The sequence below is a fragment of the Peptostreptococcaceae bacterium genome, assembly GCA_016649995.1.
Taxonomy (GTDB): Bacteria; Bacillota; Clostridia; order Peptostreptococcales; family BM714; genus BM714.
Window position 1 is genome coordinate 1 of sequence record JAENWJ010000002.1, and the last position, 57671, is coordinate 57671.

At 39.2% G+C, this 57671-nt stretch carries 59 protein-coding genes and 1 pseudogene (1 of these 60 running past the window's edge); 3 read left to right on the top strand and 57 right to left on the bottom strand.

Annotation, left to right across the window (positions count from 1 at the left end; genetic code table 11):
* Positions 1-39 precede the first annotated feature (39 nt).
* The 19 genes and pseudogenes from JJE29_00700 to JJE29_00790 all read right to left on the bottom strand — a co-directional run bounded on the left by JJE29_00700 (position 40) and on the right by JJE29_00790 (position 16678).
* The gene (locus JJE29_00700) at positions 40-660 is read right to left on the bottom strand and encodes a PilN domain-containing protein (GenBank protein ID MBK5251156.1); all 621 of its coding nucleotides are present in this window, start codon (positions 658-660) and stop codon (positions 40-42) included.
* Positions 653-1729: a pilus assembly protein PilM gene (gene pilM, locus JJE29_00705; protein MBK5251157.1), complete on the bottom strand. Its 1077-nt coding sequence runs from the start codon at positions 1727-1729 to the stop codon at positions 653-655. Before pilM ends, JJE29_00700 begins: the two co-directional genes overlap by 8 nt.
* 21 nt (positions 1730-1750) lie before the next feature.
* Positions 1751-2251, bottom strand: a complete 501-nt coding sequence (locus tag JJE29_00710; protein ID MBK5251158.1) for a prepilin-type N-terminal cleavage/methylation domain-containing protein — start codon at positions 2249-2251, stop codon at positions 1751-1753.
* Positions 2232-2678: a hypothetical protein gene (locus JJE29_00715; GenBank protein MBK5251159.1), complete on the bottom strand. Its 447-nt coding sequence runs from the start codon at positions 2676-2678 to the stop codon at positions 2232-2234. The genes JJE29_00710 and JJE29_00715 overlap by 20 nt, the downstream gene beginning before the upstream one ends.
* A gap of 10 nt (positions 2679-2688) precedes the next feature.
* On the bottom strand, positions 2689-3429 hold the full coding sequence (locus JJE29_00720; GenBank protein ID MBK5251160.1) for a prepilin peptidase: 741 nt from the start codon (positions 3427-3429) through the stop codon (positions 2689-2691).
* 126 nt (positions 3430-3555) lie between these two features.
* The gene (locus JJE29_00725) at positions 3556-3975 is read right to left on the bottom strand and encodes a type II secretion system protein (protein MBK5251161.1); all 420 of its coding nucleotides are present in this window, start codon (positions 3973-3975) and stop codon (positions 3556-3558) included.
* 113 nt (positions 3976-4088) lie between these two features.
* Positions 4089-5300: a type II secretion system F family protein gene (locus JJE29_00730; GenBank protein MBK5251162.1), complete on the bottom strand. Its 1212-nt coding sequence runs from the start codon at positions 5298-5300 to the stop codon at positions 4089-4091.
* Between the two features lie 12 nt (positions 5301-5312).
* Complete coding sequence (locus JJE29_00735) at positions 5313-6362, bottom strand: type IV pilus twitching motility protein PilT (GenBank protein MBK5251163.1); 1050 nt, start codon at positions 6360-6362, stop codon at positions 5313-5315.
* Between the two features lie 5 nt (positions 6363-6367).
* Complete coding sequence (tadA, locus tag JJE29_00740) at positions 6368-8074, bottom strand: Flp pilus assembly complex ATPase component TadA (protein MBK5251164.1); 1707 nt, start codon at positions 8072-8074, stop codon at positions 6368-6370.
* Positions 8075-8238: 164 nt separating this feature from the next.
* Positions 8239-8331, bottom strand: a pseudogene (locus JJE29_00745) (dephospho-CoA kinase).
* Position 8332: 1 nt separating this feature from the next.
* A complete protein-coding gene (locus tag JJE29_00750; GenBank protein MBK5251165.1) occupies positions 8333-9565 on the bottom strand; it encodes a U32 family peptidase in 1233 nt (410 codons plus the stop codon).
* A gap of 1 nt (position 9566) precedes the next feature.
* Positions 9567-10214 carry an O-methyltransferase gene (locus JJE29_00755; protein ID MBK5251166.1) on the bottom strand — a complete coding sequence of 216 codons (648 nt, stop codon included), beginning with the start codon at positions 10212-10214 and terminating at the stop codon, positions 9567-9569.
* 4 nt (positions 10215-10218) lie between these two features.
* Complete coding sequence (mltG, locus tag JJE29_00760) at positions 10219-11220, bottom strand: endolytic transglycosylase MltG (GenBank protein ID MBK5251167.1); 1002 nt, start codon at positions 11218-11220, stop codon at positions 10219-10221.
* Positions 11221-11328: 108 nt separating this feature from the next.
* Positions 11329-11655: a YlbF family regulator gene (locus JJE29_00765; GenBank protein ID MBK5251168.1), complete on the bottom strand. Its 327-nt coding sequence runs from the start codon at positions 11653-11655 to the stop codon at positions 11329-11331.
* A 12-nt stretch (positions 11656-11667) separates the two neighbouring features.
* Positions 11668-13344, bottom strand: coding sequence for a ribonuclease J (locus tag JJE29_00770; protein ID MBK5251169.1), 1677 nt, complete (start codon positions 13342-13344; stop codon positions 11668-11670).
* Between the two features lie 23 nt (positions 13345-13367).
* The gene (locus tag JJE29_00775) at positions 13368-14060 is read right to left on the bottom strand and encodes a ribonuclease III (GenBank protein ID MBK5251170.1); all 693 of its coding nucleotides are present in this window, start codon (positions 14058-14060) and stop codon (positions 13368-13370) included.
* A gap of 24 nt (positions 14061-14084) precedes the next feature.
* Positions 14085-15083 (bottom strand): phosphate acyltransferase PlsX, encoded by a 999-nt coding sequence (plsX, locus tag JJE29_00780; GenBank protein MBK5251171.1) that lies wholly within the window; start codon positions 15081-15083, stop codon positions 14085-14087.
* A gap of 111 nt (positions 15084-15194) precedes the next feature.
* Positions 15195-15374, bottom strand: coding sequence for a 50S ribosomal protein L32 (gene rpmF, locus JJE29_00785; protein ID MBK5251172.1), 180 nt, complete (start codon positions 15372-15374; stop codon positions 15195-15197).
* 110 nt (positions 15375-15484) lie between these two features.
* Positions 15485-16678: an acetate kinase gene (locus JJE29_00790; GenBank protein ID MBK5251173.1), complete on the bottom strand. Its 1194-nt coding sequence runs from the start codon at positions 16676-16678 to the stop codon at positions 15485-15487.
* A gap of 136 nt (positions 16679-16814) precedes the next feature.
* Between JJE29_00790 and JJE29_00795 the strand changes: the two genes are divergently transcribed.
* A complete protein-coding gene (locus JJE29_00795; protein ID MBK5251174.1) occupies positions 16815-18041 on the top strand; it encodes a nucleotidyltransferase in 1227 nt (408 codons plus the stop codon).
* A gap of 31 nt (positions 18042-18072) precedes the next feature.
* Here JJE29_00795 and JJE29_00800 read toward each other — a convergent pair whose 3' ends face one another.
* The 6 genes from JJE29_00800 to JJE29_00825 all read right to left on the bottom strand — a co-directional run bounded on the left by JJE29_00800 (position 18073) and on the right by JJE29_00825 (position 23773).
* Positions 18073-18558, bottom strand: coding sequence for an ATPase (locus JJE29_00800; protein ID MBK5251175.1), 486 nt, complete (start codon positions 18556-18558; stop codon positions 18073-18075).
* The gene (coaD, locus tag JJE29_00805; protein MBK5251176.1) at positions 18555-19043 is read right to left on the bottom strand and encodes a pantetheine-phosphate adenylyltransferase; all 489 of its coding nucleotides are present in this window, start codon (positions 19041-19043) and stop codon (positions 18555-18557) included. The genes JJE29_00800 and coaD overlap by 4 nt, the downstream gene beginning before the upstream one ends.
* Positions 19044-19604 (bottom strand): 16S rRNA (guanine(966)-N(2))-methyltransferase RsmD, encoded by a 561-nt coding sequence (gene rsmD / locus JJE29_00810; GenBank protein ID MBK5251177.1) that lies wholly within the window; start codon positions 19602-19604, stop codon positions 19044-19046.
* The gene (locus JJE29_00815; protein MBK5251178.1) at positions 19601-21652 is read right to left on the bottom strand and encodes an ATP-dependent DNA helicase RecG; all 2052 of its coding nucleotides are present in this window, start codon (positions 21650-21652) and stop codon (positions 19601-19603) included. Before JJE29_00815 ends, rsmD begins: the two co-directional genes overlap by 4 nt.
* Before the next feature lie 112 nt (positions 21653-21764).
* The gene (locus tag JJE29_00820; GenBank protein ID MBK5251179.1) at positions 21765-23393 is read right to left on the bottom strand and encodes a DAK2 domain-containing protein; all 1629 of its coding nucleotides are present in this window, start codon (positions 23391-23393) and stop codon (positions 21765-21767) included.
* A 17-nt stretch (positions 23394-23410) separates the two neighbouring features.
* Complete coding sequence (locus tag JJE29_00825; protein ID MBK5251180.1) at positions 23411-23773, bottom strand: Asp23/Gls24 family envelope stress response protein; 363 nt, start codon at positions 23771-23773, stop codon at positions 23411-23413.
* A 192-nt stretch (positions 23774-23965) separates the two neighbouring features.
* Here JJE29_00825 and JJE29_00830 point away from each other — a divergent pair, with 192 nt between their 5' ends.
* Positions 23966-24157, top strand: a complete 192-nt coding sequence (locus tag JJE29_00830; GenBank protein ID MBK5251181.1) for a 50S ribosomal protein L28 — start codon at positions 23966-23968, stop codon at positions 24155-24157.
* Between the two features lie 148 nt (positions 24158-24305).
* Here the strand turns inward: JJE29_00830 and rny are convergent, their stop codons facing one another.
* The 8 genes from rny to JJE29_00870 form a co-directional block, all read right to left on the bottom strand.
* Complete coding sequence (rny, locus tag JJE29_00835; GenBank protein MBK5251182.1) at positions 24306-25856, bottom strand: ribonuclease Y; 1551 nt, start codon at positions 25854-25856, stop codon at positions 24306-24308.
* A gap of 133 nt (positions 25857-25989) precedes the next feature.
* On the bottom strand, positions 25990-26604 hold the full coding sequence (locus tag JJE29_00840; GenBank protein ID MBK5251183.1) for a RecX family transcriptional regulator: 615 nt from the start codon (positions 26602-26604) through the stop codon (positions 25990-25992).
* A gap of 90 nt (positions 26605-26694) precedes the next feature.
* Positions 26695-27729 (bottom strand): recombinase RecA, encoded by a 1035-nt coding sequence (recA, locus tag JJE29_00845; GenBank protein ID MBK5251184.1) that lies wholly within the window; start codon positions 27727-27729, stop codon positions 26695-26697.
* A gap of 83 nt (positions 27730-27812) precedes the next feature.
* On the bottom strand, positions 27813-29066 hold the full coding sequence (locus tag JJE29_00850) for a competence/damage-inducible protein A (protein ID MBK5251185.1): 1254 nt from the start codon (positions 29064-29066) through the stop codon (positions 27813-27815).
* A 14-nt stretch (positions 29067-29080) separates the two neighbouring features.
* Positions 29081-29593: a CDP-diacylglycerol--glycerol-3-phosphate 3-phosphatidyltransferase gene (gene pgsA, locus JJE29_00855; GenBank protein ID MBK5251186.1), complete on the bottom strand. Its 513-nt coding sequence runs from the start codon at positions 29591-29593 to the stop codon at positions 29081-29083.
* Positions 29577-30953 carry a 30S ribosomal protein S12 methylthiotransferase RimO gene (gene rimO / locus JJE29_00860; protein ID MBK5251187.1) on the bottom strand — a complete coding sequence of 459 codons (1377 nt, stop codon included), beginning with the start codon at positions 30951-30953 and terminating at the stop codon, positions 29577-29579. Before rimO ends, pgsA begins: the two co-directional genes overlap by 17 nt.
* The gene (locus tag JJE29_00865) at positions 30946-33138 is read right to left on the bottom strand and encodes a DNA translocase FtsK 4TM domain-containing protein (GenBank protein MBK5251188.1); all 2193 of its coding nucleotides are present in this window, start codon (positions 33136-33138) and stop codon (positions 30946-30948) included. Before JJE29_00865 ends, rimO begins: the two co-directional genes overlap by 8 nt.
* Before the next feature lie 145 nt (positions 33139-33283).
* Positions 33284-34126 (bottom strand): diaminopimelate epimerase, encoded by an 843-nt coding sequence (locus JJE29_00870; protein ID MBK5251189.1) that lies wholly within the window; start codon positions 34124-34126, stop codon positions 33284-33286.
* 120 nt (positions 34127-34246) lie between these two features.
* On the opposite strand from JJE29_00870, the gene JJE29_00875 reads away from it, so the two are divergent.
* On the top strand, positions 34247-36022 hold the full coding sequence (locus tag JJE29_00875; protein ID MBK5251190.1) for an NFACT family protein: 1776 nt from the start codon (positions 34247-34249) through the stop codon (positions 36020-36022).
* Here the strand turns inward: JJE29_00875 and JJE29_00880 are convergent.
* The 24 genes from JJE29_00880 to JJE29_00995 all read right to left on the bottom strand — a co-directional run.
* Positions 36019-36936, bottom strand: coding sequence for an RluA family pseudouridine synthase (locus JJE29_00880; GenBank protein ID MBK5251191.1), 918 nt, complete (start codon positions 36934-36936; stop codon positions 36019-36021). The genes JJE29_00875 and JJE29_00880 overlap by 4 nt on opposite strands.
* A 1-nt stretch (position 36937) precedes the next feature.
* Positions 36938-37633, bottom strand: coding sequence for a 5'-methylthioadenosine/adenosylhomocysteine nucleosidase (locus JJE29_00885; protein ID MBK5251192.1), 696 nt, complete (start codon positions 37631-37633; stop codon positions 36938-36940).
* A 78-nt stretch (positions 37634-37711) separates the two neighbouring features.
* Positions 37712-38167, bottom strand: coding sequence for a DivIVA domain-containing protein (locus tag JJE29_00890; protein MBK5251193.1), 456 nt, complete (start codon positions 38165-38167; stop codon positions 37712-37714).
* Between the two features lie 13 nt (positions 38168-38180).
* Positions 38181-38987: a hypothetical protein gene (locus JJE29_00895; GenBank protein ID MBK5251194.1), complete on the bottom strand. Its 807-nt coding sequence runs from the start codon at positions 38985-38987 to the stop codon at positions 38181-38183.
* 1 nt (position 38988) lies between these two features.
* Complete coding sequence (locus JJE29_00900) at positions 38989-39252, bottom strand: YggT family protein (GenBank protein MBK5251195.1); 264 nt, start codon at positions 39250-39252, stop codon at positions 38989-38991.
* A gap of 18 nt (positions 39253-39270) precedes the next feature.
* A complete protein-coding gene (locus JJE29_00905) occupies positions 39271-39714 on the bottom strand; it encodes a cell division protein SepF (GenBank protein MBK5251196.1) in 444 nt (147 codons plus the stop codon).
* An 11-nt stretch (positions 39715-39725) separates the two neighbouring features.
* Entirely contained in the window at positions 39726-40418 is a 693-nt protein-coding gene (locus JJE29_00910; GenBank protein MBK5251197.1) for a YggS family pyridoxal phosphate-dependent enzyme, read from the bottom strand.
* Between the two features lie 9 nt (positions 40419-40427).
* The gene (locus JJE29_00915; protein MBK5251198.1) at positions 40428-41585 is read right to left on the bottom strand and encodes a hypothetical protein; all 1158 of its coding nucleotides are present in this window, start codon (positions 41583-41585) and stop codon (positions 40428-40430) included.
* Positions 41586-41848: 263 nt separating this feature from the next.
* Positions 41849-42865 carry an NAD(P)H-dependent glycerol-3-phosphate dehydrogenase gene (locus JJE29_00920; protein ID MBK5251199.1) on the bottom strand — a complete coding sequence of 339 codons (1017 nt, stop codon included), beginning with the start codon at positions 42863-42865 and terminating at the stop codon, positions 41849-41851.
* A gap of 21 nt (positions 42866-42886) precedes the next feature.
* A complete protein-coding gene (gene der / locus JJE29_00925) occupies positions 42887-44212 on the bottom strand; it encodes a ribosome biogenesis GTPase Der (protein MBK5251200.1) in 1326 nt (441 codons plus the stop codon).
* A gap of 4 nt (positions 44213-44216) precedes the next feature.
* Positions 44217-45554: a DUF512 domain-containing protein gene (locus tag JJE29_00930; protein ID MBK5251201.1), complete on the bottom strand. Its 1338-nt coding sequence runs from the start codon at positions 45552-45554 to the stop codon at positions 44217-44219.
* 2 nt (positions 45555-45556) lie between these two features.
* Positions 45557-46018: a transcriptional regulator NrdR gene (gene nrdR / locus JJE29_00935; GenBank protein MBK5251202.1), complete on the bottom strand. Its 462-nt coding sequence runs from the start codon at positions 46016-46018 to the stop codon at positions 45557-45559.
* Positions 46019-46045: 27 nt separating this feature from the next.
* Positions 46046-47224: a cell division protein FtsZ gene (gene ftsZ / locus JJE29_00940; GenBank protein MBK5251203.1), complete on the bottom strand. Its 1179-nt coding sequence runs from the start codon at positions 47222-47224 to the stop codon at positions 46046-46048.
* A gap of 86 nt (positions 47225-47310) precedes the next feature.
* On the bottom strand, positions 47311-47649 hold the full coding sequence (locus JJE29_00945) for a small basic family protein (protein MBK5251204.1): 339 nt from the start codon (positions 47647-47649) through the stop codon (positions 47311-47313).
* Entirely contained in the window at positions 47646-48383 is a 738-nt protein-coding gene (locus JJE29_00950) for a DUF881 domain-containing protein (protein MBK5251205.1), read from the bottom strand. The genes JJE29_00945 and JJE29_00950 overlap by 4 nt, the downstream gene beginning before the upstream one ends.
* Position 48384: 1 nt before the next feature.
* Positions 48385-49116 carry a DUF881 domain-containing protein gene (locus JJE29_00955; GenBank protein MBK5251206.1) on the bottom strand — a complete coding sequence of 244 codons (732 nt, stop codon included), beginning with the start codon at positions 49114-49116 and terminating at the stop codon, positions 48385-48387.
* Positions 49117-49126: 10 nt separating this feature from the next.
* Positions 49127-49855 carry an FtsQ-type POTRA domain-containing protein gene (locus JJE29_00960; protein MBK5251207.1) on the bottom strand — a complete coding sequence of 243 codons (729 nt, stop codon included), beginning with the start codon at positions 49853-49855 and terminating at the stop codon, positions 49127-49129.
* Positions 49856-49857: 2 nt separating this feature from the next.
* The gene (gene murG, locus JJE29_00965) at positions 49858-50934 is read right to left on the bottom strand and encodes an undecaprenyldiphospho-muramoylpentapeptide beta-N-acetylglucosaminyltransferase (GenBank protein MBK5251208.1); all 1077 of its coding nucleotides are present in this window, start codon (positions 50932-50934) and stop codon (positions 49858-49860) included.
* On the bottom strand, positions 50931-52034 hold the full coding sequence (ftsW, locus tag JJE29_00970; GenBank protein MBK5251209.1) for a putative lipid II flippase FtsW: 1104 nt from the start codon (positions 52032-52034) through the stop codon (positions 50931-50933). Before ftsW ends, murG begins: the two co-directional genes overlap by 4 nt.
* Positions 52035-52037: 3 nt before the next feature.
* A complete protein-coding gene (locus JJE29_00975) occupies positions 52038-53399 on the bottom strand; it encodes a UDP-N-acetylmuramoyl-L-alanine--D-glutamate ligase (GenBank protein MBK5251210.1) in 1362 nt (453 codons plus the stop codon).
* Positions 53396-54367: a phospho-N-acetylmuramoyl-pentapeptide-transferase gene (locus JJE29_00980; GenBank protein ID MBK5251211.1), complete on the bottom strand. Its 972-nt coding sequence runs from the start codon at positions 54365-54367 to the stop codon at positions 53396-53398. The genes JJE29_00975 and JJE29_00980 overlap by 4 nt, the downstream gene beginning before the upstream one ends.
* Positions 54360-55736 carry a UDP-N-acetylmuramoyl-tripeptide--D-alanyl-D-alanine ligase gene (locus JJE29_00985; GenBank protein ID MBK5251212.1) on the bottom strand — a complete coding sequence of 459 codons (1377 nt, stop codon included), beginning with the start codon at positions 55734-55736 and terminating at the stop codon, positions 54360-54362. The genes JJE29_00980 and JJE29_00985 overlap by 8 nt, the downstream gene beginning before the upstream one ends.
* Positions 55733-57208, bottom strand: coding sequence for a UDP-N-acetylmuramoyl-L-alanyl-D-glutamate--2,6-diaminopimelate ligase (locus JJE29_00990; protein MBK5251213.1), 1476 nt, complete (start codon positions 57206-57208; stop codon positions 55733-55735). Before JJE29_00990 ends, JJE29_00985 begins: the two co-directional genes overlap by 4 nt.
* A gap of 92 nt (positions 57209-57300) precedes the next feature.
* Positions 57301-57671 carry the 3' portion of a PASTA domain-containing protein gene (locus JJE29_00995; protein MBK5251214.1) on the bottom strand. Its footprint extends 1600 nt past the window's final position, so only the last 371 of its 1971 coding nucleotides appear in the window; its start codon lies beyond the right edge, outside the window — the gene reads right to left on this strand; its stop codon occupies positions 57301-57303.

The following is a 57671-nucleotide window of genomic DNA, read 5'->3' on the forward strand; positions in this document are numbered from 1 at the left end:
ACTGAAACAATCAGAATCGCAAGAAGGATTTGTTCGCGTTTAGAGAGAGTCATTGTCTTCGCCTCCCTCATTTTTAAATTTGCATTGCATTGTAAAATAGAAATAACTATTAGAGCCATTCTCTTCCACTTGACCGTAAATTGACTCCACCACTACGGATTCGAACAGGTTTTCAGCTTTCAGATTGTGCAAAAATTCAGCTACGGTTTTTTGGGAGTCCGCTATTCCATCTATTGTCATTTGTTCCTCTGTTTTATCGAAGCTTGAAAAACTGAGTCCTGCCGGCAAATTATTCTCCAATGTATTAAGTATGGGTATGATTTTGGGTGAAATCAGTTCAAAAGTCATTATTGCCTTGGATTTTACCTCGATTTTTGAATTGAGAAGCAGAATCAATTCTTGTTCGTTCTCAGTTTCCGTAAGCTCGGCAATTTTGCTTTCTATTAAGGCCTTTTGGCTTATTTTATTGTCTATAGTTTTTTGCAAATAGTAATTATAGCCGACCATTGCGCCTATGAAAATAACGCAGATGGCGATGTATGAAAAAAATTTTATGTTTTTCTTCTTACGATTGTTGTAATCCTCGGGAAGAAGGTTGATTTCTTTTTTAAAGTAATCGTGATTTGATGGCATCTTATGGGAAAAATTGAATTTATTCATTTCCTGTCCTCCTTAAGATAGCTCCTATTGCCGGAATTATCTTATTTAGCGAAGACGAATCGTTTTCAGTATTTTTTTCAGGAAAAGTCATTTTTTCAGGCTTTGCAAAATACTCTACATCGACGCCAAGAATGCCTTGAAGATATTTGTCCATCTCCTTTATCTGCGAACCTCCGCCTATAAGGACAACCCTATGTATTATTCCCGAAATTTTTCTTGTACGGAAATAGTTGATGACTCTTGATATTTCAGCTCCGAGAGAGTCACAATAATCTGTCATGAGTATTGCTTTATCAAAGTTGAATCCGTTTAGGCTATTATTATTGAAAAGCTCCTTTGTCATTGCAAGGCCCATGGTAATTTTTTTGTGTTCAGCCTCTTTGAGTTCCAAATGGTTTTCCCTTGCTAATCGTTTGGTGGCTTCTTCCCCGCCAAGGTCCGAATTGAAGCTTGCGAAATATTTGTTGTTTTTGAAAATGGTAAGCAGGGTTAACTGCGCCCCTATATCTACAACAAGAACATTCTCATCCGGATAAGGAATGTAGTTCTCCATAAATCTGCTGAGACAGTCCGAATATATGTTAATGGATTTAATGGCGCATCCACATTTTTTTGATGTTGTAATATAGCTGTTTATAATATCTCGGGGCACTGCTGCCACAAGGGTATTCAAACTGTCATCATTATCTTCATTGCCTATGGAGAGAACACGATAGTCGACTACGAAATCATCTACGGAATAAGGGAGAAATTGTTCTATTTCAAATTTGGACATATCGTGGAGTTCGGCGAGATTGGCTTTTGGAAGCACTCTTTCGCGTAAAACTGCCTTGTTTGTGTTTATGACCACATGAAATTTTTTTTTGTTTATTTTATTGGCTTTAAATACTTCCTTAAGAAATGGCGCTATTACTTCATAGTTAAGGGCATCGTTAGGCAAAAATGACTTATCAGGGGTATCTATGACAGTATGGTCCTTGATGATAAATTTACCTATGGAATAATTGCCAGAGACAATTTTTGTTGAATATTTGCCTATTTCCAGACCTACCAGTGTTTCGTTGAACATATTTATTCCATCCCCTCCGGATTATTGATTTCTAAGATATATTGCTGTTTTAAGATTTACTACTTCACCGTATTTCGGACCTGTCAGCTCAATGTCAATTGTCAAAAGATCCCCATCTGCGGAAAGATCGAAAATTGATATGTTTTCTGCAATTGCATTTTCGGCACCGCCGTCAATTTTTTCTATCAGGTTTGTCGGGTTTGAATCGCTTAGTTGGTATTTATAGCTTTTTCCGTTCAGCATTACAATAATCGAATCATTTTCTGCATTTTCTGTTTCTGTATCAGAAATAACAGGCTGGTCGCTTAGCCTTATTTGCTTAGTTATCTTAAAAAGCGAAAATCGTGCGGACTCCATGAGCTCTATTTTTTCCATTTCATGGTAGTAAGAGGTAATTCCATTTATTGAAAGCATCGTCATGGGAACCATGACGATGGCCATTATGGCAATTGCGACAAGCAGCTCTATGAGAGTGAATCCCTTAATGCTATTTGTATGGGTTTTAATGTTTTTCATATTCATATAGCTTGGCCCTTCCCGTTACCGGAAGAATTGTTATGGTATGCTTTTGGCTTCCGCAAGATATATGTATGCTTCCGCCTTTTGACGGGTTGCCAAATTCGTTGAACTCTATTTCATTGCTAGTGAAGTTGGTGTAATCCAGTCTGACAGAATCGGGATAGATGTCGCTTTTTATTATCTTTGTCCCTTGCTTAACATAAATTTTGCGCGACGTATTACTGAAATATAAACGCGACTCTCTCCAATTAATGCTTGCCTGTTGCTGCGCGAATCTTAAATCGCTTATTATTGTTCTGTCAAAAGCATTAAGGCGATATATGTTCATGGATTGCCTTACATTTGGAGCTGCAATGGCAAAAATGATTGAAAGCACAAATACAATCAACACCAGTTCCACCATTGTATAGCCCTTGTAATTATGTTCCATATGGTGCTCCTCAATCAAGAATATTGAAATAAAAAATTATCAATTGATTATACCACATTATGGTAATAAATGCACCGAGAGAAATAAATGGTCCAAAGGGCATGTAGTCTTTGCGTGAACGGATACCTGTTGCTATGAGCAAGATGCCGGCTATTCCTCCCACTAAAAAAGTGAGGAACATTGCCAGTATTGTTTTTTCAATACCCAAAAATAGGCCGATGACTGCAAATAGCTTTATATCCCCTCCCCCCATGGCGCCTCTGCTGATGACGGCTACAAAAAGTAAAAAACCGCCACCGGCAAGAAGTCCCAGGATTGAGCTTTTTAAAGAGAGTCCGACAGGAAAAAATAAAAAAACTATGCCGGCTATCAATCCGAAAAGATTCAGCTCGTCGGGTATGATGCGGTGGTCCATGTCAATGAAGCCGGCAGAAATGAGAATGCAGGCAAGAATAGCGTATTTAATGAATGCTATTGTGAGGCCGTAACGCCAGAAAAGCAAAGCAAACAAGCCCCCCGTGAGTAGCTCCACGAGGGGATATCTTGCAGAAATTTTTGCTCCGCAGTGCCTGCATTTTCCCTTAAGGAACATATAGCTTAGTACAGGCACAAGGTCGATAGGACCGAGGCGGTGCCCGCAGCTTCCGCAGGCTGATGGCGGAGAAACTATCGATTTGTTGCTTGGCAACCGATATATCACAACGTTAAGGAAACTGCCGATAATAATCCCTAAAACTAATGAAATTAACATATTTATTCCCCGATAAAAAATACTTTTAAAATAAGATAAGGAATTTTTCAAATAATCGACCCTTTATAAAAAGGGCCGATTATTTAATGTAAAACTTTTTGTTTGGTTAAATAAATCATGGAGTTATTAACTTAGTTCGCCATCATCTGAAATAGCAGGTGAGTCAGTAATTTCCCCATCAGCTGTTATAGTAAAAGTCCATCCATCAGTGTCATCTATATTAGCTTTAACTTTTAAAGCTGCGCCTGGTTCCATAAGATCACCAATTACAATAGCATTTACTGTTCCATCATCAAAATCTACACCAGAAACTTCTAGTACACCGGTTGAATTTGTTTTGACGGTAAGAGTACCGGCTGAAATATTTCCGCTCGCCGCTGCAATCGCAACTGCGCTTTTTAATGAAGCATAGGTTGCCTTGTCTGCAGCTATTTTCGCATCACCAGTAACTCCACCTAACCTCGGAAGTGCAACGGCTGCAAGAATCCCAAGTACGGCAATAACTACGATAAGTTCTATGAGCGTGAAACCCTTCTTGTTGTTCATTGATTTGTAAAACATTTTCAACATATTATTTCCCCCTTATTCTGATTTTTGATGTGTAATCAGATTTAATTTCATGGTACATAATACCATGTGACACAAAATAATGTCAAGTGTTATTGCCCTACATATTGGTACATGTCAAACATTGGCGTTATGACTGCTAGAATAATCATACCTACTACAAGGGCAAGCACTACGATGATCATGGGTTCGAGCATTGTTGTCATTTTTTCGACGGCGGAATCCACTTCCTCATCGTAAAAATCCGCGGTCTTTGAAAGCATGGTATCTATTGAACCGGATTCTTCCCCAACTTTTATCATGGAGATGAGCACCATAGGAAAAACATTCAAGTCGCTAAGGGGACCGGCTATTCCGCCTCCTTTTCTTATGCTATCCATTGACTGGTTGATGCCTTTGGATATGACGGCATTGCCGATGACCTTTTGCACTATTTCCATAGCTTCTATTATGTTGATACCGCTGACTAAAAGGCTTGCCAGTGTTCTTGAAAATCGGCTGGTGGCAACCTTGCTGTTGACATCCCCGAAAATCGGAATTTTGAGTTTCAGGTAATCAATTTTATAACGGCCTTTTTCTGTTTTGCCATATTTTTTAAATGTATATATCATGAAAATAATGGTTCCCAGCAGCAAATACCAGTAATTTCTAAAAATCGAACTGACTCCTAAAAGAATGCGTGTGGGGAGGGGCAATTGCGCACCAAATCCTGTAAACATGTCTACGAAACTGGGAAGGACATAGGTGATTAAAAAAAAGATAACGCAAAGAGCCACCAGACTGACAATAATGGGATAAAGCATGGCATTTTTAACCTTGCTTTGCAGTTTGGTCTCCTTTTCGAAATGATCGGCCATTCGGCCCATTACCATATCCAGCTGTCCGGATATTTCACCGGTTTCAACCATGTATACCAATATATCGGGAAAAACATCGGATTGCTTCTTCATCGAGCGGGATAAAATACTCCCCTTTTGCACCTCTTCAAATACAAATTCTATGGCGGACTTGAGTCTCTTATTGGAGGTTTGTTTCTTCAGAAGATCCAAGGACTCTACAAGAGGGATTCCTGCATCAAGCATGGCATAGAATTGCCGGCAAAAAAAGGAAAGATCCTTGGATTTCACTTTTTCCACGAATGAAAGGTTTATTGTCAAATCCCTTTTGCTTTCAGGATTGATTTTAATTGGATATATATTCTGCTTCCTAATCAATTGCAGCGCGTTTTCAGAGGAGGTTGCAGTAATGGTTCCATTAATAGTCTCTCCGGACAAATTTCTTCCCGTGTAGTTGTAATTAGACATAGCAACATCTCCTTATCTGTATATATTAAAGGAATTCTTTTCGATGCAGTGGGACAAGGCTTCATCATAAGAAATCAAATTTTTCTTATAAAGGCTAACGATATAGTTGTCCATGCTGATCATACCGTCGGCGCTTCCGGTCTGTATGCTGCTCATGATTTGGTGGGTCTTGCCCTCTCTGATATTGTTGCGAACGGCTTTGTTTCCAATCATTATCTCACAGGCTACAACACGGCCGTGATTGTCTGCGTATTTAAGCAATTGCTGAGAGATTACTCCGTTAAGAACATTTGCCAATTGCACCTTGATCTGTTGTTGCTGTGGTGATGGGAACACATCGATGATACGCTCCACGGTTGATGCGGCACCGTTTGTATGGAGGCTGGAAAGTACCAGATGTCCGGTTTCAGCTGCTGTTATGGCAATCTGAATTGTTTCAAGGTCGCGCATCTCGCCTACGAGTATGATATCGGGATCCTGCCTGAGAGCCCCCCTTAAGGCATTAGAGAACGATAGGCTGTCGGTTCCTATCTCCCTTTGGTCGATTATGCTGCTTTTGTGTTTGTGTAAGAATTCTATAGGGTCTTCCAATGTGATGATATGCGCTGTTTTATGGCTATTTATATAGCTGATCATGGAGGCCAGAGTAGATGATTTTCCCGAACCCGTAGGCCCTGTAACAAGGAAAAGTCCCCTATCCATCATTGCCATGTCTTTCAATATTTCCGGAAGCATAAGGTCTTCCAATTTTGGAGTTTCAAGGGGTATCGGCCTTATGGCGATTGAAATACTGCCCCGCTGTTTGTAGGCATTTATGCGAAATCGTCCTCTGGTTTGAAGAGAATATGAAAAATCAATCTCCCCTTTTTCTTCGAATATCTCCTTCTGAGCATCACTTAAAAGACTCATGGCTATTGACTTTGTGTCATCGGGTTTCAACCTTTCAAAAGAATCCAGTTTCACCAAGTTCCCGTTAATTCTTAGTATAGGAGGAACGCCTACCGTTAAATGAATATCCGAAGCGTTCTTTGCAAAAGCTTCACCAAATAATTTTTCAATCATGTAAATCAACCTCCTATGGAATATGCTACTTTAGTGTATTCTTCAATAGTTGTAATGCCTTCTAAAACGAGTTCCTTCGCGTTTTTACTGAGGGTGGTCATTCCTGCGGATATGGCATAGTCTTTTATATTGTCGTTGCTGTCTTTTTTAATAATCATATTTCTAATATTTCGGTCAATAAGCATAATTTCGTGAATAGCTGTACGACCTTTATACCCTGTTTCAGAACAATAGGAACATCCCTTGCCCCTATAAAGATCTATTTTACTCTCCGGCGGAAGTCCGAGTATTTCCAATTCAGCAGAATCTGCAGTGTGAGATTCTTTGCAGCTTGGGCATATTATCTTTACAAGGCGTTGCGCAATTACTCCTGATACCGAAGATGCTACAAGATAGGGCGCTATGCCCATATCCACAAGCCTGTCTATTGTGGCAGGTGCACTATTGGTGTGAAGTGTAGAAAGAACCAAGTGTCCTGTTATAGCGGCTCTGATGGCAATTTCTGCCGTTTCCGAGTCGCGAATCTCTCCCACCATTATTATATCAGGGTCCTGCCTTAACATCGCCCTGAGGCCGGTTGCGAAAAATAGTCCGGCTTTTGTATTGACCTGCATCTGACTGATGCCTTCAAGCTTGTATTCTACAGGATCCTCGATAGTTAGGATATTTCTTTTAGGGTCATTCATTTCTCTTAAAATTGTGTAGAGGGTTGTGCTCTTTCCGCTGCCAGTTGGTCCAGTCAATAAGATTATGCCATTGCTGGATCGTATTAAGGTATTGAATAATTCCAAGTTGCTTTTGCTGAAGCCAAGGTCTGATTTATCTTTAAGGAAACCTGTACGGTCCAGTATCCGCATTACTACTTTTTCACCGAAAATAGTCGGAATTGTAGATATGCGAAAGTCGAATTCCTGACTATTCAAATTAATTTCAATCCGTCCGTCTTGAGGAATACGTCTTTCGGCTATATTCATGTTTGCCATTATTTTGATTCTGGCAACAATTGCGCCATGTGTCTGCTTAGCAGGTTTCATAACATCTCGAAGGTCTCCGTCAACCCGATAACGGATACGCAAGAAATTTTCTCCCGGTTCTATATGTATGTCGCTGGCCTTCTGCTGGACAGCTTGAAGCATAATTGAATTGACTAATCTAACTATGGGGGCATTATTGATTTCATTAAGAAGATTTTTATTAACTTCTTCTTCTTCATCATTTACTGTGTTTTCTAATTTAAAATCCGCAACGGCTTTTTCAACATTCTTATTGCCATAATGCTTCCCTATGGCGTTTAGTATGTCTGAATCACTGGCGATTACCGGCTTGATTTTCAAACGGCTCATTTTTTTAAGGTCTTCAATTACAACAATATTGAAGGGATCGCTCATAGCGACTGTAAGTTCCTCATTTGACATATTAATCGGAATCAGTTTGTTTTCCCTCGCAAAGCTTTCACTAATGAGATTTGGAACCTTTGGTTCTATGAAGTAGCGTTCAAGGTCGATGAAAGGGATGTCTAATTGGTACTCTAGAACATCGGCTATGTCTTTGTCCTTTATATATTTCAATTCAACTAAAATTTGTCCGATTTTTTTACCGCTTGTCTTTTGGATTTGCAGAGCTTTTTCTAATTCTTCTTTATTTATTTTCCCGATTTGTAAAAAAAACTCACCTAAACGAATATTCTTATTTATCAATGTTATAACCCCCATAAACGCTCAATTTATTATATTATGGCACATTTTTTACGAATTGCAAATTAATGGCAAATATTTCTATTCTGATACGTTTTGAACTATAGAGCGGACCTTAGCTGCCATTATGCCAATGGCCACCTTATTATAGCCTCCTTCAGGGATTATGATAATGAGTATGTTTTTTCGGGCAGGGATTTAAAGATGGCTTTTGCAACAGTGCTTTTACCGGAACCTGTACCGCCTGTGATACCTATAATTACAGGTCTTTTCATTTTAGCCTTCCTTTCTTAACTTTCGAAGGATGTCAAATGCCTTCACTGGCTGACTCGTACTCATATAAAATTCCCCTTTGGGGTGAGGCGCATCCATGACAGGGTTCATATTTTCATCATAGAGCTCGGTAACAGTTTGTTTAAAGGATTGGAATCCGGGACTCATTATTTCTATTTCGTCTCCAATGACGAACTTATTGCGTTGCTCGATTTTCGCAATGCCATTGCCGAAATTGTAGTCTTTAACAACTCCGATGAAGTCATACGATCTTTCATATGATGCAGTGTCGTAAATCTGAGCATTTCCATCGGGTCTTCCACTAAAAAAACCTCTTTCGTATTTTCGGTGGCTCGATTTGTTAAGCTCTTCAATCCATTTTTCATCGAATGTATATCTGTATGGATCTTCGTAGTAACTGTCTATCGCCGCTCTGTATGCTCTTACAGTATTCGCCACATAGTAAAGACTCTTCATTCTTCCCTCTATTTTAAGGCTTCTCACTCCCGATTCAATAATTTCTTTCAGGTCTCCAATAAGGCAAAGATCCTTCGAATTAAAAAAATATGTCCCATTTTCATCCTCTACAACGGGAAAGTATTCTCCTGGCCGCTTTTCTTCCATGAGTTGGTATTTCCATCTGCATGGATGTGCGCATTCTCCTCTGTTTGCATCGCGATTAGCGAGGTAATTGCTTAGTAGGCATCGTCCCGAATAGGATATGCACATTGCTCCGTGAACGAACATCTCAAACCCAAGAGATGACGGACTCTTGTCTATGGTTTCCTTTATTTCATTAAAGGACAATTCCCTCGCAAGCACCACACGCGGCAGTCCCTGGCTGTGCCAAAAACCTGCAGTTAGGTAATTTGTCGTATTTGCCTGTGTGCTTAGATGTATTTCCATTCCCGGATTGTGCTCTCTGATGTAAGCAATGGTTCCCGGGTCTGAAACAATGACAGCATCCGCCTTCATTTTCTCCAATGCAGAAAGGTATCCCTGCAAATCGTTTAAATCTTCATTGTGCGGGATTATGTTAAGTGTTACGTACACTCTTTTGCCTCTTTCATGGGCAAATTCTATGCCCTCCTTCATTTCTTCAAATGAAAAATTCTTGGCGGACGCTCTTAGACCAAATGTTTGCCCTCCAATATATACTGCATCGGCTCCGTATATAAATGCAAACTTAAGCTTCTCGAGGTCTCCGGCAGGCGCCAGCAGTTCAACCCTATCCATATTATTTCTCCTTTGTGTAATGGGAAACAGCCAGTCCGTCCCCTACGGGAATAAGTGTCGTAGTAAGCAGTGGATGATTGCAAATATATTCAATATAGCCTCTCATTCCTCTTACCATAGTTCTGTTCTTGCGAATATTCATGTCGTAGTTAATCGTAAGTCCATTCATGAGTATGTTGTCAGAAAGAACAATTCCACCCTGATTTAATAATGGAAATGCCTCGTCAAAATAGCTTTTGTAATGGCTCTTGCCGGCATCAATAAATATCATGTCGAATGGTCCCCTTACTTTTGAAATGCAGTCTAACGCGTCGCCTTCAATAAGATCAATGCCGCTGTACCCAAGACGCTTGAAGTTCTGCGCGGCCTCTATTGCAGAGTCATGCCTTTTTTCAATTGTTGTTATTGTTCCATTTTTCATTGTTTCATAAAAAAGCGAAGTAGAGTACCCTATTGCGGTACCTATTTCCAAAATTGATTTTGTGTTTGAAGTGCGAATAAGAAGCCTAATCAAGTCCGCTGTTTCCTTTTGTATTACAGGTATGCTGCGTTCTATGGCATTTTTCCGCATTTCCTCTATCTCCGGTCTGTAATTCAGGTGCCTTGTAAGCAATTCTACAAGCCCTTCCGGATTGATATTGTTGTTCATTTAATCAGTCCTTATATCTGGCCTGAGCCGCTAGATGTTCTTCGTATGTCTTTGAAAACACATGTCTGCCTTCGCTGTCTCCGGGTATCGCAAAGAAAAAATAATATTCGTGTTCTTCCGGGTAAAGAGCTGCTCTTATGGAATCCTCACCCGGAGAAGCTATCGGTCCCGGAGGAAGCCCTTTGTTTCTATAGGTATTGTACGGAGACTCAATGGCAGTATCTTCATAAGACAGTGTTTCTTTCCATTCTCCAATTGCATATTGAACTGTTGCGCATGATTCCAACCGCATGTTTCTTTTTATTCGATTAACAAAAACCCCCGAAATCGTTTTTCTCTCATCCGGATATCTTGCTTCCCTTTCTATTATGGAAGCCAAGGTAATAGCCTCATTAATCGACATTCCCGTTTCAGACAGTCGGCTTTCATATTCATCGTTAAAAATATCATCGAAGCGGTTTAAAAAAATCTCTACGATTTTTCGGGGCTCATATGAATAGGGAATATCATATGTGTCCGGAAACAGAAACCCCTCAAGTGTATCGTTCTCTATGGTATCAAGAAACGAATAGCTGTAGAGCGATGGATCCATGGCCATTATCAATTCTTCCTCTTCAGCAAGGCCTTTTGAAACAAGCAGATCGATTATCTGCCTCATTTCATACCCCTCAGGTATTGTTGTCCTGGCGGCTTCCGTATATGTGTTTCCACGGCTCAGCTCCGAAATTATCTCATCGTAACCCATGTCTTGCTTTAATGTGTATCTGCCGGCCTTTATATCGTTCTCAAGGCCGCTTCTTTTTATCAGCACCAAAAAAAGATTGCTACTTCGAATCAATTCGGACTCACGCAGTATTTCGGCAATTTTTCTGCTGCTGCTTCCCTTAGGTATTTCTAATTCTATTTCCATCGGATTGTCCGAATCATAAGGTCTATAGATGGCGTATACTGCAACAAGCCCTGCGAAAACAATAAAGATGCACAAACCAAGAATCATTTTTTTCATCTCGCGCTCCTTTTTTATTTACTGTTTAATATTATATAATTGCTGCAGCATTCTTGCAAGCACAAGTAAAACCCCGATTGTCAAACGACAACCGGGGCAATTTAAATATTAGATTTGCATTGCGTCTGCCAGTATCCTTGACATGTCATCGAGCATTTGGCGATAGCGGCTCTCCGCCTGCAAGTATTCTGATCCGAGTGGATCCTTTGACAGAACTCCATACAAAGAATTTAGAGTTTCAATTTCATTATCGTCGGGTTCATTACCGCCAATTATTGACATCTGCATTTCGGATTCTCTTTTTTGAAAATCTTCAAAAGCATTTTTGAGGCCCTCGCTCGCGTCTAATTTTTCTTTTGCGGCAATGTAATCAGTGTACTCATCCGAATTCTTGATAGCCTTTGCTAAATTATGCGCCGAATCGTATACATTCACTGCATAGCCCCCTTAAATTTCCGTAATAATGGGAAGAATCATTGGATTGCGTTTTGTTTTGTTATAAAGATGCTTGCCAAGCGAATCCCTTATCGCAGATTTAAGCGTTGACCATTCCTTGGTGTTTTTACTTAAACAATCTTCCAAGGCATCGGATACCACTTTGCGCGAACCGTCCATAAGATCCTCTGACTCCCTGACATAAACAAAGCCTCTTGAAATGATGTCAGGTCCCGAAATAATCTTATTTTCTTTTTTAGAAAGGGTTACTACGACAACCATAAGTCCATCTTCAGAAAGAACCTTTCTATCCTTCAGTACGATATTCCCTACATCTCCCACTCCCAGTCCGTCAACCAGTATAATGCCGCTGGGCACGGTTTCTGTCATGGATGCAAAATCCTTGTTGATTTCTATTACATTTCCATTTTTACCAATGAAAATATTGTTCTCGGACATGCCGAGTTCCTCTGCAAGTTTAGCGTGGCGCGCCAAATGGCGATATTCGCCATGCACAGGTATGAAGTATTTGGGCTTGACCAGTGAATGAATCAATTTCAACTCTTCCTGGCAGGCGTGACCCGAAACGTGAATATCATCAAGCGTGTCTTCGTATATTATATCCACGCCTTTTTCATAAAGCAGATTGATGATGTTTGAGATTGTTTTCTCGTTTCCAGGAATCGCCGAAGAAGACATTATTACCGTGTCTCCTTTTTGAAGAGTCATTTGGCGATGTTCGGCGTTTGCCATTCGAACGAGCGCCGACATCGGTTCTCCCTGGCTGCCGGTTGTTGCCACAACAATTTCATTGTCGGGGTATCTGCTTATGTCATTAATATTTATTTGTATTCCTTCCGGAATGTTTATATATCCGAGTTCCGTGGCTACTTTCACCATATTGACCATGCTTCTTCCGGAAAATGCAATTTTTCTATTGCACAAGGCAGCCGCGTTCACTATCTGCTGCAGCCTGTGCACATTCGAAGAGAATGATGCTACGATTATGCGTTTTTCGGCACTTGCGAATAACCTGTCGAAGGTTTTGCCCACTTTTTTCTCGGACATGGTATAGCCGGGTCTTTCAACATTTGTACTGTCGGCCATAAGAGCAAGAACGCCCGAGCTCCCAATTTCAGCAAAGCGGTTCAAGTCTATGGCGTCTCCGTCGATTGGTGTGAAGTCGATTTTAAAGTCTCCCGTATGGATAATCTTGCCGACCGGGGTGTTTATCAAAAGGCCTACTGCGTCAGGAATGCTGTGGCCGACCCTAATAAGCTCAACTTTGAACCTGCCTAGCGTTATTATATCTCCAGCTTTTCTGACATGTGTTTTAACTTTTTTGTCCAGTTTGTGTTCCCTAAGCTTATTTGCAACAAGACCGATTGTCAAATTAGTTCCGTAAATCGGGACATTGATTTTTTTTAGAAAAAATGGCAATCCTCCTATATGGTCTTCATGGCCATGGGTCAATACAATTCCCTTTATTTTATCCTTATTGTTTTCAAGATAGGTGACATCCGGTATCACCAAGTCGATTCCCAGCATTTCGTTATCGGGAAAAGCAAGTCCGCAATCGACAATAACAATTTCATCCTTGTATTCAAAGACTGTCATATTTTTGCCGATTTCATTCAATCCGCCTAATGGGATTATTTTAAGATTGTTCTTTGGTTTGTTTCCTGTCATAGTATTCATTATTTCACTCCTAATTATTTTTCATTTCGGTTATTCTTCAACAAATCAACAAGAGCCATTTGTGCGGCTTCCTGCTCTGCTTCTTTCTTATTGTTTCCTTTCCCTTTGCCTATTTCGGTTTCGTTAACCGTTACACTGGAAAAGAAAACTTTTGCATGATCCGGACCCTCTTCTCTATAAATCTGATAATTGAGCGGTCCTGAGCTTCTCTTCTGAATCAATTCCTGCAGATGAGTCTTATAGTCGATAAACAGTTTGCCATTAACAGCTTCATCAATAATGGATTTCATCCGGCACAATATGAAATATCTTGCCTGCTCAAATCCGCCATCGAGATATATTGCTGCAATTAACGCTTCAAAAGCGTCTGCCAATATTGATGTCCTGTTCCTACCCCCAGTAAGTTCTTCCCCTTTTCCAAGCAATAAATAATCTCCAAGATCTATGCTTCTTGATGTTTTTTCAAGGCTAGTCTCGCAAACGATTCTTGCTCTCGTTTTTGTAAGTTTTCCTTCGGGCAGATTAGGGTTGTTTACAAAAAGGTGGTCGCTAACGACAATTCCAAGAACCGAGTCTCCTAGAAATTCCAATCTTTCATTGTAATAATCCATTTTATTCTCATTGGCGTAGGAACTATGTGTTAGTGCCGTTTTTAGAAAGCTTTTGTTTTTGAACGAATAGTCTATTGTTTTTTCCAGTTCAATCATATTCTTTTGCACAGATCAACACTCCTATTTGGATACTTTTTCTTCTATTGATTCTATAACTTTACTTTTAGCATAAATTTCTGCATATACAAGCGCGTTCTTGATGGCTTTAGCATTTGAGCTCCCATGCGCTTTGACGATTGGGCGCTTAAGCCCCAAAAGAGGTGCTCCGCCATATTCGGTGTAATCCATTTCTTTTTTTATCTTTTCAAAAGCGTCCCTTAGAAGAAATGCCCCTATTTTGTGCTTAAGGGTATCTGTCATATGGCTTTTGATTATTTTCATAAGATTCATAGCCACGCCCTCAGTAAGTTTGAGAACTGTATTGCCTGTAAACCCGTCGCATACGGCTACATCAAACAGGCCTTCGGGAAGATTTCTTGCTTCAAGATTTCCGCCAAAATTGATTTCTACGGAATCCGACATCAATCCGTAGGCTTCATTCGTTAGCTTATTCCCTTTTCCCGCTTCATCTCCTATGTTTATAAGACCGACCCTTGGAGAATCGATTTCAAAGACTTTTTTCATATATTGGGATCCCATGATAGCAAATTCCATTAGATTAGATGGTTTGCAATCCGCATTTGCTCCTGCGTCCAACAGAAGAGTAAATCCCTTTTGAGTTGGATATGCCGGTGCCAACGCAGGTCTCGAAATTCCGTCTATGCGGCCTGTAAGGAATATCCCGCCTGCCAACAACGCTCCGGTGTTTCCTGCGGAAAGCATTGCATCGGCTTCTCCTTTATTAAGAATTTCATATGCAACAACCATTGATGAATCTTTTTTGCCGCGAATAGCCTTAGCCGGTTTATCCTCGGCAGTTATGCATTCGCTAGTGTGATGGATCTGAATGTTTTCAGGAATGGAAAGGTTCAATTCATTGAAAGTCTCTATTATTTGTTCCCTATGTCCGACCAGCAGGATTTCGGATTCTATGGCTTTCGTTTCCAAAGCTAACATACAGCCCTCGATTATCGCTTTAGGAGCGTTGTCTCCTCCCATTGCATCAATTACTATCCTCATGTTCCCTCCTGTTGTGGTTTATTTGGAACCCTTACGAATATTATACCATTATTATTGACTCAAAAAAAATAGTAATGACTAATATTAGCCATTACTATTTCTATAAGTCAATTAGTCAACTTTTAGAACTTCCTTCTGCTTGTAGTATCCGCATGATTTGCAGACTCTATGGGAAAGAACAGGCTCATGGCACTGTGGACATTCAATCACATTAGGCGCAGTCATCTTGACATTCGAAGCTCTTCTTTTGTCCCTTCTGGCTTTAGAGATTTTTCTCTTTGGTACTGCCATTACGACACCTCCTTGCTTAAAATAAATGGAATTGATTTATATGCAACTTATTTTTTCTATTTGACACGACCCTAATTATATAAATCGCAAGAGGATTTGTCAAGTATAACTTATTTAAGCAGCGAAACGGTGTCTCTGGCAATCATAAGCTCTTCGTTTGTAGGAACGACAAGAACCTTTACCTTTGAGGAATCTTTGCTAATAACAGTTTCTTTGCCGCGAACATTGTTCTTCTTTTTGTCAAGCTCTACACCCATGAATTCAAAATCGCTACAAATGAGTTGGCGCGCACTTATGGAGTTTTCTCCCACTCCTGCCGTAAAGACAATCGCATCAACACCGCCCATTACTGCAGCGCATGCCGCGATATATTTTTTGACGCTGACATTGAACTTGTCAAGTGCGAGCTGCGCTCTTGCATTGCCTTCCTTGGCTGCGGATTCGATATCCCTGAAGTCGCTGCTTATGCCCGAGATTCCCAAAACGCCTGATTTCTTGTTTAGAATATTATTCATCTCGTCTATTGAAAGGTTCTCTTTTCCCATAATAAACGGGATAATTGCAGGGTCCAAATCACCGCAACGCGTACCCATTACCAATCCTTCAAGGGGGGTAAAGCCCATGCTTGTGTCAACCGACTTGCCATTGTCAATGGCTGTTATGCTTGCACCGTTTCCAAGATGGCATGTGATAATCTTTAGAGAGTCAAAATCTTTTCCAAGAATGGAAGCTGTTCTTTGTGCAACATATTTATGACTCGTTCCATGAAAACCATATTTTCTTACACCATATTTTTTATAATATTCATACGGAAGAGCGTAAATATATGCCGTTGGCGGCATAGTTTGGTGAAATGCTGTGTCAAACACTCCAACCATCTTAATGCCCGGCATAAGCTCCATGCATGCGCGAATACCTATTAGATTCGGAGGATTATGAAGCGGAGCCAGCTCTATGCACTCTTCCAGTGCCGCTATTACATCATCGTTGATGATAACGGAATCGCTAAATTTTTCACCTGCATGAACTACCCTATGTCCTACTGCCTCTATTTCATCCATACTCGCTATGGCGCCGTATTCTTTATTGACAATGGCTCCCAATACAAGTTCAAGAGCTTTTTTATGGTCCTTCATCGGCTCTTCAATAACCTTTTTATCTTTTCCTGCCGATTCATGCGTGAGGATAGATCCTTCAATTCCTATTCTCTCGACAAGACCCTTTGCCATTACAGCTTCATCGCTCATATCAATCAATTGATACTTCAAGGATGAACTCCCACAGTTTACTACCAATACTTTCATTTCGTTTCCCCCTATGTAATTTATTATCCGATTTATCAGCCATAATCATTCTATTAGTAAATCAACCGAATTTCAAGACAAAGATTCTTCAAAAAGTGCGATAATTCCATTATAATAAGTTAAAGAGGTGATTTAAATGAAAGTTCTTGGAATAATTGCAGAATACAACCCTTTTCACAATGGACATTTGTACCACTTGAATGAGTCTAAAAGATTGACAGGTGCAACGCATGCCATTGCAGTAATGAGCGGTAATTTTGTGCAAAGGGGTGAGCCGGCTATTGCCGACAAGTGGACCAGGGCGGCAATGGCAATTGAAAACGGCGTAGATCTTGTTTTGGAAATGCCTTTCGTTTTTGCGTCTTCGAGCGCCGAATACTTTGGAGAGGCCGGAATTTCGTTGCTTGATTCACTTGGCGTAGTCGATTATGTTTCATACGGCTCTGAAACAGGCAGTGATGTTCAGATTGAAAAAGTTGCAGATTTTCTTGCTAAGGAAAATGATGATTTCAAGCACCTGCTAAAAGAAAGCCTTTCGGAAGGAAAATCATTTCCTTTAGCGCGCGAAGAGGCTATTACTTTATTGCGTCCCGAATTAAAAGGGATACTGCATCATTCAAATAATATACTCGCTGTCGAATACCGAAAGGCGGCTAAAAAAATAGGCAGTCAAATAGATTTTGTATCCGTAAAAAGATCCGGTTCGTCATACAACGAACCCCATTTGAACGAAAAATCATTCAGCAGCGCAACATCTATACGAAAAAAACTCCACGAAGAAGGAAACGTCAATCTTATAAGCCAACTGCCAACAAAAAGCATAGAATTATTAAATGATTTCAAAAGCATTAACAAATCCTACCCTCGCAAAGAGGATCTTTTTGCATACCTTCAATATAAAATTAAAATGTCTGAAAACAAAGAGCTTCGTGAAGTTGAAGGAATGCGCGAAGGCCTTGAGAATGTTCTTAAAGCCGCAATATACAGTTCACATGATTATGGTTCGTTTATTGAAAAGGTAGAATCCAAAAGATACCCAAGATCCTCAATACAAAGGCTTTTTCTGCATTTGCTTCTAAATTTTAAAAAAATGGAATTAAAGGAATTTAGGAATTGCAGCAATTATTATGGAAGGGTTCTCGGATTTAACGAAAATGGTCGCGAACTATTGAAAACAGTAAAAAAAATATCCGAAACAAAAATCATAACTAATATTAACCGTCAATTTCCAAAAGATGAATTGCTTACCCGGATGCTTTCATATGACATAAAAGCAACGGATTTTTATATGTTGCTTTTATGCTTGAATGGGTGCAAAAATTCAGAAAGCCAAGATAAAATAAGAATGCCGTACATCGGATAAAAAAAGTTGAAGCCCATAATGGGCTTCAACTCTACTTTTCCTTCATGCATCTAAGTTCGGTTCTATTGTTTTCCAATTCATTCAAAATAGTCGAAAGGTTTTTTTGTATATTCCCAAGTATATTATCCGAGTATTTTAAAGACCCAAGTTTTATTTCTTCGGCGGTTTCTTCCGCTTTTTCAATAATTCCCTTCGCCTTCTTGGTTGATTCCTTTACAATAACATCGTTTTCTATCATGGAGCGAACATGTTCCTCTGCTTTTTCCATCATTTCGCCGGATTCTCTTTTTGCCTTTTCCATTATCTCTGCCGATTCTTTATGGGCTTCTTCAAGTATTGAAGTCCTTTCCTGCTTTATCCATTGGGACTGCTTTATTTCATCCGGCAAAACAATTCGTATTTCCTTAATTATGTCGAGAAGGTCACCTCTATCTATCAACGCTTTCCCTGATAAAGGAAGATTTGCACAGTTTTCAATTACGTCCTCAAGTTCATCTAAAATCTTCAATACGCTCATATGCGGGTCCTCTCTTTCTTAGTATTCAATGCTTCATACACCAATGGCGGCACAAGTTCTTCAATGTTTCCGTTAAGAATAAAAATTTCTTTTACAAGTGTTGAACTAACAAATGAATAACGGTTTCCCGTCATCATGAAGAGAGTTTCTATTGATTCATCGAGTTTTCTGTTCATCATGGCCATTTGAAATTCATATTCGAAATCGGAGAATGCTCTGAGACCTTTCACAAGGACATATTCCGGCTTAGTTTTCATGAAATTAACCAATAGACCCTCGAAGCTTGTAACTTCAACATTTTCGTAGGGTTCGACCACTTTTTTTATAAGCTCAACCCTTTCGTTGATGTCGAAATAAGGCTTTTTGCTAGGATTATGAAGCACAGCTACTACCACTTTTTCAAAAACGCGAGACGCCCTTTGTATTATATCCAGATGACCGTTTGTTATCGGATCGAAACTTCCGGGATAAACTGCCGATTGCATTTAGATTTCCTCCGTTCCATAAATTGTAAGCATGGTGTTACCGTATTTTTTTTGAGATAACCTCACCGCGCAACGTATACTTTTTGGCATTTCGTTTCTTTTATCGTGTTCAACAATTATTTTACCATAATTTTCAATGATTTCTTCATCGTATATTTTTTCTATCAGCTCAATCGTATCATTTATTTTATAAGGCGGATCCAAAAATATGAGATCAAAAATTTTGCCTCTTGCCGAAAAATGATCTAAGGCCTGAAATGCACTGTTATGGAAAATTTCAAATTTCGATTCATCTCCATTGATTTTTTGAATGTTGGTTTTTAGAATCTTTAAAGCATTCCTATCAAAATCAACAAAGACAACCTCGGCAGCATTCCGGCTCAAGGCCTCAATTCCTATGCCGCCCGTACCTGCAAAAAGATCAAGGAACCTGCTGCCATCCAAATCCATCATGAGGGTATTAAAGAGAGCCTCCTTAACCCTGTCCGATGTCGGCCGGGTATCGCTTCCTTCCGGTCCATTCAAGCTAATTCCTTTGTACTTGCCTGAAATTATTCTCATTGTATTCCTCCTTGCGTTTGCATGCTTCTTTTATTAATTTGTTTTGCATAAGAATTAATAGCATTTTCAAGCTCTCGTGAAATGTTCAAATTTTCAAGACTCTGTCCGTATACAGATTCTATGTCCTTTTGAACTATTATCAGCAATTTGTAATGTCTAAACATATCAGCCAGTTTAAATTCCGGGAATCCATGTTGCTTCAATGAAAACACATGGCCAGGACCACGCATCTTCATATCTTCTTTTGCTATTTCGAAACCGTCATTGCATCTTTGAAGAACCAGGGCTTTCTCCCTTATGGAATCATTGCAATTATCTGAAACAAGATAGCAAAATGATTCAAACACGCCTCTTCCCACCCTCCCCCGCAATTGATGAATTTGGGCGAGCCCGAAACGCTCGAATGAATCTATTGCCATTACTGTGGCATTCGGTACATCTATGCCGACTTCAATGACTGTAGTCGAAACAATCATATCTATTTCACCATTTCTAAATGCTTGCATGATTCTGTTTTTTTCATATTGGGACAAACGCCCGTGAAGAGCCTCCAATTTGAAAGATGGATATACGGATTGGCTAAGGTGTTTAAAGATTTCTTCAACGGATGCAATCGAATCATTTTCATTTTCTATTCGCGGGCAAACATAAAAAATTTGCCTGCCCGAAAGCATTTCATTTCTTATATGTTCATACATTGCTCTTTTGCTTTTATTATCGGCAACAAGCATGGTTTCGACAGGTTTTAGGCTGTTGTTGGGTTTTTCAGTCAGACGAAGTATTTCCATGTCTCCAAAAATTATTTCGGAAATCGTTCTTGGAATAGGGGTTGCAGACATTACAATGATTTGCGGCGACACGCCTTTTTTTTGCAACGAATCGTTTTGCGCAACACCGAAACGATGGCGCTCATCAGTAATGATCAAGCCGAGATTTTTAAAATTAACATCGTCTTGTATTATCGCATGGGTACCTATTAGAAGATTGCATGTGCCATTATCCAGCTCTTCCTTCACTTTTGTTTTTCGCTGTGTATTTCTCGTCAAAATACGCGTAACCATGCATGAGTTTTTAAAAAACCTATTAAATGTTTCGAAGTGCTGCTCAGCAAGCAATTCCGTAGGCGCCATTATAGCAGTTTGATATCCGCTTAGATATGCTTGCCGCGCCGCCATGAATGCAACCAGAGTTTTCCCTGTGCCAACATCACCCTGCAACAGAATCTTGGGACATTTTTTTTGATGCAAAAGCATCGAAAGGTTTTCAACTGCACTTGATTGGCTGGCAGTCATCTGAAACGGAAGCCCTTTGACTAATTCGTCATTTTGAAAATCAAATAATTTCATTCCCGGAGCAGAATCCATTAAAAACCTTTCTTGCTTCATTTTAAGAATTGTCATTTGAAGCCGAAAAAACTCTTCGTATATAAGTTTTTTCTTTGCCTCCATGTAGGATGCACCGCTTTTAGGAAAATGCATATCGTTCAAGGTTTGCATAGGCTCTTTGAATTTTCTTTTATGCAAAATTTTTTCGGGCAGATATTCATCTATGCTTTCAGAGTTTTTCAAAGCATATGTTATGCTTTTTCGAAAATCATTTTGCGACAACCCACGGACAGTTTTATATATCGGCACTATTTTGCCGATATCTTCAATCTTTATAAGCTCTGGATTTGCCATATTCTTTCGTGAATACCTAAAGGAAGCTTTACCATAGAACAGATAAGTATTTCCTTCTCTCATTATGCCATACATATAATCCGCATTAAAGAAAACAATATCCAACGATCCCGTAGAATCCGAGCATGAAACTACAAGAAATCTTTTACCTTCTTTTGATTGATTTCGTCTCACCTTGTCTACTTTCACTTTTACAACAGAGGGTTTGGAATCGACCAGATTGCATATGTTTGTAATGGAAATAAAGTCTTTAAATTTTTGCGGAAAATAGTAAAGCAAATCTTTTACTTCATGAATTTCAAGGGATCCAAATAATGTCTTTTTCTTTGGCCCGATGCCCGGTATATTTAACAAATCGCTTTCACCCAAACCATCACCCCCTATACAAATTCATTTTGTTTTTAAATTTATAAGGCCAGCATAAAGCTGGCCCCTGAAATTCATATATGCTTTTAAAAAATAGGCCAATAGCTATAAATGATTATTCAACAGAAATAATGTAATGATAAACAGGCTGTTTGCCCTCATAAATTTCAACATCTATTTCATCACTGGCTTTTTCAATGCTTTTCAACAAATCTTCCGCAACAGAGGCTTCAACTGAATCGCCGTAATAAATCGTCACTATTTCATCATCTTCTTCTATAGATTTATTCAATACCTCCAGCGCAACTGAATTAATGTCTTTTCCAACACTTACTATGTCCCCATTAAATATGCCAAGTATATCGCCTTTTTTGATTTTTATACCGTTGAATATGGAATCTCTTACGGAATATGTGATCTGTATGGTTTTTACTCCTTTAATGGAATCAGTCATATGAAGAATGTTTTCATCAATATCCGCATCGGGATTGAATGCAAGCATAGCGGTTATACCTTGCGGAATGGTTTTCGTCGGAACAATTGAAATTTGCTTTTTTGAAATCTTTTTGGCCTGTTGAGCAGCTAGAATAATATTTCCATTGTTTGGAAGTATTATGATTTTTTCGGCATTAATTTTATCAATTGAGGCAAGCAATTCCTCAGTACTTGGGTTCATAGTTTGGCCGCCTTCAATTATTCTATCCACATTCAAATCATTGAATATCTCGGTTATTCCTTGGCCCATGGCAACCGACAATACACCATATTCTTTCATCGGCTTCTCATCTTCTTGAATGTCAGCCTCTTCGCTAAAGTGATTTTCGTTGTGCTGATAACGCATATTGTCAATTTTAATATCAATCAACTCCCCATACGAAAGAGCCTTTTGCATGACAGAACCCGGCTCGTTAGTATGGATGTGGACTTTTAGCATCTTTTCATGCCCAACAACAAGCATGCAATCTCCAAAATCTATTATTTCCTCTTTCAATTGCTCGTCAGATAGATTCGTCCCTTTAACAATGAATTCTGTGCAATATCCAAACTCAATGTTTCCAATATTTGCGACTGGAGTCAATTGCTTCGAAAACTTGTTTTGAAACACGGTTTCAATTTCCTTGGCCTTTTCTCCAATTATTGTTCCATAGAACCCCTTGAGTATATAAAGAAGTCCTTGGCCGCCTGCATCAACAACTCCTGCTTGTTTTAGCACCGGAAGCATTTCAGGTGTTTTTGCCAATGCCTTGTTCGCTTCTTCAATCACCTTTTCAAGAAACTCATCGAAGTAATCATATTCTTCAGAAAGAATTACAGAAGCATCTGCAGCAGTCCTTATTATGGTTAATATTGTTCCTTCAACAGGCTTCATAACTGCTTTATAAGCGGTGTCTGCCGCTGAAATCAACCCTATTGAGAAATCGCTCGTAGTAAGAATTGTCTTGCCTTTGCATCCCTTATGAAATCCACGCAGTATCTGTGAGAGTATAACGCCCGAGTTGCCTCTTGCCCCCATCAAGGAACCGTTTGAGGCTGCTTCGGTCACCTCGAAAATCGAGACCTCATTAAGTTTATTCATTTCATTTACCGCCGATTCGAATGTCATTGACATATTGGTGCCAGTATCTCCATCAGGTACTGGAAAGACATTTAAATCGTTTACGAAATCTTTGTTTGCTTTCAATGTTGCAGACGCCTGCCTGAACATATCCAGCAGTATGTCTCCGTTTATTGTTTCTATTTTCAAAATAAAACCCTCCAATCCTAGAATTCCTGAACTCTTACTTCTTCAATGTTTACATTAACCTTTTTCACATTTAAACCGGTAAATTTCTCTACGGAATATTTCACTTTTTCAATTATGTTTTCTGCTACGACAGAAATCTTTGTTCCGAATTGGACTATTACAAATAAATCTATAAAAATGTTGTTATTTTCATCGATATTTATTTTTACACCTTGATTCAGATTTTCTTTCTTTAATAGTTTAACAATGCCGTCGGTTGCAGATTTCGAGGCCATCCCGACTAACCCGTAGCATTCCATGGCAGATATGCCGATAATATTTGTAATAACATCATTGCAGATGAAAATGCTGCCGTATTCGTTTTTCAATTGAGCAGTCATGTTTATCCTCCTTTTTTACTTGCACCATATTAAAAACTCTTATATAATAATACAGTATCAAGATTGGATTATCAATCTTTTGTATTTAATCATATTTAATTTTTGATTTCAGCATATCCATTGAAATCGAAAATGATTTTTGATAGAATGGATATGTTGTTATCTAAAAATCATTAAAGGAGGTCAATATAAATGTCCAGAAAATGTGATATATGTGGTAAAGGTCAAATTACCGGACATGCGGTAAGCCACTCAAATAAACATAATAAAAGAGCGTGGGCGCCCAATACTAAGCAAGTTAAAGCAATTGTAAACGGTTCTCCCAAGAAAATTTCCGTATGTACAAGATGTTTAAGATCAGGCAAAGTTGAACGAGCAATATAAAAAAACTACCATATGGTAGTTTTTTTTTGCAACAATAATGTTTAAAAGCGGTTTGGTATTTTTATCCAAACCGCTTTTCTTTCAGTTAAATAACAAAACCAAATTAACCGCTATAGAACCAATTAATGAAATAAATAATCAAAATTCTTTATTTTGCATAATCGACTGTTCGTGTCTCTCTAATCAGATTTACTTTAATCTGACCAGGATACTCTAAATCGTTCTCTACATTTTTTGAAATCTCTCTGGCAAGTAAAATCATTTCAGTATCTGAAATCTTTTCAGGTTTTACCATGATTCTTATTTCTCTACCTGCTTGAATGGCAAAAGCCTTATCGACTTGATCGTATGATTTCGCTATTTCTTCAAGCTTCTCCAATCTCTTAACATATGTTTCAAGGGTTTCTCTTCTTGCACCCGGTCTTGCTGCGGAAACTGCATCGGCAGCTGTTACCAATATTGCTTCAACAGTCTGCGGCTCATAATCGCCATGATGTGTAGACATGGCATGTATAACTTCCTTTGACTCACCATATTTCTTGAGAACATCCATGCCGATTTCAACATGAGTACCTTCCATATCGTGATCAAGAGCTTTTCCGATATCATGAAGCAATCCTGCTCTTTTTGCAAGTTTAACATCTACTTCCAACTCTGCGGCCATTAGGCCTGCCAAAGATGATACTTCGATTGAGTGTTGCAGAACATTCTGCCCGTAACTTGTTCTGTATTTCAACCTTCCCAGCAATTTGATCAATCCAGGATGAAGGTTGTGTATTCCAGCATCGAAAGTCGCCGATTCTCCTTCTTCCTTAATTTTTTCATCAATTTCTTCAGTAGCCTTGTTTACCATTTCCTCAATTCTTGCAGGATGAATTCTTCCATCCACTATGAGTTTCTCAAGCGCAATACGGGCAATCTCTCTTTTTATAGGATCAAAAGCCGACAATATAACCGCTTCAGGCGTATCATCTATAATCAAATCGACACCAGTCAAGGTTTCCAAAGTCCTTATATTTCTGCCTTCCCTGCCTATGATTCGACCCTTCATTTCATCATTCGGAAGATTTACAACAGAAACCGTGCTTTCAGCAACATAGTCAGCAGCATATTTTTGTATAGAATAAGCCAAGATTTCTTTTGCTTTTTTACCCGCTTCTTCTTTTGCATTTGATACAATATCTTTTATCATTATTGCCGATTCATACCGTACTTCCTTTTCTATATCCTTCAGCAACATTTCCTTTGCCTCTTCGGCCGTGAATCCAGACACCCTTTCAAGCTCCTCAATCTGTTTCTTGAAAAGTTCGTCTACCTCACCATTCTTGATTTCTATTTCGTTCAATTTCTTGATGATGTTATTTTCTTTTTCTTCGAGAACTTCGGTCTTTGTATATAAAGATTCTTCTCTCTTGTTGAGTCTGTTTTCTGTTTTTTGAGATTCAATTCTTCTTTCTCTAATTTCCTTGTTCATATCTTTTCGTAATCGGTGAATTTCTTCTTTTGCATCTATTAAAGCTTCTTTTCTAGCAGTCGTCGCCTGTTTATTGGCCTCAGAAAGAATTTTTCTCGCTTTTTCTTCAGCACTTTGAATTTTTTCGTCAGCAATCTTTTTTCTGTATAAATATCCCAATGCAAATGAAAAGGGGAAAAGAACTACAGCAACAACAATTAAATAATATATTTTTATAATATACATACACCTCCCATTATTATAATCAAAAATAAAAACCGAGATAACTCGGTTAAAACCCAATTCGCGAGAATCTAAAACGGGCAGTTTAATAGAATCCTCTTTGTAATTTTAAAACTTTTCCAATTTAATGTCAAGCTTATTGGCCAATGCTCGCAAAATGATATTCCAACGATTTACTTATGGCATCTGCAGAAAATCCCTTCCTGTAAAGGTATTGCTTGGCCTTTATGGAATCAATGCTTACAGCGCCTGTACCATATCTCTTTTTAAGCAGCGCAAATGCTCTGTAGCCTTCTTTTTCACGCACCTTCATCTCTATCATTGTTGCTTCTACCAACGCTGCATCAAGACCTTTTTTTATTGATTTCATTTTTATTACATATGTAGACTGGCTTTTGCCAATCAGCTCATCTATATAGTCGTGAGCATACATTTTATCGTCAATCATACCAAAATCGACCATCTTCAATAATGTGACACCGACAACATCCTCGGGTACACGAATTTTTATTAAATGATTCTCAACCTCTTTTTCTGTTCTTCTCTTGAATCCTATGTATTTTAATGCACGATCAAGTGAATATGCCTCCGTAAATTCTTTTAATTCTTTTTCTTTTTCTTCATTGATTGCGCAATCACTCTCCACGCCATTTTCCCTAATCCATGCAATATCGCATAAATATGTTGTATCCTCATCCGTAGTCAATCTGCGGACTCTTTTGTTTATTTCCTCAACTCCTATAACATTCATGCACTCCGCCCCTTTCTCAAAAAAGGTCGAAACCTCACGCAAAAAACATGCGGATGTTTCGACCTTTGCAATTTCCATATTCTTTACTATTTATTCTTTTTTGCTTTTATTTTGCCCTTCATCCGTTTTCGGTTCCTTTGTAAGCCCGTAATAATCCCTTACTTTTTTCTCTATTTCTAAAAATTTTTCTGGATTCTCTATCATATACAGTTTTGAGTTTTCCCTTCCCTGTCCTATTCTTTCATCTCCATAGCTGTACCATGATCCCGATTTCTTTATTAGCTCCGCATTGACTCCGCAATCCAGAACACTTCCATGCCGGGATACTCCAAGTCCATACATAATATCAAATTCCGCTATTTTAAAAGGCGAAGCCACTTTATTCTTCGCTATTTTTATTTTTGTACGGTTTCCTACGATCTGATCGCCCTGCTTTATACTTCCTATCCTTCTTATATCAATCCTCACCGATGCGTAAAATTTAAGAGCCCTTCCTCCTGTCGTAGTTTCAGGATTCCCGAACATTACTCCTATTTTTTCCCTTAGCTGATTAATGAACACAACCGATGTCCTCGACCTGCTTATTATTGCAGTCAGTTTTCTCATTGCCTGAGACATAAGCCTAGCCTGCAGACCCATGTGGCTATCTCCCATTTCGCCTGTCAGCTCTGCTTTTGGAACAAGCGCAGCAACAGAGTCAATAACTATTATATCAATTGCACCGCTTCGTACCAGAGCCTCCACTATATCAAGCGCCTGTTCTCCTGTATCCGGCTGAGAAAGAATCAGATTGTCAATGTCAACTCCCAAATGCCCGGCATAAACAGGATCCAATGCATGCTCTACATCTATGAAGGCCGCATTGCCGCCATTCTTTTGGGATTCCGCTATCATATGAAGCGATACCGTTGTCTTTCCGGAAGATTCCGGTCCGTATACCTCGATTATTCGACCCTTTGGAATTCCTCCGATGCCCAAGGCAATGTCCAGCTCCAAGATTCCAGTCGGAATTGATTCAACATTGGCTCTGGCTCCATCGTCTCCAAGCCGCATAATTGAACCCTTGCCGAATTGTTTTTCTATTTGTATCAATACTGCATCAAGCGCCTTCTTCTTTTCGTCCATATTGTTCCAGTGCGAAACTGGATTCACCCACCTTTCATATCGAACGTTTGTTCTTTTTTTTGATTATATCCCATATATTCCTATTAATCAACCTTTTTTAAAATTTGGTATAATTTTTTCATTATGTTTCTGACAGTGTAGGCCCTTATCCTTTGTCTATCTCCACGAACATTGTAGGTTTCAATCTCTAGTTTCCCATTTACAAGAAAAGCCGCATGGACAAGACCTACGGGTTTTTCATCTGTTCCGCCTTCAGGTCCGGCGACACCGGTTACAGATATGCATACATCGCTTTTTCCTTCTTCATAAAGGCCCCTTGCCATGGCTTCGGCAGTTTGGATGCTCACTGCTCCGAATTCATTCAATATTTTTTTGCCTACGCGAACCCGTTTTTCCTTTGAACTGTTGTTATAGGTTATAAATCCCTCTTCAAAAACATCTGAAGCTCCCGGCACATCTACAAAATTCGATGCGAGCAATCCTCCCGTGCAAGATTCCACAGTAGAAATCTTCCAGTTTTTTTCTTTCAAGAGGTCTATTACCATTTCATTCCATTCTCTGTCTTCTTCCGAATAAATATATTGGCCCAAACGCCTTTTTATCTCTCTTATCGTCGGTTCCAGCGCTTTTTCCGCCGACTCTCTGTTTCTTTGTTTGGTAGCAACCCTTATTGCTACATCACCCGGCTTCGCATATGTTGCAATCGTCGGGTCTTCCTGTGATTCAATCAAATCCATCAATTCGGTCTCTACCTTTGACTCTCCTATACCGGAAAGCCTAAGCACTCTCGAATGGATACATACATCCGACTTTTTTGAAAAATAATCGTTGAGATGAGCATTGAACATTGCTTTCATTTCAAATGGAGGACCCGGTAAACATATTACAGCCTTTTTCCCTTCGTCCGTTTCCAAAATAAATCCCGGAGCCGAGCCCATGTCATTCTTAAGGATTCTGCTTCCCTCCGGAAAAAATGTCTGCCTATAATTGTTTTCTGTTATTTGATCAATGGATCTTCCGTATCGTTTCATTATATTTTCCATCTGCTTTACTGCTTCAGGGTTTTGCTTAAGCTCCCTTTTGAAAACAGACGATACAGCTTCTTTCGTCATGTCGTCCTTTGTAGGTCCAAGCCCTCCGGTCATTATAATTACATCAACCTTTTCCGAAAGAATGCCCAGTACGCTTTGCAATCTTTTATGATTGTCCCCAACGACAATTTGATAATATACGTTGATTCCAAATTTCTTCATCTGCTCCGACAAGTATGCCGCATTTGTATTTACTATTTCTCCCATCAACAATTCAGTTCCCACATTTAAAATCGCTGCATCCATGAGGCTCCCCTTTTTTAAGATATGACTTTTCTATTTTTGACAATGTAGTCCACCGCAGACATAATTGTAAATCCTACAGATATCCAAAGCGCAACATCGGCAACCGCATTATTGGTTAACGTTAATAATATTATTGCAACTATTTGTGTATTTGTCTTGATTTTGCCCCAAATGCTGGCTGCTATGACCGATCCCTTTGATGCTGCCAGTGATCTGAAAGACGTTATCAAAAACTCTCTCGCCAGAATGATTACTACCGGCCATACGGTGATTCTCCCAAGCTGTACCATGCCTATAAGCGCAGATGCTACGAGTATCTTGTCCGCCATAGGATCCATCAGCTTTCCGAAATCTGACACCAAGTCATATTTCCTAGCCAAATACCCATCAAGAAAATCTGTCACCGAAGCTATTGCGAAAATCAATGCCGCAATTAATCTTGAGTTTTCTATTCCTGACAAAAGCACCCATATGAATATCGGCACCATCAAAATCCTTGTCAAAGTTATCTTATTCGGCAGATTCATCGTCAATCACCCCAATCAAATCATATTCCAGCGCATCGATTATCCTCACATTCACAAAGTCTCCTGCAGCAAGATCTCTATCTGTATTGACATAGACCAATCCATCTACTTCCGGAGCGTCATACTGTGTTCTTCCTAAGTAAACAGCTTCATTTTCGACTTTTTCATCTATCATTGTTCTGAAGGTTTTCCCTATCTTTTTTTGATTTGCCTCACTTGAAATATCGCATTGAAGCATCATTATTCGGGCATTCCTATCTGCCTTTGTCTGCGAATCTATTTGAAAATCCAAGCTTGCGGCAGGCGTTCCTTCTTCCGGCGAATACTCAAATACACCCAACTTGTCGAATTTGTTTTTTTCAACGAATCCAATCAGTTTTTCAAATGCATCCGTGCTCTCTCCCGGAAAGCCTACCATGATGGTCGTCCTAATTGACATGTCAGGAACAGACTTCCTAATCATTGCCAGAACCCTTTCTATATCGCTTTCCGAGGTATGGCGGTTCATTTTTCTTAGTACGTCGTCATGGCAATGCTGAATCGGCATATCAAGATAATTACATATTTTATCATGTTTACCTATTGTATCGATAAGTTTCTCATCCAATACATCCGGATAAGCATACAATACTCTTATCCACTCTATGCCGCGCACTTCTACAAGCGCTTCAAGCAAATCAACCAGCTTGAACTCGCCGTATATGTCTATTCCATATTTAGTGGTATCCTGCGCAATCAGAATTATTTCCTTTACGCCCCTATCGGCCAAGTCTTGGGCTTCTGACAATATATCTTCGATTCGTCTGCTCTTGTATCTTCCCTTGAACGCCGGTATTGTGCAGTATGTGCACCTGTTGTCGCAACCTTCTGAAATCTTTACATATGCATAATGGCTCGGATTTAAAATTACCCTCTCTTTTTCGCAATATTCAACGTATCTGTCTATGTCCCCCACCCTCACAATTCTCTTTCCGTTTTTTTCGTGATCGGACAGAATTTCGGGCAATTCCAAGAATCTTGCAACTCCAACTATTATATCTATTTCAGGGATTTCTCTTTCAATTTCTTTTGCAAATCTTTCAGAAAGACATCCTGCTGCAATAAGCGTCTGACCGCTCGTTTTGATTGATCCATACTCCAATATCATGTTGATTGATTCTTCCATTGCATCGGCTATGAAACCGCATGTGTTAACTATTATATAATCGGCATCATTGAAATCCTTCGTCATCTCGAATCCAACTTTTATCAATCTGCCCGCCATAAATTCCGAATCAACTTGGTTTTTCGAGCATCCAAGCGTTTCTATAAAAAATCTTTTATTTTTCTTTCCAAAACCTGCTTGATTTATATTACTCATAATTGTTTTCCAAATCTCCCTCATTTATAAGTACGTTTCTTGGTTTTTTGCCGTCGCTTTTACTTACTATTCCTCTTTTTTCCATTTCATCTATCATTCGAGCCGCGCGGTTATATCCTATCCTGTATCTCCTTTGCAGCATAGATATGGATATTTGCTCCATTGCGGCAACCGTTTCAATAACCTCTGGCAATAGTTCATCCGTATCGTCAACATTGTCTTTTGCAAAAGTCTCGGTGGGTATCTCTTCATATTCAACCTCGCCGACTTGTGATTTTATGTAACCCAGCACTCTTTTGGTTTCGATTTCTGACACAAATACTCCTTGTATCCTTCTCGGTTTGGACTGTCCAACAGGATAATGAAGCATGTCTCCCTTCCCCAGCAGTTTTTCCGCTCCCCCCATGTCCAGAATCGTTCGGGAATCAATCTGCGATGAAACCGCAAAGGCAATTCTCGACGGTATATTTGCTTTGATTATTCCGGTTATTACATCCACAGACGGTCGCTGAGTTGCAACAATCAGATGAATTCCGGCAGCTCTCGCCATTTGCGCTATTCTACATATTGCATCCTCAACCTGGCTCGGCGCAACCATCATTAAATCCGAGAGTTCGTCGATTATCACAACTATTTGATACATGTTCTCGTTTTCCTGACTTTTGTTGTAGCTTTTTATATCTCTGACATTGTTTTCAGCAAATATCTTGTATCTTTCATTCATCTCACGCACTATCCAGTTTAGAGCCGCCGCCGATTTCTGCGGATCTGTTACAACAGGCATGATGAGATGCGGAATGCCATTATATTGATTTAATTCGACAACCTTAGGGTCTATCATCAGAAATTTCACTTCATCCGGCCTTTTTGAAAACAACAAGCTTGTTATCAGCGCGTTTACGCATACGCTTTTGCCTGACCCCGTGGCTCCTGCAATCAACAAATGAGGCATTTCCGTAAGATCCGATACTATTGGATTTCCCGATATGTCTTTCCCTAGTGCAAAGTTCAATCCGCTTTTTTTCTCTTTAAAAACACTGCTTTCAATGATTTCACGAAGGCATACCAAGGAGTTCCCATCATTTGGAACCTCAATGCCAACAGCCGCCTTGCCGGGGATAGGCGCTTCAATCCGTATGTTCCTTGCCGCAAGATTCAGTGCTATGTCATCGGATAGCGAAACAATGCGGCTTACTTTGACCCCAGGTTTAGGTTGAATCTCGTATCTCGTGATTGTCGGCCCTCTGCTGACTTGAATTACTTTCGCATCTACTCCAAAATCGTCAAGTATTTGCTCGAGTTTTTTGGCTTTCTTTAAAACTGATTTCTTGTCCATTCCTTTCCCAGCTTCAGGTGATGGGTCAAGCAACTCCAAGCCTGGCAATCTGTACTTCAAATAGCTTTCCTGAACGCCCGTTTTTGCTATTTCGCTATTGGTTTTTAGCAATTCATGGATTTCATCATTTTGGACTTTTGTTTTTGACTCGCGTTGTATCTCGGACTTCTCCTCTTTTTTAGATTCTTTGCCCGAGTTTTTTCGTTCACTATACTCTTTTGCATAATCTATTACCTTTATTGATGTTTGCTTTCCTGTTTCTTCCTCTTTTTCCTTTACTGCTTCCTTCTTGACGCTTTCTTTTTTCTTTCTACGCTCTTTAAATTGTGATTCCTCTTTGGTAAATATTTTTAAAAACAACTTCATCAGCACTTCAAGAGCCCATTTCAATCCTCTTGCAGCCGCTTTTACTATTTCCATAATCGATTTATCAAATATGATTGCAGCGCCTATCAATACAAGTATCGCTATCAATAGCAGGCTTCCATATGTTCCAAGCAGCTTCACCGACATAGAATATATCATCCGATTAACCACTCCCGGGGCCTCGCCTGATACTCCGCTGCCGTAGTAGCTTGCAATTTCTTTCGCGTCAAAGCTCTTTGGGATGCTGCCCATAATTCCATGCAAAACTGACCCTGAAATAATAAAACACGCTAACGCAACAAAGCTTCTAAACGCGCGGTTCTTGTCAAGCATCTGCAAGGCTGCTGTCAAAATCAAGACGAATGCCATATATGCGGCATTTCCGTTAAACAATCCTCCAAAAACATTCTTTAACCATTCACCTAAAATGCCTGCAGAATCCGTGTAAAGGCTCAGTAAAAGCATTATTCCAGCCGCAAGCATGGCAAATGGCAAAATCAAATGTTTTTTGGCATTCTTTTGTTTCGTACTAACCTTCTGTTTTTTTCTATTTTTAACAGTATTCAAATTAATCACCTTTTTCAAAAAAATAAAGTGGCATTAACTATAAACGCCAGTATTTATTATATCACAAATCACATTTCTCCATATGAAAATCTCCATCGCAAATCAATACGGCTTCGCCTTTCATATACAATGAATTCTCGCTAATCCGTATTGACAACCTTCCTCCCGGAACCTTAACATCGACTTTTTCGCCTACATATCCAAAAATATGAGCCAGGTATGCGCAGGCGCATACACCTGTTCCGCACGACAGTGTCTTGCCTGCACCGCGTTCCCATGTTTCAACTGCAATCTCGCTTTCAGAAAGCACTTTTACAAAATTCACATTTGTTCCTTCAGGAAAGACTTTTTTTAGTTTTTCAATCTCGCATCCCCACTTTTCAACGCCATGGGGCTCATCAAGCACTTCAAAAACAACGGTATGGGGTACACCCATTCGCACAGCGCTCACTTCTATTTTCCCAAACTGTGTTTCGATTTCTTCATTAAAGAACTTTTCACTGCGGCCCCCAATAGCCGGCACGCTGCAAGCATCCGAAATAGGATTCCCCATTTCAACTTCTACCAAGCATTTTTCTTCTACGGCAACCTTATAGACACCTGCATCGGTTTCAATTGTAAATTCAGTATTCTCAACTTTCCCTTTTTCATATACATATCTCGCGAAGCATCTTATACCGTTTCCGCACATCTCCGCTTTCGTTCCATCCGAATTATAGTACTGCATCTTTATATCAGCAACATCTGAGTCCATGTAAAACATGAATCCATCCGCTCCTACGCCAAAATGGCGGTGGCAAATTATCTTTGAAAGTTCTGCTGCGTCAGAGCTTTCACTTGTCACCGCATCTTTCCCCGTAATAATGAAATCGTTTCCCGTTCCATGCATTTTTGAAAATTTCACTTTGCACTCTCCCTGTATCCTTTTCTATATTATAGCAAATTTTAATGCAAGAAATTATCAAATTTGTTTTAGCCTTTAAAAATGATATACTTGACCATATCAAAAAGAAGGGGTGATTTTATGCCATTTGACGGATACGTTGCGCGCTCTCTTAAATGCGAGTTGAATACGATTTTGTGTGAAACCAGAATCGATAAAATATACCAACCGAACAAATTTCAAATAATGCTTCGATTGAAAAAAGGCCGCGAAACTCATAAGCTGTTAATTTCAGCAAATTCCAGTCTACCCTATGTTGCAATGACCGGCATGGATAAAACGAATCCAAGTGCTCCTCCTCTCTTCTGCATGGTGCTCAGAAAGCATCTTCTCGGCGGAATATTGAATGCAGTCGTTCAGCACGACAACGACAGGATACTCTTTTTCGATTTCAACACACGAGACGAATTGAAATTTGCTGAAAGCAAACGCCTGGTAGTGGAGCTTATGGGAAAACACAGCAACATCATTCTTGTCGATTCGGAAGGAATAATAATCGACAGCATCAGACGGATTCCATCTAGCATAAGCCGTCAGCGTCAAGTCCTTCCCGGGCTTGCATATGCCTTGCCTCCTGATCAGGGTAAAATTAATTTCGATGAATGTCCTCTAGAGGATTTTCATAAAATAGTGTGCTCCAATAAGGCACAAATTTTCAAGGTAATCTATACTAATTTCAAGGGAGTAAGTCCGATATTGGCAAAGGAGTTCTGTGCGCGATCCGGCATTGATCCACAATTGGAGTCATCCATCTTTAACATGGATGACTCCATCAGGCTATGGAAGACAATTTCTTCTTTTGGAAAATCAATTGATAACGGAATAGAAAAGCCTACCGTTTTTATGGAAAAAAGCTTTCCAAAAGACTTTCATGCAAGCAATCTTACAATATATCCTAATAGTATCTACGAACGCGAAGGCTTTGATTCAATGTCCGAAGCAGTAGACAGATATTACATTGACAAGAACAATAGCATGGCCCTTAACGCTAAATCATCCAATTTAAACAAACTCGTTAAATCAAAACTTTCTCACTCTCTAAGCAAACTGCAGAAGCTTCAGGAAGAATACACACAATCTCTTGATTATGAAAAATATAAGGTTTCTGGAGATATTCTGCTATCCAACATCCATAGAGTAAGGCAAGGAATGGAATCTATCGAATTAGAAAATTTCTACGAAAACTATGAGCCCATTGAAATATCTCTTGATAAAAGGCAAAGTCCTTCAAAAAACGCACAAAAGTATTTCAAAAAATACAACAAATACAAGAATGCAAAATTGCAGGTGCACAAACAAATACTCATCACAAAATCCGAAATCGATTATTTGGAAAATGTTCTTGTAAACCTCGAAAATTCATACGAGATTGAAAACATAACGGCTATCCGCGAAGAGCTATCAAAGGAAGGCTATTTAAGCAAAGGTTTCATTCAAGACAAAAAACTTGCAAAAGGGAAAGTCGTAGAAAAGTTTAACAAGACATATATGTCCTTCACAACCAGAAATGGCAAAAATATCATGGCAGGAAAAAACAGCACTCAAAACGAACGTGTCACTTTCAAGGTATCAAAATCAGATGATTTCTGGTTCCATGCAAAGGGCATGCCAGGTTCGCATGTTGTGCTGGTAAATGATGGTTTGCTTCAGGAAAAGGACTTTGTTGATGCGGCAAATGTGGCAGCCTATTTCAGCAAGGCACGACTTTCATCCAATGTTCCCGTAGACTATACTCAGGTTCGCAATGTCAAGAAAATAAAGGGAGCCGCCCCCGGCCTTGTGACAATCAAGCTTCATAAGTCAATTTATGTCACCCCTATCGAAAATGAACTAAAAAAGATGAAGGCTCAGGATTAATCCCTAGCTTTCATCTTTTTTATAAGCTCTTTCATGTCTTCTGCCATAGGACATGTGAAAGTAACATCTCTTTTTTCTACAGGATGGAAGAATGTTAAGCTCTTCGCATGTAATGCCTGCCTTTCAAACGCATGTTTCTGTTTTTTATATCCATACGAGGAATCCCCAATAATAGGGTGTCCTATATACGCCATATGTACCCTTATCTGATGTGTTCTTCCAGTCTCCAGTTTGCATTTTAGCAGCGTTGCACCTTCAAATCTGCGCAATACTTCAAAATGGGTAATAGACGGTTTGCCTTTTTCTACAACGGCCATTTTTAGCCGATTTGACGGATCTCTGCCTATTGGCGCATCAATGGTTCCCGATTTTTCACTGACCTTTCCTTCCACTAACGCATAATAAATTCTAGATATGCCATGTTCCTTCAATTGCTTCGCAAGATTTCTATGCACCATGTCATTTTTTGCCACAACCAAAAGACCCGTAGTGTCCTTGTCTATCCTATGAACTATTCCCGGCCTAATTACACCATTTATTGAAGAAAGTGTATCTGAGTGATATAATAGCGCATTTACAATCGTTCCGTTGTAATTTCCCGGTGCCGGGTGAACGACCATCCCTTTACTCTTGTTAATTACAAGAAGCCATTCGTCTTCATAGACAATATCAAGCGGTATATCTTCTGCCTCCACCTGCAATTTCTCGGGCTCAGGAATCGTAAGTTCCAATACGACCCCAGCCTTTAACCTATGGTTTTTTTTGAGTGTTTTTTCACCATTTTGTATGACATTTCCCTCTGAAATCAATTTTTGTATATAATTTCTTGAAAATTCTTCCAGGTTTTCATTGAGATAAGTATCCAGCCTGCGCCCTTCTCCGTTCGCTTCTACAACCATCCTTATCATTTCCATATTACGCCATTTCCATTTTTTTTATCAGTTCAATAACAACTCGGCTCGATTCGTGGGCATGCTCTTTGACAAATTCGCTAAAATTTTCTGTTGCCGAATTGTCCGCATTGTCCGAAATTGTCCTAATTATTACAAACGGTTTTTTGTTGACATGACACACATGTGCAATGGCAGCGCCCTCCATTTCCGCGCATAAGCCGCCAAAGGTTTTATTCAAATATATTCGTTTTTTTGCATCTGCGACAAAAACATCTCCTGAAACGATTCTTCCCACATGCACCCTCTTTTTTTCTTTAATCACTCCTGCAGCCAATTCAATCAGTTTTGGATCTGCTACGAAAATCGATTTGTCCATTCTGGGAATAACCCCCAATTCATATCCAAAGCCCGTCGCATCCATATCATGCTCAAGCAATTCATTTGATACAACAATATCCCCTATCTCTAAGGATTCGTCCAATGCTCCCGCCAGACCTGTATTTATTATGCCTTCAACTTGAAACTTTGTTATAAGTATCTGAGCACAAAGGGCAGCATTGACTTTTCCTATTCCACTCATCACGAGTACAACCTCTGTATCATGCACAATGCCGATGTAGAAAACCATTCCTGCATAGCTTTTCATCTCTTCAATTTTCATAGCCTCCATGATGCACTGTATTTCTTCTATCATGGCTCCAATAACACCTATCTTCATTTCAAATTGTCCTCCCGGTTTTCCAAAAACAACCCACCATAAGGAGGGTTGTTTAAATCTAATAATCCAGCATTCAAGTCACTCGGATATGTCATCCATTGACTTGTTCAGTAATTCTATCTGCGACTTTAAAAGGTTTCTATATCTTTCATTAAAGATCATAACCTGCTTCTTAGAATTGTCAAATTCTCCCTTTATACGCATTACTTCTCCGTTTGCCTTCTCGATTATTCTTTTTGCCTCTTCCTCAGCCTTACTGTTAATAAATTCGGCTTCCTTGACGGAATTGTTCCTTAACGTTTCCGCTGTTTCGCTAGCCAATATCAACGTGTCATTCAATGTCTTTTCCATGTTCTTATAAGTTTCCAACTGCTCTTCGAGCAATATGATTCGCTCCTTATGGTCCTTATTCTCTTTGTATATGATTTCATAGTCTTTGAAAACATCATCGATGAATTTGTCAACTTCATTCGTCTGATAACCTCTCATTGCTTTTCCAAATTCAACGGCTTGAATTTCCAACGGATTAATCATTTTCCCACCCCTGTCATACATATTTTTTTATTTCAACAACTATGTTTCCTTTTTTGGTCGTGCCCTTCATTTTGCCTATTCGGATTTTACCATGTTTTCTGTAAGATACCAGATCCGATTCCATCAAGGAATGATTCGCAGTGTCCAAAATGAAATCGTTCAACTTTACTTTACCCTTTTCAATATCATTTTTGACATCCTTCCTGCCTTGCGCGAATATCTTTGATAAAATCAAATCAACCCTCATAGATGCCGCAACAAGTTCAATCTCTTTTATCAAGCTCTTAGGGAAATCAATCTCTCCGCAGAATCGCGAAACAGACGATTCAAGCTTTGACTTTCCAATCCTGCTTATATTCATCATTATGAAATCCGCCATATCCTCTGACACAACAACATACACGGTTGACCCTCTTATACCAATATCGCCAATAAGTGATCTTTGCACTCCAAGCGAAAGCATAGCTCCCAAGACATCCCTGTGCCCCACAACATCGTTTAGGCTCAATTCCAAGACTATCAGCCCCCACTCTGAAACCGAAGTGTTTCCTGGACCTAAGAAGACCATCCTTCCCCTTTCGGCATCGGGATATCCTCCTTCAAATCTCATATTCACATCATTTTCACACATTGAACAAATCAACTCTCGAATCAGATTATATTGACCTCTTCCAATGAATCCGCTCATATCAACGCTGCGGCCTCTAGAAACCGATTCGTATGCTGAAACCACTTTCAAAATCTCGAAAGTATCATCTTTAGAATGACGTAAATGGCTTTGCCTATTTAAAAATGATTCAATATCTCTTTTACTTGGCATCTTAGAGTATGCTTATAAGCAAGCGGCTTACCATGTCAAGCGTCAGGATAGCAAAAATGGGAGAAAAATCAACCGTGCTTCCGCCAATGCCCATCTTAAATAAAAGGTTCCTAAAAGGCGAAAGAATCGGCTCTGTCAGGTTATACAGCATTTTAAAAATCGGGTTGGAATAATCCCGTGCAAACCAAGATAGTATAATCCTTGCAATAATAAGAAAATTCACTACTTCTACAAATTTATAAATCGACTCTTTTATAATCCACATATGTTCCTCCATAGTATTCTACTTTTGCCAAGGGAAAATCCCTTTTTCATCTGTTTCTCTTTTAAAGTCTCCTTGTATCTCTACATTTTTGGGAGCAATGATAAAAATGCCCTTTGAAATTTTTTGTATCTTTCCCTCTAAAGCATATACTGCTCCGTTAAGGAAATCGAATATTTTTTTTGCCAATTCATATTCTAGCTCTTCCAGATTAATTACAACCGGCTTGTTGTTCTTTAAATTATCCACTATGCCCGGCACCTCTTCAAAATCTTTAGGTTCATGAACAATTACACGCATCTGCTGGTTAGTATGTATGTTCAAAATCTTATTCCCTCTAATTTTGGTGTCTGGCTGCTCTATGCTTTGTTCTGAAAAAATTTCATCCTCTTCCATCTCATCCACTTCATCATCTTCAATGTCGTCAATTCCCATGAAAAACTTGATTTTATCAATTACGCTCATTTTAGCTCCTCCTATTTTAGGTAATTCCTTTCACCGAAAATACCTGTGCCTATTCTGACTATATTCGCGCCTTCTTCAATGGCTGTAAGATAATCGTGAGTCATGCCCATTGACAGGTATACCATTTGTTTTTTATGGCCTTCACTTTTCATTTTCTCAAACAAATCGTTCATCTTCTTGAAGTAGGGTCTAACTTTTTCGTTGTTGTCAAAATGTGGAGCAATTGCCATCAACCCGCAAATTCTAAGGTTCTTCAAACTACCGGCTTCATCAAGAAACGATTCAGTCTCATCGTAATCTATTCCATATTTGCTTTCTTCATTGCCAATATTGATTTGAATCAGACAATCCATCGTTGTGCCCGCTTTTTCAGCCCTCTTATTAATTTCTCTCGCAAGTTTAATACTGTCGACTGAATGAATCATTTCCACCTTGTCAATTATATATTTCACTTTGTTTGTTTGCAGGTGTCCAATCATATGCCACTGGGCACTCTTATCGATTTTATCATACTTGTTCATTATCTCCTGAACTTTGTTTTCACCAAGAGCAGAGATTCCAAAGCTTATTGCTTCGCTAATCCTTTCAACTCCAATAGTTTTTGTCACAGCAACCAATTGTATTTCGGATCTCGCGATATTTTTCGCTTCACAAGCATCGGCAATATTCTTTTCTATTTCATCCAGATTTTTTTCTATCCCCATATCACCCTCCTATTCGCTAATGTCAACAATTATTTCATCATAGACTTTCACAGTGTTTACAGACTCCTCATTTCCCTCTTCATCCTTCCTGTAAAATACACCATCACTTACAACCGCCCATTCACTGTTCGCTCCCTTGACTCCCACCGGTTTAAAAACGGCCTTGCCATTAAGGTCTTTTATCAATACTCCTATTTCATCTTCTTGGTAAACAAGTGCATTCGCCGGCACAATCAAACCAACAATGTTTTTATTTATGATATGCATTCTTGTCATTCGTGTTCCAAACAAAGCACTTGCCTGTTCATTTATCCTTAGAATCACAAAACAATTTCCTATTTCACTGTTTGTTTCAATTACCGCGGCATCGACATCCTCGTCTTCAAAAACAATCTTTACTCTTGCGCCCTCTTTAAAACGATCAATATTTCGGAGGTCGGTATATACATAAACATACCAAACAGAATTATCGACAATTTTAAGGATAGGAACCTCAGTATCTGTTTTTTTTACCTTTATGCTTGTTGAATCTATGTTTTCCCCATAAACCTTTCCCATATCCAACATTCTCACGCTTTTCCTATTCAGGATTTCTTCGTACCCATCAACCTTGAACGAAATAATTCCAGACATCGGCGAATAAGTACCGCTGTAGCGTTCTACGGGTTCCTCAGAAAACTCTTTTTTTCCGGTTTGCATTATTTTTTCATCGATTGCGTGTTCTATAAGAGTTATACCTTCATATATTCCATTTGCCGATAAACGCCGTATATCTTGCACCTGTTTCTGTACATCAAGCGTATCGTATGAAACTCTCATATATTCTCCCGCCGTCTTTATATCAAGAAACGGGGTATCTTCCTTACTATTTTCATTAACCTCTGCCGGTCCGATTTCATAGAGCTTATATCCTTTTCTTACCTTGTCGCCTTCGTTCACCTTGTAATTTACCTCTCCCGATTTCTCAGAAAACACTAAAGTCTCATCTCTTAGTATAAGGCAATCATATTCATTTTCCTGCACTATACTTCCGTATTCCACGATATACGGTTCTTCGGCGCTTCCGAAACTGCCAAGCAACCCCAATATATTATAGCAGAAGAATAATATTATTATCAGGAAAATGCCGTATTCAAATAATTGGTTCTTTGTTTTGCTTTTTCTCATGGCAATCCCCTATAAAATAAATATAAGGCTACTAAGTAGCCTTATGTAATTTTACCATATCTCGATACGATTTTTAATTTTTTTATATGTATAACTCTAAATTCCATCAAAATATCCCGCAACAGAAACAATCAACAACAAAACTGCCGTTCCCAACGTATATTCCAGTACCTGCATTTACATCCCTTCTCTACCATAGAATTCTTTAAATACATTTATGGCATAAAAATCTGCAACTTTCAATATTGTTTGTTAGTTTATTGTCAATTGATTTTCATGGTCGACTCCATCTCATGTTTTTTCAATCGTGTCATAAGATTGTTTACAGATTCTTTTACATCATGATCCTCATAAAGGACACTATAAAGTTCATCAACTATAGGCATATTCACCGAATGTTTTTTAGCCAATTCAAATGCAGATTTCGTTGTGTAGATTCCCTCTACTACCATCCCAATTTTCTTTACAGCATCATCCGTTTTCATGCCCTCGCCTAACAATATGCCGCATCTCCTGTTTCGGCTATGCATGCTCGTGCATGTTACAATCAAATCACCTATTCCGGTAAGCCCCGTAAATGTATCGACATTCGCATTCATGGCTTGTCCCAAACGGGCGATTTCAACTATGCCTCTCGTCATCAAAGCGGCTTTTGCGTTGTCTCCATATCCCAATCCGTCGCTTATGCCAGCTCCCAGAGCAATAACATTTTTTAGCGATGCTCCAATCTCAACTCCACAAACATCCGTATTGGTATAAACTCTAAGTCTCTCGGTTATAAACAAATCCTGAATCAATTCAGCCAATTCCAAGTTTTCAGACGCAGCCACCAGTGTTGTCGGCATCCCTCTTGATACCTCTTCTGCATGGGAAGGTCCGCTAAGCGCTGCAAAAGGATTTTTCGAAAAAAACTCGTTCACTACCTCTGACATTCTCTTTAATGTACCTATTTCAATTCCCTTTGAAACATTAACAATGATTTTGTCTCCCATCAATTCCGGTTTAATTCTTTCCAGTGTGCTTCTTAAACCCTGTGATGCAACAGCTAAAATGACAATTTCCGCCATATGCAAGCATTTTTCTATGTCATTGGTAAAAATAATTTCTTTGTCTATCTTTATGCCTGGCAGGGAAAATTTATTTTCCCTGGTTTCTTTTATTTGCTCTATGTGCTCCAAGCTCCTGTCCCATACAACAACCTCATGTCCTTTACCATTTAAAGTTATTGCAATCGCCGTTCCCCAGCTGCCGGAACCCAAAATCGCAATTTTCTTTTTCATAAAAACCTCCTTGTCGGCTTTTTAAATTTCTTTTATTTTTTCTTTCACCTCGAAAACTATTGGCGTACCATCAAATCCGTATGCACCTCTTACCTTGTTTTCAAGATACCTAACGTACGAAAAATGCGCCAAATCCCTTTTGTTGACAAAGAGCACGAATTTTGGAGGCCTCACTGAAACTTGTGTCATGTAATAAATCTTAAGACGCTTTCCTTTGTCCGAAGGAGGTTGATTTAGCAAGACAGCTTCGTTCAATAAATCGTTCAGCGCACCGGTAGAAACTCTTTTGCTATATTCGCTATGCACAAAATCAATGCGTTCAATCAGCTTTTCAGTTCTTTTTCCTGTCTTTGCCGAAATAAATATAATTGGAGCATAAGACAAATAAGCCATCTCATTTCTGATGATTTTGACAAATTCATCATATGTCTTGTTGCCCTTCTCTATTGCATCCCATTTATTCACCACAATAACCATTGCGCGTCCAGCTTCATGAGCATAACCGGCGATGCGTTTATCCTGTTCCGATATTCCTTCCTCTGCATCAAGAACAAGAAAACATACATCAGCCCTTTCTATTGCGCTTAAGGACCGTATTACGCTATACTTTTCAACATTTTCATGTATTCTGCCTCTTCTTCTTATTCCAGCCGTATCAATCAGTATATATTTTTTTCCGTTTTGTTCAAATGGCGTATCTATTGCATCTCTTGTCGTTCCGGATATGTGGCTTACTATTACTCGTTCTTCACCCAGTATTCTGTTTATTATCGATGATTTTCCAACATTCGGTTTTCCTATTAGGGCTACCTTAACAACATCCTCTTCCTCCGCATAACCGGCTGATTCAGGAAAATGCCCTACTACATCGTCTAGCAGGTCTCCCAGATTCAAGCCGTTTGCAGATGAAATTGCCATAGGAGTTCCAATACCCAATGTATATGCATCGAGTACCGTATCATTTATGGATGTTATTTTGTCTACCTTGTTGACTACAAGCAATACAGGCTTTCTTGTTTTTCTAAGCATATCGGCGATATATTCATCTGTTGAAGTCAGCCCTTCTCTTCCGTCAAGCATGAATAAAATCACATCAGCTGTTTCTATAGCCAATTCTGCCTGCTTTTTCATATTGTCCATTATGATATTTTCGCCTACAATCTCAATGCCTCCTGTATCAATCATAATGAATTTGTGATTAAGCCATTCCGCTTCAATGTATATCCTGTCTCTGGTTATTCCAGGCTTATCCTCGACAATAGACACTCTTCTTCCTGCAATTTTATTAAAAAATGTAGATTTTCCAACATTAGGTCTTCCAACAATAGCTAGTATTGGTTTCGTCATATAATCAACTCCGATTCTTCAATTTAACAATCTTATCAACCAACATAAATCCGTCAACTTCAACCGGAATTATTTCTTTCATGAATCTTTTACCTATTTCATCGATATCCATGTCGTCAACAGTCAACTTTGTACCTTCCTTTATCATCACACCCGGAATCAGCACTATTTTTTCTTCAATTTCAGCAAGTTTTTTTGTCAAATCCATTCCACTTACAAGGCCTGAAACCGTAATGCTTTTTCCGAAAAAATCGTTTTCGACTTTTGCAACTTCTATGGACAGACCCCCCATTTTTACCTCAAGAATATCTGCAATTCTTCTTATGAAGACGTATGAAAGCTCCCCTGTAACCATTGCTATTTTTAAACCTTCCATTGACACCGACCCGATTTTTCCCAACGCATCATGTATCTGTCTTTCAAATTTTCTTACCATACCTACCCCATCTTCGATCTGCAGAAAGCCATCGTATTCGTCATAGGAAGGAAAATCCATCTCCGCTACTATATAGAATTCATCGGACAGATGCACATACGCCTTGCCATAGAGTTTCTTGAATTCCTTACGCTTCTTTTCAACAAGCGCAATTACTTCCCGAGCCTTTGATTTGTCTACTCTTTCCAATTTGTAAAGATTTTCTCTAAACTTGGTTATGCCTACAGGGACAATAGCCAAGCTCTGCAAATCGGGGAAAAAAATCTCCAAATCGTTCAATGTATTCTCAAGCACTTTTCCGTCATTTAGACCGGGGCAAAGCACTATTTGCCCATTAATAGGGATATGATGGTCGGCAAGAACTTTGATTTGCTTCATTATCTCCCCTGCATGTTTGTTTCCCATCATGCGAATTCTCGCTTCAGGGTCAGTCGCATGTACCGAAACATTGATTGGCGATATGTGAAACTTAATTATTCTATCTATATCTTTTTTATCAAGATTCGTAAAAGTGGCAAAATTTCCATGCAAGGCTGAAAGTCTGTAATCATCATCCTTTACATACAATGAGGATCTCATGCCTGATGGCATTTGATCCACAAAGCAGAACAAACATTTATTATGGCAACGTAATATGTTATCAATGGTCGGAGAAACAAAAACCAACCCAAGATCTTCATCATATTCCTTGTCTATTTCTATCTCCCACAATTCTCCACTAGGTTTATCTACTTCCACAAGAAGATATTCATCATTCGTCAGATATATATAATCCAATATATCCGTGATTTTAGAACCGTTTACGCTTACCAGCCGATCTCCCTTTTCAATACCAGCTTCTTCTCCTATGCTTCCCTCTTTAACATACTCTACCATGCCATCGCGAATCGCATCGCATTTTCCCATTCTTATGCATCCTTTTCGTTTAAAATTTTCTTCAATTCATCCATGAAGGTATTAATATCCTTGAATTGTCTGTAGACAGACGCAAAGCGGACATAGGCAACTTCATCGGTATCTTTCAAATACTGCATTACCAATTCTCCGATATGCACCGATTCTATTTCCTTTTCCAAAGAACTTTGCAATTCCTTTTCCAATTCATCAACAATGTGTTCAATTGTTTGCAGCGAAACAGGTCTTTTTTCGCAAGCCTTTATGATTCCATTCCTTATTTTATCGCGATTGAAAGATTCCCTGCTCATGTCTTTCTTAACAACAACAAGTGGGATTTCCTCAATTTTTTCATAGGTCGTGAACCTTCTTTTGCATTCGAGGCATTCACGCCTTCTCCTAATTGAATTCCCTTCGTCTGTCGGTCTAGAATCAATCACTTTTGTTTCACTATTGCTGCAAAATGGACAATTCATGAACTACCTCCTTTCAACTATAAAGAACTACAACGCATTTCTTTTCGACCGCAAAAATGTCGGAATATCCAATACCTCAAATCCATCATCATTTGATTTTGAAAAACCCTCTTCAACGATTTCAATCTGGCATTCCTCTATTTCATCGTCGCATTCTTCATTCTCGGAATCTGTTTCTTCCAATGCAACAGTTCTCACTTTCACTTCTTCTTGGGGCTCTTCTTTTTTTAATGTCTCAGTAGCAACCCCTATATATTTGTCAAATCCTGTAGCAATGACAGTTATTCTAATCTCGTCTTTCATATCGTCGTCTATTACAGCCCCGAAAATTATATTTGCATCAGGATCCGCCGCTTCTGAAACCAATTCGGCTGCTTCATTTATCTCAAATAAGCCCAAATCGGCTCCCCCGGTTATGTTAAGCAATACTCCTTTTGAACCATTGATAGTCGTTTCCAGCAAAGGGCTTTGAATAGCCATCCTCGCTGCTTCCTTCGCCCTATCTTCTCCGCTTGCTTTGCCTATGCCCATGTGTGCCAATCCTTGTTCATGCATGATTGTTTTAACATCAGCAAAATCAAGGTTTACCAGTCCGGGTATCGATATCAAATCGGAAATGCCTTGAACGCCTTGCCTCAATACATCATCCGCCACTTGAAACGCCTGCATTATGGACGCTTTCTTCCCTACAACCTGAAGCAAACGGTCATTCGGTATAGTAACAAGCGTATCTACTGTTTCACTCAATCTTTCTATTCCGGCTTCGGCATGCTGCTTTCTTACTTTACCTTCAAATCCGAAAGGCTTAGTAACGACTCCAACCGTCAGAATTCCCATTTCCTTAGCAATTGCAGCAACAATCGGCGCTGCTCCAGTTCCTGTTCCGCCACCCATTCCTGCAGTTACAAACACCATATCTGCACCATTCAATGCCTGCGCTATTTCATCACGGCTTTCTTCGGCAGATTTTTTGCCAATCTCAGGGTTTGCTCCGGCTCCAAGACCTTGAGTGATTTTTTCTCCTATCTGTATTTTGAATTCCGCCTTGGAAGAGAAAAGCGACTGTTTATCTGTATTTATGGCAATAAATTGCACGCCTTTTAAGTTCGCATCAATCATTCGATTAACGGCATTGTTTCCGCCACCACCAACTCCAACAACTTTTATTTGTGCAAATCGCTCAATATCGGTATCAAATTCCAACATTTAGTACCCCCCTTATCAACTATTTATCACTTGCAAATCCACGCTTATTTATTATTGATTGTAACACAAAACACTTCATATAGCTCTCATTCTCTTAATTTTGATATGAAGTACCTCCTGATAAAGGCAAAATTTTCAAATAGCCTGACACCAAAAGCTACAATCGCCGCATAATACAGGGGAACACCCAATTGATCCCCAATATACGCCAGCATACCTGCAAGAAAGGCATTCCCGAAAAACCCCGTTGTGAAAATAAGCGTATCAAATTTATTTTCCAGGTTTGCGCGTACAGCTCCAAATATAGAATCAAAAGCAGCTATTATGGAAATCGAAAGATACAGTGAGTATTGAGCCGGAAATGTTACAGGTAAATAAAAACCAATTCCTAATCCGACTATTATTCCAACCAAAGCAACAATCATGGTTTATCATTCCTTTCAACTACTTTCATATAATTGTAATCCAACGGCTCTTCATAAGATGGTATACCTATACTTACACTAGTATTTGCTTCTACGAAAAGACCTACCTGCTTTAATAGATTTCCATAGGTCCCCGGTGCCTTTATTGCAGCCTGCAGATAATCGGAATTGCCAATCGCCTTAATAATATAGGGCTGCGAATAAACCTGGTCATTTATCTTTATTGTTGGACCGGCGCAATTGATTTCACTTACGGAAATTATTCTTTGTCCGTTAAGCGAAATTGCTTCCGCTCCAGCAATTTTCAAATCATTTACTATGTTCAATACATCTATGTCATGGACAAGCAAATTGTTTGGATCCTCTCCTTCAATCAGTTCCCTTTCTCCGTCACTAAGCAGCACGAGCACACCTGGCCCCTCAAGCCCCAATAACCCTGCAACAGCCTTATATTCATCTGCTTCTTGCTCTAGCAATGATTGAACATTTCCTTTGGCCTGCTCATCCTTGATATTCTTAATTTTCTCTTTTGTTTCTACTAGAAGGTTTCCTAAGGATTTTATCTCCACTTGCTCTATTTCAATCACTCTTTTGTAATCGTTTATTAGCTTGAAAGGTATTATCTTATACTCGCTTGATGCATTGCTCAACAAAAGAGCCGTAAACAACCCTACTATGCATGCCATAATAAAGATATAAAATTTGTTGCTCATTTTCATAAGCCACCGTTTCATATCATTCCACCGGCTCGGCATATCTGAATTTTATTACATCCTTGTATTTTTCAATCACTATGTTTTCAAATTTCTTTATGCCCACTTGCAACTTATAATTTTCGCGCATTTCCCACACGATTCCATATCTTATATTCAACGAAGCCTCAAGCGTGTCAGAATTTCCTATTGCCTTTATCGCAAAAGGCGGAGCTGTAGGCACATTGTTTATATTCAAATTGTTTCCGGCAAGATGTATTTCGGTCATTGCTATTATTCTTTGGTTATTAACCGACACAGCTTCAGCACCTGCAGCATTGAGTATATTGAGCATAGAGAGAATCAAATCGTAATTGTACATAATTACACTCCCGTTCTCTCTGGAGTATTCAATATTCTCCAACGGATCTTCAATTATAACTTGTATACCTTCTCCCTCTACATCTTCAAGTCCGGCAACAACCCTAAACTTCAATATGTCGTCATTCAGGCTCTTTATTACAGCGCTTTCTTTTGATTCAGATTCTTTGATGGTTCGCAGTTCAGATTCGTAGTATTCAAGCTGTTCCTGCAATGTTTCTTTTTCAGCTATTGTATTGCTCAATTCATTCTCAAGCTGTATAGCCCTTTGGCTTGGGAAAAGACCTTCTAGATAACTGCTGTTTACTGCTTTGTATTGAATTGAAAAAACCATGCCAAGCACAATGCTTATAAAGCCTATTGTTATTTTTGTTTTTACGTCAAATCTTTTCATACAACCACTCCTAGTAAATCGGATAATAAACCGGGTTTTTTTCATATCTCATGTTGATTATACCTCTATTGATATTCTTGCTACTTAAATCTTGCAAAATTAATTTCATTTTTTCCAATTTGTCTTCAATTGGATCGTCAAGAAGCCCGAAATCCACCAAAAAGTCCTTTTGTATCTGCAAAATCAAATGATTATCCTCAATAAATACAAAATCGGTTTTTTCTTCAATATCATTCTTGAGAAATTTCGCAAGCATTATAATATTTTCAAGAACCTCGTATTTATCGGTCACTATGACCGAATTCCTTGCGAATCTTTCAAATTCAAAACCCTTTACCCTAAGGTAATCACCGCTTAACCCTTCTTCTGGGAATGGCTCATAATCCATTACATAGCCATCTGCTGCTATCCCTATAGTTCCATTCATATATTCTACTTGAATAATTTTTTCTCTCAAAATTACATCTATCTCTATTGAATCAGGAAAATGGCGTCTTAATGTTACTGACTTTACCTCCGGGTTTTCTTCGAGCATCGTCATGACTTCTTCTGCATTCAAAATAAAAATATTTTGCCCCAATATTGATTCCGACAATGCATCGTCATAAACGGTTGCTATTTTGGGCATAATGCTGCAGTTCTCTACGATAAATATATTCGTCATGAAAACTATTGTATAAATCGCGACAATAAAAACCGCAATTGCAATTGCTATCTTAAAGGTATTTTTGCGCTTCACTGTTACATCATCCTGTCCACTATCGACTTAGTCGCATCGCTTTTCTTGTAAAAACCAGCGCATTTCTCCATGCTCCTGATTCTATCCCGTTCTTCATAAAGTTGCAATATTGTTTCTGCCAAGTTTTTCCCGGTAAGATTCTTTTCTTCCATTAGCACCGCGCAACCGGATTCCTTTAAAGCAGAAGCATTATGAAACTGGTGGTTGCCTGTAACGTTTGGCGAAGGAATCAATAATGACGGTTTGCCAAGTTTAAGTATTTCCGCAACGGTTATAGCCCCTGCTCTTGAAATAACAATATCAGATGCAGCCATATGAACAGCCATATCCGAAATATATGGATGGATTACCATACTATCATCCTCGCAATCGAAATCCTTTATGAATTCTTCATAATAGCGCTTACCGGTTATATGAGTAAAATGAATCTTTTTGCCTTTTAAACTCTCCATGCTTTCCTTAATCATCCCATTCAGAACGCAGGCCCCGCCGCTTCCTCCCATGCTGAGCACTCGAAACTGCTCATGGGGAATACCCAGTTTTTTTCTCGCTTCGGTTTTATTTGTTTCGTAAAACTCTTTTCGAACGGGATTTCCCGTGTAATGAACTCTTTTTTTTCTTACAAAAAATTTCTCAGAGGCTTCAAACCCAGTCATTATTTCCGAAACAATCAGTCCAAGCAATTTATTCGTCACTCCAGGATATGCATTTTGCTCATGAACACAAGTTTTAATACCCTTTAGCGAAGCCATAAACACCATTGGTCCTGACACATACCCGCCTGTTCCTATGACAAGTTCAGGTTTGAATTTCTTGAGTATATCCTTGCATTGAACGAATCCCTTGAAAATAGTTAAAACAACCTTTACATTTTTCAGAATGCTTCTTCTGTTCAATCCAGCTGCTTCGATTATTTCCAATCTATAACCGGCCTCCGGGACCACCCTGCTCTCAAGGCCTTTCTCGGTTCCAACAAAAATTATTTCTGCATCCGGCTTTCTTCTTTTTATTTCATCAGCAATCGAAAGAGCCGGATACACATGGCCTCCGGTTCCACCTCCTGTAATAATTATCTTCATTGTGCCACCCTCATTCCCTGTTTGGAAATATTCATTAGTATACCCATTTCAGTCATAAGTATAATCATGGAACTCCCTCCATAGCTTATAAATGGAAGCGGAATACCTGTAACCGGCATTGACGATGTCGCCACTGCAATATTAATCATCACTTGAAAGGCTATCATTGACACGATGCCTGTCGCTAGAAGCGTCCCGAAAAGATCCGGTGCATTTTGCGCAATTTTTACACCCTTCCATATCAATGCCATATAAAGACCCATTACTATAAGGCACCCTATTAAGCCCAACTCTTCACCTATAGTCGCAAAAATGAAATCATTCTGCGGTTCAGGTATGTACAGCTTGTTTTGCATGCCCTTCCCGAGCCCCACACCAAACAATCCGCCGGATCCAAGTGCATAAAGCGATTGAATAACTTGGTATCCACTATCCGCGGCATCTGCGAAAGGATCTCTGAAACTCAAAAACCTTAGATATCTATAGGGACTGCTTTTTATAAAGTAAAACCCCAAAGCAATACCCGCAGCTATAATACCAAGCAAATATCTCCACCACATGCCAGCAACAAAAAGCATTGCAAAAGCAATCAGAATCATTATGACTGAGGTCGACATGTTTGGCTGTTTAATGATAAGTGCCGAATAAAGTACCGCCATTGCTAGATATGGTAGGTTTCCCTTAAAAAACTTGTTTATTTTATTATTGTTTTTTGACAAGCTATATGCCAAAAAAACAATCAGGCATAGCTTCGCAACTTCCGAAGGCTGAAAACGAAATCCCCCTAATTCAAGCCATCTTCTTGCATGGTTTATCTCAACTCCAAATGATGTGAGAACCAATATAAGCAAGGCCAAGCCGATTAAATATGCAACAGGTGAAATTTTTTCAATAACATGATAATCAATCATAACAAATACAAACATTATGGCAAGTCCAAGGAACACCCATATTACATCCTTTATCAAGAAATAGTATATGTTTCCCATTTTATCCAGTGCATAGTAATAACTCGAACTGAATACCATTATTACCCCTATGCTTACCAATATTAAAATCAGGCTCAACAGATACACATCAATTTTGTTTTTTGATTTCATATATCAATCCCTCAATTCTTTCACTCTGTCCTTGAAATCCTTTCCCCTATATTCATAGCTTTTGTACATGTCCCAACTTGCACACGCAGGAGAAAGCAAAACACAATCGCCCTTTTCCGCAACCGCATTAGCCCTTCTAACAGCCGACTCCATATCCTCGACTCTAAATATGTCGTGAAATCCATTTTCCGCAGCAGCTGCAATTATTTTTTCCTTCGTTTCACCCAATACTATCATTTCCTTAACTTTCATATTGAAGGATTCAATTAACATAGAAAAATCGCTTCCCTTATCCATTCCTCCCGCAATTAAAACGATTGGTCCATCGAAGGCTTCAATCGCCTTTATGGACGCATCCGGATTTGTTCCCTTTGAATCATTGTAATACTTGACTCCTCTTATCTCCTCAACAAACTCTATGCGGTGCTCTACGCCCTCGAACGTCATAAGACTTTCCCTAATTGTTTTCATAGCTATACCATGGCAATCCGCAATCGCCGCAGCCGCCAGGGCATTTTCTAAATTATGCCTTCCGGGTATGAATATCTCGTCTGTCCTGCATACGGTTTTTTTTAATCCAAAACGATTTATGCATATCTCTCCGTTTGAAACATAAACACCATTTTCCAATTCCTCGGATGTGGAAAAAAAGATAATTTCCAAGCCTTTAACTTCAATATTCTTCCCAATTCTTCTAGTGATATCATTGTCGTAATTAAGTATAATTTGTCCATCTATCATATTCATGAAAATACGCTTCTTGGCAGCTATGTATGCATCCATGCTTCCGTGACGGTTCAAATGGTCGGGCGTAATATTCAATATGGCTGCGGTCGCAGGCTTATAGCTCTTTATGGATTCAAGCTGAAAGCTACTGACTTCTGTTATTAAATAGCTTTCTTCATTCGTCAAGTCCGATACGATTATCGCCGGGATCCCTATATTGCCCAAAACGTGAACATCCTTACCGGCTTTTTTAAAAATTTCTCCCGTCAACGCCGTTGTAGTAGTCTTTCCGTTTGTTCCAGTTATCGCTATTACCTTGCCGCGCGAAACGGCTCCTGCCAATTCCAATTCTCCAATTACCTCAACTCCACTGGCTATAGCTTCTTTTATAAAAGGCAACTCGGTCGATACGCCGGGGCTTAAGACAATCAAATCGAAGCCTTCTGCAGATTCGGGATTCCCGCCCGTCTCAACTTTAACATCAATGTTCTCAAGATAATCGACGGCTTCCTTTAGCTCACTTTCTTCTTTTGAATCGAATATAGAAACCTTCGCCTCGTGATGCAAAAGATATTTTGCCGCCTCCAAACCGGAAAGAGCCATACCAACAACCATGACACGTTTGTCTTTAAGTTTCATATTATTGCTCCTTTGCTTAGAATCCATCCGGATACCAGCACTGCCCAAACTGTTACTGCAGTAAATACAACTACCACCTTTCTTTCCGACCATCCTACAAGCTCAAAGTGGTGGTGGATTGGGCTCATGCGAAAAACCCTCTTCTTTCTCGTTTTAAAGCTTATTACCTGGATAATGACTGACAATGATTCCATGAAATATATGAATCCGTAAAGAAGAAGCATCAATTCTATCCTTAGCAATATGGCTGCAATTCCTACATATGCTCCTAAAGCCAGCGATCCGGTATCTCCCATAAAAACCTTCGCAGGTTTTTTATTAAAAAATAAGAAACCCAACAGGGACGCAACGAAAAATACTATTACCTGAGTAAACCCGTCCATCCCAATTTGCTCTCCATAAAAAAGAAACAGCAAAGAAACGATGATTGTAACGCTTGTAGCCAACCCGTCCAAACCATCCGTTAGGTTAACGCTGTTGACTGTTGCCAGGATAAATACCATCAAAAATGGTACCTTCAACCATCCCATGTCTATAGAAGCTCCAACCGAATGCACCAGCAGTCTATTGTCGGTCAAACCGCTTTTGTACAGCCAAAACACTACAAACGCAGCAACAACCGATTGCATTGCAAGCTTCTGATAGGCCCTTAAACCGAGATTTCTCTTTTTTACAACCTTTAAGTAGTCATCTATAAATCCTATCAACGCAAATAATATATAACCGGAGATAAGTATCTTAAGTCCCGCGTTTTCTGTCTCCCCAAATACGAAATAGGCCAATACCACGGGACAAATGAATATCAGTCCCCCAATGGTAGGTGTTCCGCTTTTCATAAGATGTGAAGAGGGACCATCCTCCCTTATGGATTGGCCTACTTTTATTTTTTTTAAGTACGGAATCATTATTTGCCCTGCTATAATCGTAGCTAACAGCGTTATTAAAAATTGAACAAAAATACTATGCATGTTTTAATATCTCCTTGTACACTTCATTCATCCTTGTGCTGTGCGAACCCTTGAACAATATTGCATCTCCCGGTTTCATTGTTTCCTTCAGCCCCTTCACCAATGAATCATTGTTTTCAAAAACATGGACTTTATTTCGCTCAAATCCATTCATTACAGCACCTTTTTCATAGTCCCCGGCATAGATACCGGTCACCATTATGATATCGATTCCCTCATCGACCGCCTTCATTCCCACTTCCATATGCATCTTTTTCGCATAGCTTCCCAATTCGAGCATGTCTCCAAAAACTGCTATTTTTCTTCCACTCAGGTTTGAAAAAGATTCCAACGAAGCAATCATCGATGAAGGATTGGCATTATAGGTATCATTCACCAAGATCATTCCTCCAACCTCCATTGTTGCTCCTCGCAAATCATTGCCTTCATACTTTTCTATTCCCTTCACTGCCAATTCGGGTTCAACGCCTGCCTGCAGCGCCGCAGTAAAAGCCAATAATGCATTTGAAACATTATGCCTTCCTTTAACACTCAATACACATGGATATTCATTTGTCCCATGCACTAAAATAAATTTTGATCCCATTTCTCCACAATCCACATCGTTTGCATAAATATCGCATTCTTCCGTCTTGCTTATTGAAGTAAACACTTTTCGATATTTTGTGTCTTTACCAATTAAGGATCTCAGAAAAAAATCATCTCCGTTTGCAATCAATACGCTTTCTTTATCCATATTTTCACAAATTTCCATCTTTGCGGCGAAGATATTTTCTTTAGATCCCAGTCTCCCTATATGTGATTCACCAATGTTCGTAATAACTGCAATATCAGGTTCAGCAATGCTTGCAAGCAGCCTTATTTCCCCTTCTGTGTTCATGCCCATTTCCAAGACTACAATCTCATGCTCGTTTTCAAGTTCAAACAGAGTTAGCGGCAATCCAATATCGTTGTTTAGGTTGGCATGAGTTTTATGAACATTGTATTTTTCTTTCAAAGCACAATAAATCATTTCTTTTGTCGTCGTTTTGCCAGTACTACCCGTAACAGCAATAACAAGCGGATTTACCTTCTTTAATATCTCTCTTGCTATCATGCTAATAGCCTTTTTAGTGTCTTCTACTATTATCAGCTCTGCCTTAACATCACTACTGCGCTCAGATACAACGGCAATAGCACCTTTTTCTACAGCATCTGCAATAAAATCATGTCCATCGAAAGACGGTCCTTTAAGTGCTATGAACGCATCTCCGGGTTTTACCTTCCTCGAATCGATGACCAAGCAACTTAAAATCTTTTCCGAGTACTTGCGCCCATTCAATATGACGCCAAGCATACCAGCCAATTGGTTTACAGTAATATCTTTCACATTACCTCCTCCAATGATTTGCGGGCAACATCAAAATCATCGTGTTCAAAGCTTTCTTCGCCTATTACCTGAAGCTTCTCGTGCCCTTTACCGGCTATCAAAACCACATCTAAGGGTTTTGCCATCATTATGGCTTTTTTTATTGCTTTTTCCCTATTCCTTATAACTTCGTAATTGCCGTCTACAATACCGGATTCAATTTCTTTTATTATCCCTTCGGGGTCTTCTCGCCTCGGATTGTCGTCAGTTAAAATTACATGCTCTGAACCTTCATATGCAATCCTTCCCATAATTGGCCTTTTTAAAGTATCCCGTTCACCACCACAACCAAAAACAATAATAAGTCGTCCGGTTTTGTATTCGTTTATGGCTTCGATGACATTAGATAACGCATCAGGCGTATGTGCATAATCCACAATGACTTCGATTCCTTTTTCCCGTGATCCCGGAACCTTCTGAAATCGTCCTCTGGCCCCTTCCAATTCAAGAAAAACATTCTGAATTTCATGTAAATCAAAACCCATTTCCTTCAACGCTGCATATGCCGCCATTTTATTGTATGTTTCAAATCGGCTTGATGATTCAACCTTTATTTCCTTTTCATTTCGGTATGTCTTGAATGTTATTTCACCGCTTGGTTCTTTGCGCGAAGTCATAATGTCAGCCGCTTCGCGCATTCCATAGGTAATGACCCTCTTGCCATCTTTGCTTAGCGAAGCTGCATATGCTTTTCCATATGCGTCATCCGTGTTTACAATTGCTGCCTTTTTCTGCTTTTTCATTAGCATGTATTTAGTATCTGCGTAGTCGTCCATTGTTTTATGAAAATCGAGATGATCCTGCGTCAAATTTGTGAAAACAGCAATATCGAAATCAACATCTTGAACACGCATAAGTTTTAATGCATGCGAAGATACTTCCATAACAACATATCTTATGCCTTTACTCCGCATATCCCTGAATATTTTTTGCAGCTCAAGCGACTCCGGAGTTGTTCTTGTTGCTGGTAAAGCTTCATCATCAATGCGCGTTTCTATTGTTCCTATGAGACCCGATGAAAATCCCAAGCTTCTGAGCGCGTTATATATATATGTTGTAACAGAAGTTTTTCCATTGGTACCGGTTACGCCTATGACCGTCATTTCCTTTGACGGACTACCAAAATAACGGTCAGCCATTTTGGAAAGCATACTTCTTGAATCATCTACAAGCAAGACTGTTGCGCACGGATACTCTCTAATAATCCATTTAAACCAAGACGATTGATCAATAACAAAAACAATCGCTCCGTTTACGAAAGCCTTGGGAATAAAATCATGGCCATCACTTTCATATCCCTTTATAGAGACAAAACAATCTCCATTCTTAACCTTTCTCGAATCATAAACGATGCTCTCAATAATAGAATTAAATTCTTTTCCACCTTTGCAGGAAATATATTCTCCCGGTTTAACTAGGTCGCCAAGTCTCATTAGGATACACCTTCATTCCATACATATTTTAAAAAGGCAATTTGTATATTCAAATTGCCATTTTAAAGTATTATATCATATTAGCTTATTTTTCACTCCACATATATGATAACATTATATCCCTTCTGTGCTTCATATCCAGCATACGGATATTGCTCCAAAACGGTATGCGTTTCATCTAATGTTTCTATTTCAGGCACTACGCTATATCTCAATCCGGCTTTATTTATCTTATCTATGGCATCTTTTGCTGCCATTCCATTTACATCCGGAACAATTACGGACTCTTTCTTTATTATTTCAAGCTCATCTTCTGTATAACGCGGTTCAACTGACATGTGTATCAAACTTTTTTCTATGATTTCCTTAGCAAGCGGTGTTGCTGTCAAGCTTCCGAAATGGCTTTTTTCCGGTTCGTCAATCACTAGCAAAATAGCAATTTTAGGATCGTCAACAGGTGCAA

What these genes read in the sequence shown, in the direction of transcription:
- JJE29_00700 (MBK5251156.1), bottom strand. Translation starts at nt 660, where the DNA reads ATGAATAAATTCAATTTTTCCCATAAGATGCCATCAAATCACGATTAC.
- pilM (MBK5251157.1), bottom strand. Translation starts at nt 1,729, where the DNA reads ATGTTCAACGAAACACTGGTAGGTCTGGAAATAGGCAAATATTCAACA.
- JJE29_00710 (MBK5251158.1), bottom strand. Translation starts at nt 2,251, where the DNA reads ATGAATATGAAAAACATTAAAACCCATACAAATAGCATTAAGGGATTC.
- JJE29_00715 (MBK5251159.1), bottom strand. Translation starts at nt 2,678, where the DNA reads ATGGAACATAATTACAAGGGCTATACAATGGTGGAACTGGTGTTGATT.
- JJE29_00720 (MBK5251160.1), bottom strand. Translation starts at nt 3,429, where the DNA reads ATGTTAATTTCATTAGTTTTAGGGATTATTATCGGCAGTTTCCTTAAC.
- JJE29_00725 (MBK5251161.1), bottom strand. Translation starts at nt 3,975, where the DNA reads ATGAACAACAAGAAGGGTTTCACGCTCATAGAACTTATCGTAGTTATT.
- JJE29_00730 (MBK5251162.1), bottom strand. Translation starts at nt 5,300, where the DNA reads ATGTCTAATTACAACTACACGGGAAGAAATTTGTCCGGAGAGACTATT.
- JJE29_00735 (MBK5251163.1), bottom strand. Translation starts at nt 6,362, where the DNA reads ATGATTGAAAAATTATTTGGTGAAGCTTTTGCAAAGAACGCTTCGGAT.
- tadA (MBK5251164.1), bottom strand. Translation starts at nt 8,074, where the DNA reads ATGGGGGTTATAACATTGATAAATAAGAATATTCGTTTAGGTGAGTTT.
- JJE29_00750 (MBK5251165.1), bottom strand. Translation starts at nt 9,565, where the DNA reads ATGGATAGGGTTGAACTGCTGGCGCCTGCCGGAGACCTCGAGAAGCTT.
- JJE29_00755 (MBK5251166.1), bottom strand. Translation starts at nt 10,214, where the DNA reads ATGAACAACAATATCAATCCGGAAGGGCTTGTAGAATTGCTTACAAGG.
- mltG (MBK5251167.1), bottom strand. Translation starts at nt 11,220, where the DNA reads ATGAAAAAAATGATTCTTGGTTTGTGCATCTTTATTGTTTTCGCAGGG.
- JJE29_00770 (MBK5251169.1), bottom strand. Translation starts at nt 13,344, where the DNA reads ATGACAGGAAACAAACCAAAGAACAATCTTAAAATAATCCCATTAGGC.
- JJE29_00775 (MBK5251170.1), bottom strand. Translation starts at nt 14,060, where the DNA reads ATGATTGAACTGGAAAAAACAATAGACTATTCGTTCAAAAACAAAAGC.
- plsX (MBK5251171.1), bottom strand. Translation starts at nt 15,083, where the DNA reads ATGAGGATAGTAATTGATGCAATGGGAGGAGACAACGCTCCTAAAGCG.
- rpmF (MBK5251172.1), bottom strand. Translation starts at nt 15,374, where the DNA reads ATGGCAGTACCAAAGAGAAAAATCTCTAAAGCCAGAAGGGACAAAAGA.
- JJE29_00790 (MBK5251173.1), bottom strand. Translation starts at nt 16,678, where the DNA reads ATGAAAGTATTGGTAGTAAACTGTGGGAGTTCATCCTTGAAGTATCAA.
- JJE29_00795 (MBK5251174.1), top strand. Translation starts at nt 16,815, where the DNA reads ATGAAAGTTCTTGGAATAATTGCAGAATACAACCCTTTTCACAATGGA.
- JJE29_00800 (MBK5251175.1), bottom strand. Translation starts at nt 18,558, where the DNA reads ATGAGCGTATTGAAGATTTTAGATGAACTTGAGGACGTAATTGAAAAC.
- coaD (MBK5251176.1), bottom strand. Translation starts at nt 19,043, where the DNA reads ATGCAATCGGCAGTTTATCCCGGAAGTTTCGATCCGATAACAAACGGT.
- rsmD (MBK5251177.1), bottom strand. Translation starts at nt 19,604, where the DNA reads ATGAGAATAATTTCAGGCAAGTACAAAGGAATTAGCTTGAATGGACCG.
- JJE29_00825 (MBK5251180.1), bottom strand. Translation starts at nt 23,773, where the DNA reads ATGACTGCTCAATTGAAAAACGAATACGGCAGCATTTTCATCTGCAAT.
- JJE29_00830 (MBK5251181.1), top strand. Translation starts at nt 23,966, where the DNA reads ATGTCCAGAAAATGTGATATATGTGGTAAAGGTCAAATTACCGGACAT.
- rny (MBK5251182.1), bottom strand. Translation starts at nt 25,856, where the DNA reads ATGTATATTATAAAAATATATTATTTAATTGTTGTTGCTGTAGTTCTT.
- JJE29_00840 (MBK5251183.1), bottom strand. Translation starts at nt 26,604, where the DNA reads ATGAATGTTATAGGAGTTGAGGAAATAAACAAAAGAGTCCGCAGATTG.
- recA (MBK5251184.1), bottom strand. Translation starts at nt 27,729, where the DNA reads ATGGACGAAAAGAAGAAGGCGCTTGATGCAGTATTGATACAAATAGAA.
- JJE29_00850 (MBK5251185.1), bottom strand. Translation starts at nt 29,066, where the DNA reads ATGGATGCAGCGATTTTAAATGTGGGAACTGAATTGTTGATGGGAGAA.
- pgsA (MBK5251186.1), bottom strand. Translation starts at nt 29,593, where the DNA reads ATGAATCTGCCGAATAAGATAACTTTGACAAGGATTTTGATGGTGCCG.
- rimO (MBK5251187.1), bottom strand. Translation starts at nt 30,953, where the DNA reads ATGAGTAATATAAATCAAGCAGGTTTTGGAAAGAAAAATAAAAGATTT.
- JJE29_00865 (MBK5251188.1), bottom strand. Translation starts at nt 33,138, where the DNA reads ATGCTTGCGGCTGGAATAATGCTTTTACTGAGCCTTTACACGGATTCT.
- JJE29_00875 (MBK5251190.1), top strand. Translation starts at nt 34,247, where the DNA reads ATGCCATTTGACGGATACGTTGCGCGCTCTCTTAAATGCGAGTTGAAT.
- JJE29_00880 (MBK5251191.1), bottom strand. Translation starts at nt 36,936, where the DNA reads ATGGAAATGATAAGGATGGTTGTAGAAGCGAACGGAGAAGGGCGCAGG.
- JJE29_00885 (MBK5251192.1), bottom strand. Translation starts at nt 37,633, where the DNA reads ATGAAGATAGGTGTTATTGGAGCCATGATAGAAGAAATACAGTGCATC.
- JJE29_00890 (MBK5251193.1), bottom strand. Translation starts at nt 38,167, where the DNA reads ATGATTAATCCGTTGGAAATTCAAGCCGTTGAATTTGGAAAAGCAATG.
- JJE29_00895 (MBK5251194.1), bottom strand. Translation starts at nt 38,987, where the DNA reads ATGCCAAGTAAAAGAGATATTGAATCATTTTTAAATAGGCAAAGCCAT.
- JJE29_00900 (MBK5251195.1), bottom strand. Translation starts at nt 39,252, where the DNA reads ATGTGGATTATAAAAGAGTCGATTTATAAATTTGTAGAAGTAGTGAAT.
- JJE29_00905 (MBK5251196.1), bottom strand. Translation starts at nt 39,714, where the DNA reads ATGAGCGTAATTGATAAAATCAAGTTTTTCATGGGAATTGACGACATT.
- JJE29_00910 (MBK5251197.1), bottom strand. Translation starts at nt 40,418, where the DNA reads ATGGGGATAGAAAAAAATCTGGATGAAATAGAAAAGAATATTGCCGAT.
- JJE29_00915 (MBK5251198.1), bottom strand. Translation starts at nt 41,585, where the DNA reads ATGAGAAAAAGCAAAACAAAGAACCAATTATTTGAATACGGCATTTTC.
- JJE29_00920 (MBK5251199.1), bottom strand. Translation starts at nt 42,865, where the DNA reads ATGAAAAAGAAAATTGCGATTTTGGGTTCCGGCAGCTGGGGAACGGCG.
- der (MBK5251200.1), bottom strand. Translation starts at nt 44,212, where the DNA reads ATGACGAAACCAATACTAGCTATTGTTGGAAGACCTAATGTTGGAAAA.
- JJE29_00930 (MBK5251201.1), bottom strand. Translation starts at nt 45,554, where the DNA reads ATGGGAAAATGCGATGCGATTCGCGATGGCATGGTAGAGTATGTTAAA.
- nrdR (MBK5251202.1), bottom strand. Translation starts at nt 46,018, where the DNA reads ATGAATTGTCCATTTTGCAGCAATAGTGAAACAAAAGTGATTGATTCT.
- ftsZ (MBK5251203.1), bottom strand. Translation starts at nt 47,224, where the DNA reads ATGTTGGAATTTGATACCGATATTGAGCGATTTGCACAAATAAAAGTT.
- JJE29_00945 (MBK5251204.1), bottom strand. Translation starts at nt 47,649, where the DNA reads ATGATTGTTGCTTTGGTTGGAATAATAGTCGGATTAGGAATTGGTTTT.
- JJE29_00950 (MBK5251205.1), bottom strand. Translation starts at nt 48,383, where the DNA reads ATGAAACGGTGGCTTATGAAAATGAGCAACAAATTTTATATCTTTATT.
- JJE29_00955 (MBK5251206.1), bottom strand. Translation starts at nt 49,116, where the DNA reads ATGAAAAGATTTGACGTAAAAACAAAAATAACAATAGGCTTTATAAGC.
- murG (MBK5251208.1), bottom strand. Translation starts at nt 50,934, where the DNA reads ATGAAGATAATTATTACAGGAGGTGGAACCGGAGGCCATGTGTATCCG.
- ftsW (MBK5251209.1), bottom strand. Translation starts at nt 52,034, where the DNA reads ATGAAATCAAAAAACAAAATTGATGTGTATCTGTTGAGCCTGATTTTA.
- JJE29_00975 (MBK5251210.1), bottom strand. Translation starts at nt 53,399, where the DNA reads ATGAAACTTAAAGACAAACGTGTCATGGTTGTTGGTATGGCTCTTTCC.
- JJE29_00980 (MBK5251211.1), bottom strand. Translation starts at nt 54,367, where the DNA reads ATGCATAGTATTTTTGTTCAATTTTTAATAACGCTGTTAGCTACGATT.
- JJE29_00990 (MBK5251213.1), bottom strand. Translation starts at nt 57,208, where the DNA reads ATGAGACTTGGCGACCTAGTTAAACCGGGAGAATATATTTCCTGCAAA.